The organism is Flavobacterium sp. (genome assembly GCF_965277525.1).
GTDB lineage: Bacteria > Bacteroidota > Bacteroidia > Flavobacteriales > Flavobacteriaceae > Flavobacterium.
Genome location: NZ_CBDIDC010000002.1, coordinates 1,038,087 through 1,078,725 on the forward strand (window position 1 = coordinate 1,038,087; position 40,639 = coordinate 1,078,725).

Consider the following 40,639-nt stretch of genomic DNA (forward strand, 5'->3'; position numbering starts at 1 on the left):
TTTCAGTTTTGTACTATTAAATTTATTATATTTACAACAATAAATAACTATTAAGATGCAAGAAGGTACAGTAAAATTCTTTAATGAAGAAAAAGGTTTTGGATTTATCACACCTAAGAACGGTGGAAGTGAAATTTTCGTTCATGTTTCAGGTTTATCTGAAAATATTCGTGAAAACGATGAAGTACGTTACGACGTAGCAGAAGGTAAAAAAGGCCCGAACGCTGTAAACGTGGTAGTAGCCTAATACATTTAGGAGAGAGAAAAAAAGCATCTGTCATTGGCAGGTGCTTTTTTTTTGCTAAAAATTGCATTTAATTGACTGCTAAAAGTAGTCCGTCTGCAGAGTTAATAATCAATTTTATAAGTGATTATTTAAATAATTTTTAGAATAGAGAGTGCTATATTCTTTCGATTTTACAAATAAAACAGCAGGCTTCTGAATTTCTTGCATGAAGATATTCAATACCGTTTTCTGTTTCAAAGATTTCAGCAATCAGTAAATCGATATCACGATCACCAACCAGTTTTGTAAAAATCATTTTTTGCTCTTTGCTGTATCCAATGAGCGACAAAGGAAAGTTTTCTTTATCGTTTTTTATTTCTGGCGGAAAATTGTAAATATCGGAATAAGGTTCTACTTCCTTTTGATGAATAAAAATAGGCCCGGATTGATCAAAAGCATTGTTGATCAAAAATGGACTATATGCAAAAACCAGTCGAATGTCTTCCGCAACGGTAAAAGGCCTTAGTGAAACCCGACATGGACCTTTTCCTGAGGCTACCTCATCGTACACTTTATTGCCAAAATGGTCGATATTCGTTTCGCGAATTTTTCTTGCGAATTCTTTTGTTAACGGAACGATTTTAAATTTTTTCATCATTTTTGAATTTATACGAATGTAGATTTAGTATGATTTCATAAAAACCCGTTTCTTGCTAAATTGTATTTCATTTTAAGTTTTTAAAACATTGATTTTTAATCTTTTTTCAAAATTATAACTATTAAATTCTTACTTTTATAATGGTAAAGCTTGAAAATTTTGATTTGGAGAATGACTGAAAAATTCCAGATTCTATTTGATTACATTTTAATATAAAGACATTAACTATGATAAAAAATAAGTTTATTCTTTTTATTTCGGTAGTGCTATTTTCGTGTAATGGAAAAAAAACACCACCAAAAGAAAATTCCATACAGAGTTATCAGGTTTTAACTTTGGAACCCAGACAGGTTACCGTTTACAATGATTTTCCAGCTTCTGTACAAGGGCAAAATGTGGTTGAGATCAAACCTATGGTTTCGGGTTATCTCCAGGATATTTATGTGCCGGAAGGAGCATCTGTTAAGAAAGGACAGTTATTATTCCGTATTAAAAATCCTCAATACGAACAGGATATTGTTACTGCTAAAGGAGCAATAAAAATTGCAGAGGCCAATGTAAATACGGCCCGTATGAACGTTGAAAAAGCAAGACCTTTAGTCGAGCAGGAAATCGTGAGTAAATACCAACTGAGTTCCGCCTTATATACACTAGAATCTCAGCAGGCCGCTTTATCACAAGCAAAAGCGACACTTGCGAATGCATTGACCAATCAGGGATATACCTATATACGAAGTCCTCAAAGTGGTACGATTGGTCTTATTCCCTATAAAATTGGAGCTTTAGTGAGCAGTACAGCCGCAGATCCGCTTACGACAATGTCTAATACTACCAATGTATTCGCCTACTTTTCTCTTAGTGAAAAACAACTTATGGATTTTATGAATACCATGAAAGGGAATACAACTTCTGAAAAACTAAATAATATGCCTATGGTGACACTGGTATTGGCAGATGGAACTGTTTATCCGGAAAAGGGTAAATTAGAAACTGCCAGCGGAGGTATAGACTCGAGTACCGGAACTGCTACCTTCAAAGCGATATTCGACAATAAATTAGGGCTCATTCAAAATGGGGCAAGTGCTACGATTAGGATTCCTGTTAATTTAGATCATGCATTGTTAGCTCCACAGACAGCGATTTATCAATTGCAGGATAAGTCATTGGTTTACCAGGTAAGGAATGGAAATAAAGTAATGAGTACAGCAGTATCAACTTCGCCTACAGACGACGGTAATTTTGTAGTGATCAAAGACGGAGTTAAAGCAGGAGATAAACTTGTTCTGAACGGATTGAACATTGCGGATAGTACCGTAATAAAACCAATACCTGCTAACGCAAAGGCTATTTACAGTAGCATGAAAACCAAATCTAACTAAGAGCCCATGCTGAAATTATTTATAAGAAGGCCGGTATTAAGTACAGTAATCTCCGTGATCATTGTTGTACTGGGTATTTTAGGAGTGAGTAGCCTGCCTGTAGCACAATATCCTGATATTGCGCCACCTACTATTCAGGTGTCAGCGTCATATCCGGGAGCTAATACAACTACGCTGATCAATAGTGTGGTTTTTCCGCTCGAGCAGCAAATCAATGGGGTCGAAGGAATGACCTATATGACCTCTACAGCAAGTAACACTGGTTCCGCAACTATTAGTGTCTATTTTTCGGTAGGAGTTGATCCTAATCAGGCTGCGGTAGATGTACAGAATCGTATAAGTACTGTATTGTCTAAACTTCCGCTGGCGGTAACTCAGGCTGGGGTAACGGTGAGAAAACAGCTGAGCAGTAACGTACTTATTGTCGGACTATACAGTGACCGTCCGCAATATGATCAGAAATTTTTACAAAATTATGCAGCAATTAACCTGGTTCCTCAGCTTCAGCGGGCAAAAGGAGTAGGTGGGGCTACAATATTTGGTGGTGTAATGACGTATGCAATGCGTATCTGGTTACAGCCGGATAAAATGGCAGCGTACGGATTAGTGCCTGCTGATGTCACTAACGCTTTGAATGCGCAAAATTTTAATGCTGCTCCGGGTAAAATTGGCGACAATATGGATCAGGCATTTCAGTATGATATCACATATTCCGGCACATTAACTTCTCTAAAGCAATTTCAAAATGTGATTATCAAATCAATAGGAACCGGACAATACCTTTACCTGAAAGATATTGCACGTATTGATTTGGGAACCCAAACTTATACAAGTGCCACGGCCATTAATGGAAAACCGGCTGTAGGGATCGCTATTAGCCAAACACCGGGTTCTAATGCGCAGCAGGTAATTGTAGGAGCACAGAAAGTAATGGCTGATGCCTCAAAAAGTCTTCCTTCAGGGATTAAAATGATGGAATTGGTGAATATCAATAATTTCCTCAGCGAAAGTATTGTTAAGGTACTTCACACTCTGATCGAATGCTTTTTATTGGTATTCCTTGTGATCCTTATATTTTTACAGGATGTACGTTCGACTATTATTCATGGGGTTTCGGTTCCGGTATCTATTATAGGAACATTTTTCTTCTTGTATCTATTTGGATATAGCCTCAATCTTCTTACTTTATTTGCTTTGGTATTGGCCATTGGTATTGTGGTAGATGATGCCGTAGTGGTGGTAGAAGCAGTACACAGTAAACTGGAAAATGGCTATACTTCTTCCCGTAAAGCTGCAATTGATGCTATGGGAGAGATTGCGCCTGCTATTATTTCTATTACACTTGTAATGGCTTCAGTATTTCTTCCGGTAACTTTTTTAGGAGGATCAGCAGGTGTTTTTTACAAACAATTCGGAATCACATTAGCGATTGCTATTATGATCTCGGCAGTGAACGCGCTTACTTTAAGTCCTGCTCTGGCAGCTATGTTTTTAATACCGCCCAAAAAAGAAGAAGAGCAGGGAGAAAAAAGTTTCCTGCAAAAGATAAAGAACGGTTTCAATTCCAATTATGAAAAACTGATTACTAAATATATAGCAGTGGTATCCTTTCTGATAAGAAGGAAATGGCTGACGGTGGTTTGCATAATATTTTTTAGCGGAATCTTTTATTTTGCAATCAAAAGTGTCGCTTCCAGTTTCGTTCCTGCAGAAGATATGGGGACCATTTTCGTCAATGTAACATTGCCTGCAGCAGCTAGTAAAGAAAGAGTACAAGCTGTAAATCATCAGATCGATAGTATGGCACATACCATTCCGCAGGTGCAGGCATCAATGACTACGCTGGGGCAAAATCAATTAGGAGGAAGCGGAAGCTCTTACGGAATGCTTATTTTGAGGCTTATCACATGGAGTGATCGTCCCGGTATTACAGATGTAGATGTAATTCAACAGCTTAGAGAGAAAACAAAAAATATACGGGGTGCTTCTATCAATTTTATGCAACAGCCTACAATAAGTGGTTTTGGTACCAGTGGAGGATTTACATTTCAAATTGAAGACAGAGGAGGGCACACCATTGCTGAATTTTATAAGGTAGCACAAAATTTTTTGGCAGCACTTAATAAAAGAAGCGAAATCCAATATGCGGCCACAGCATTCGATCCCACTTTTCCACAGTATGAAGTCGATGTTAATATCGCCAAATGCGAAGACAACGGGATACAGCCAGCAGACATTCTTAATCTTATGAATGTTTACTATGGAAGTTCATACATCAATAATTTTACTGAATTTGGACAACAATATCAAGTTATTCTCCAGGCTGACAATCCTTACAGAGGAACTGTCGAGCAGATGAACAATATTAAAATCCGGACAAGCAGCGGCACGATGAGTCCTATTTCGGAATATATTACAATGAAAAAAGTATTTGGACCTTCGTCTATATCGAGATTTAATATGTACAATGCCATTTCGGTAAATGGTTCGCCAAATGCAGGATATAGCACAGGCCAGTCTATACAGGCTATCAATGAAGTTGCAGCTCAGCTTCTGCCTCCCGGCTATAGTTTTGAGTATAATGGTATCAGTAAAGAAGAACAGAGTTCAGGTTCTCAGGCTAGTATTGTCTTTATCTTGAGCCTTTGTTTTGTATATCTCTTACTGAGTGCCTTATATGAAAGCTACATTCTTCCTTTTGCAGTAATTTTTTCATTGCCGGTAGGACTGAGCGGTATCTTTGTTTTTGCAAAACTGTTTGGAATAGACAATAATATTTATGTACAGATTTGTATGATCATGCTTATTGGGTTGTTGGCCAAAAATGCTATTTTGATGGTAGAATTTTCTTTAGAAAAAAGACGGGAAGGAATGAATCTTTTTGAAAGTGCGCTCAGTGGAGCAAAAATCAGAATCCGACCTATATTAATGACTTCACTGGCTTTTATTTTTGGTTTAATGCCTTTGATGTTTTCAACCGGAGTTGGAGCGAATGGAAATAAATCTATTGGTATAGGCTCTATTGGCGGAATGCTGTTTGGAACCCTGCTAGGTGTATTTATAATACCCGGATTGTATGTAATCTTCCAGGGATTACAAGAGAAAATAAAGTCGAATAAGTACGATGAAAATGACGAATTGATTGTGGAAAATAAAAAATAATCTTATAGTGATAAGCATGACGCAATGGAGAAAGAAATATAATTTTATGTTACAGATTGCAGCTTTTTCAGCAGTACTTTATAGCTGTAATGTTGCGAAGCCGTACGAGAGTAAGCAATCAGTTCCGGATACTTTATATGGAGAGCCGGCAACTGGAGCCCAAAACAATATGGCTGCATTTTCCTGGAGAGAAATTTTTAAAGACCCTTTATTGCAGCAACTTATTAGTGAGGGAATTGACAATAATTTAGATCTAAAAACGGCAGCTGCCAACCTTAAGGCCGCAGAAGCGAATTTTGTACAGAGCAAGCAGGCATTTTTACCTTCACTTTCAGCAAATGCCTCAGCGGGAGCGTATCATCCTTCTGATGCGCAGGCTTCTAATACACAAATATACCAATTGTATGCACTTTCATCATGGCAAGCAGACATTTGGGGAAAACTGAAAAGTACCAAGAGATCAATGTATGCCAGTTATCTTGCCAGTGAAGCTTATAAGCAAGCTGTACAAACAGAACTTGTTGCCAATATAGCGGTAACCTATTATCAGTTGCTTGCCTATGACGAACAATTGAATATTGTTGAACAATCGTTGGCAGTATATTCTCAGGATACCGAAACAATGAAAACTCTAAAGAATAGTGATGTAGTTACAGGTGCTGCAGTAGTACAAAGTGCTGCTAATTATTATGCGGTCAAATCTACAGTTCCTTACCTAAAAAACAATATTCGTCAGACAGAAAACACGTTGTGTTTATTGTTGGGCAGAACACCGGGGAATATAAAACGGGATTCGCTTTTTAATGAACAGGTCTATAGCGAATTATCAACCGGACTTCCGGTACAGCTTCTTGCCAACAGACCTGATGTGAAAGAAGCAGAATTACAACTTAGAAGCTATTTTGAACAGGTAAATATTGCTGAAGCATCTTTTTACCCTGCCTTTACAATAACAGGCCAGGCGGGCTTATATTCAATACAGCTAAGGTCTTTTTTTAGCGCAGGTACTTTTCTGGCTAATATTGTAGGAGGTTTAACGCAGCCAATTTTTAATAATGGTCTTAATAAGCAAAAGTTAAAAATTGCGCAGGCCAATTATGAAGCTGCCCAATATAATTACAGTAAAGTATTGCTTACAGCGGGTCAGGAAGTATCTAATGCGTTGTATCAGTACCAAATGGCAGACGAAGCAGCACCTTCCCGTCTGGAACAAATAGCGAATCTTGAGAAAGCGGTTCATTTTACAAAAGAATTATTAAAATATACCAGCGATACCAATTATACCGATGTACTTACTTCAGAACAAAGCCTTTTAAGTGCAAAACAAAGTGCAGTTACAGATAAATTACTGCAACTTCAGGCAGTTGTAAATCTTTATGCTGCTTTGGGCGGAGGATGGAAGTAGAGGTAGATTTCAAATGATTTAATTTTAAAAAGCAGGATAAAAAAATCTTGTTTCTGATAGTAATAACGATTCAATATAAATATCCGATCAAATAGTGTATTGCTATTTTGATCGGATATTTTTTTATCAGTGAAAGAGGATTTATTTGACTAGCAACAATCCAATCACTACTGCAGATAAGTTGGGCACTGCTTAAAATAATACTTTCGATTATTTGCTTTAACTACGTTGCATGTTATTTTAAGCTTTTTGCAAAAATTGTCTTAGAACATACTGTAGGATTCCATCATTTCTATAGTATTCAATTTCAATTTGAGAATCCAGTCTGGCAATAACATTAAAACTTATTTTTTCACCATTTTCTTTTACAGCTGTAACCAATAGTTCTTTCAGCGGTTTTATGTCTTTAGCAATTCCGGATATACTAAAATTTTCTTTACCTGTAAGACCAAGGCTTAAAGCATTTTCGCCATTTTTATATTGTAACGGTAATACGCCCATTCCCACTAAATTGCTTCGGTGAATTCGTTCGTAGCTTTCGGCTAACACTGCTTTTACACCCAAAAGAAAAGTGCCTTTGGCAGCCCAGTCTCTGGAGGATCCGCTGCCATACTCTTTTCCGGCAAGAATAATCAAAGGGGTTTTAGCTGCTTTGTATTGTACAGAAGCATCGTATACACTCATTTCTTCTCCGGTTGGCAAGTATTTGGTATAACCACCTTCTCTATCTGTGAGGGTATTTTTGATCCTGACATTAGCAAAAGTTCCTCTTATCATTACCTCATCATGACCGCGACGGGAACCATACGAGTTAAAATCAGCTTTTTCTACACCCCGGCTTATTAAATATTTACCGGCTGCCGAGTTCTCATTAAAGGAACCGGCAGGAGAGATATGGTCTGTGGTAATACTGTCTCCAAGAACTAATAATGTGCGTGCATTTTCAATGTCCTGCAACGGTTTTGGGTGTTCAGGAAGTTCCTTAAAGAATGGAGCTTCTTTGATGTAAGTAGAATGATCATCCCAGGCGTATATTTTTTGTTCCGGTATTTTTAATTTTTGCCAGGTTTCGTTTCCGTCAAAAATAGTTTCATAACTCTTTGCAAACTGTTTAGGAGATAATACTTCACCTAAAACCTGGTTGATTTCATCATTGGTTGGCCAGATATCTTTCAAATAAACAGGTAATTGATTAGGGTCATAGCTCACGGGTTCATTCATTAAATCGATATCAACCCGGCCCGCAAGTGCAAATACAACTACAAGCATGGGAGACATTAAGAAATTCATTTTAATCTGAGGATGAATTCTTGCTTCAAAATTTCTGTTACCGGATAAAACTGATGCCAAAACAAGATCGTGCTCATCAACAGCTTTGGCAATATGGGCAGGAAGCGGGCCTGAATTACCAATACAGGAAGTACATCCATAACCTACGACGTGAAATTTTAAGGCTTCAAGATCTCCCAGTAAATCTGCTTTTGTCAAATAATCAGTCACTACTTTTGAGCCTGGTGCGAGTGAGGTTTTTACCCATGGTTTTACGTCAAGTCCCCTTTCTCTGGCTTTTTTAGCAACAAGTCCGGCACCAATCATTACAAAAGGATTGGAAGTATTGGTACAGGAAGTGATAGCTGCTATTGCAACGGCACCATCTGATAACATAAATTGTTCAGCACCTAAAGTTACGGCAACGGTTTTAATGCCATCTTCTATTTTTTCCTCAATTTTTGCATTGTCAGGAATAATGGCTTCACCTTGTATCGGCTGCGAACCTCCTTCTCCTGACCAGCGTGTCACTTGTTTTGCAGGTGAATTTTTTCTGCCAAAAGTTTTATCCAGCAAATCAACAAGTGAAGGCTGAAGATTTTTCAGAAGAATTTTATCTTGTGGTCTTTTTGGTCCTGCTATAGTAGGTTCTATAGTAGACAAATCAAGTTCAAGGATATCGGTATATGTAATAGATTCATCTCCTGTTCGCCATAAAAGATTGGCTTTGCAATATTCCTCCACCAAATCAATCTGTTCTTCAGAACGGTTGCTCAGGCGCATATATTCTAAGGTTTTTTCATCGATAGGGAAGTAGGTAACAGTACAGCCAAATTCAGGGGACATATTACCAATAGTAGCGCGGTCAGGAACGCTCAGACTGTCAAGTCCGGGACCAAATACTTCTACAAATTTACCAACAACGCCATATTTTCGAAGCAATTCAGCGATGGTAAGTACCATATCCGTAGCTGTTGACCCAAGCGGAATTTTACCGGAAAGTTTAAGTCCGATAACTTCGGGCATAATAAAATAGATGGGCTGACCCAAAATAGCAGCTTCGGCTTCGATACCACCAACGCCCCATGCGATAACTCCAATTCCATTTACCATTGGTGTATGACTGTCAGTTCCCACCAAAGTATCCGGGAAAATTTCTCCATTTCTTTCGATTACACCTTTTGACAAATACTCTAAATTTACCTGATGGCAAATTCCCATTCCGGGAGGTACAACACTAAAATTACTGAAAGACTGTTGTGCCCATTTTAAAAATTCATAACGTTCCGTATTGCGTTTATATTCTTCTTCCATATTACGCAGATAGGAATATTCTGTTCCAAAATAATCAACCTGTACGGAATGATCAATCACTAAGTCTACCGGAATCAGCGGATTTATGGCATCCGGATTTTTTCCTCTGCGCGCAACTTCCGCACGAAGAGAAGCAATATCTACAACAGCGGGAACACCCGTAAAATCCTGCATCAGTACACGAGCCGGCTTAAAAGGAATGTCTTTGTCAGAAGCTTCAGGTTTCCAGTTCAGCAAGGTTTCAATATTTTCTTTGGTAATGGCGAAATCATCATAATTTCGCAATACATTTTCTAACAGAATCCGGATAGAGAAGGGCATTTTTTTTATATTAAATCCCTGATTTTCCATCTCGGCCAGACTGTAATACGAAAAAGTCCTGTTTTTTGTAGTTAACAACCTTTTAATTTGATAGATGTCGTTTTGCATAATTAAAAATATTTAATTTAAATGATGTGATACAATTGTAACTTGATTTGCAGATTTAGGAGTAACATCTCAGAAGCTTTTTTGAAAACAATTAATACTATTTGATCTTTAAAAAAGCTTGTCGCACAATTAAGTTGTTGCTAATTGATTTTATAGGATCTTGATATTATTAACGTGGTATTTTTTCTGCTGAAATTGTAGAAACGAAAGTCATACCGTATCTGTTTTTAAACGTAAATCGTCACTATTGATCATTTGTATGGCGAATACCACACAAGCTGAATTATTTGACTTATAGTAAAGTTACATAAAAATATGATTTTAAAGAAGAGGATTTTAAATGTATTAAGATTTAAAAACTTTACACCCTGCATACGAACAGTAGCCCGAACGGAGAATGGAAGTAAAAAACATTCTTTACAAAAGAAGCTATTGAAAAACAGGTCTGTAAAATTGTAGTGGAAACTTTGGTTGTATTTCTGTTTTAATGGGTCAAAAACAAATCCTCCATCATTTACTGATGGAGGATTTACACAAATACCGCTTGTTTGGTCTTTAGCGATAACTTTAGTCCGAATTACTGTAAGGAGTACTATAATACCTGTCAATTCAAAAAAAGTAAAATTTATTTTTCTGAAAGTGTTTCAGAAATTTTCTCCCCTAAGACTTTTAGTTTTTCAAAGGTTTCATTAGAAATTAATTCTTTATCAATGCTTACTTTTAATTTTTCTTCCTTTAAGACAAAAGAATAAGCATTTTCGCCATTATTGTCTTTTTTCCATATTTTGGTACCGGCATCAGTTGATAATAAATTGTTATCTAAATTGTCTGATAATAATTTCTCCAGCTTTTTGGTTTTCGAGGTATCAAAACTCGCCAGTAAAGAATAATAATTATCTGAATTAGAAATAGAAACAGATACTGAGGATTTCTTCGTTTTTGTAGGTTTGGAAGAAGCCCTGGCAACCGCTGTTGTATTTCCTGAAGTAGCATCTGACGTTTGTGCCTGAGCTAAAGCGCTGTAAATGAGCATGGCTAAAATTAGAATGATTTTCATAAGTAGAAGTTTTAAATTTTTATTCGTCTTTGCTATTAAATTTAAATCCCAGACCCCTTACGCTGGGAATAGAGATATCCGGATCTTCACTGAAATATTTTCGAAGACGACTGATAAAAACGTCCATGCTTCGCCCGGAAAAGAAGTCGTCATTACCCCAGATTTCTTTCAAAATATATTCACGTTTGACCAGCTTGTTCTTATGGGCGTATAAAAACCGAATCAGGTGCGCTTCTTTTTCGGTAATTCTGTGTATGATCTTTTCATGCGAAAGGGTATAATTATCGCCATCAAAAAGATAGGTACCGATAGGAAATACCATAGCTTCCGGAATATGGGCTGCAACAGGCTTTTGGCTTCGCTTCAAGATGTTTTGAATGCGTAAAATTAATTCTTCGACTTCGAAAGGCTTCACGACATAATCATCAGCACCAAGACGCAGTCCTTTGATTTTGTCTTCTTTAAAGCTTTTCGCCGTTAAGAAGATAAAAGGTGTTTCGGCATAAGTATCAATAATATTCTCAGCCAGGGTAAAGCCATCCATGTGTGGCATCATGACATCCAAAATACAGATATCTGGTTTCGTTTCAGAAAATATTTTCAGGGCTTCCTTACCATCCTTTGCCCACGTTACATTGAAGCCTGAAAATTCAAGATATTGCTTGAGTATGGAAGCATAATCAAAATCATCTTCTGCTAATAAAATATGCTGTTTCATATTGGAATTGTAATGGTGAATATAGATCCTTTGTGCTCTTCACTCTTAAGATTGATGGTTCCTCCATAAGTTTGTACCAACTGTTTAATATAGAATAGTCCAAGACCAAGACCCTTGCTATTGTGAATATTACCTTTTTCTACTCTGTAAAATTTATCAAAAACAGAAGCCTGCTCTCGGGCCGGAATACCTTTTCCATTGTCTTTTACGGAAAGAATAAAGTTTTCGTTTGTTATTCTTAAATCTGTTTCAATTTTATTCGCACCATATTTCACGGCATTGTCTAAAAGATTGATCAAAATCGTATTGAGATGAAAACGATCCATTGAAAGGGTAAAAGCTTCTTTTTGACTTTTGAATTCAATAGTTACATCTGGTTTTGAAAGTTTGAAATCGTCGATCATATCCTTAATTTCTTCACCGGTAACCTGAATGATATCCTTACTGGCAATGGGCATAACAGAAGCTTCTGTTACCTGGCGAAACAATTTTTGCAGTCTTTCGTTTTGCCTTGCAATCATGGCCAGTGTGTTTTTATAATGCTCAGGGCTCATTTGCCCGTCTTTCCGCTGCAATGTTTTGATCGCGATATCCATTGTAGCGAGTGGTGTTTGAAATTCATGGGTAATATTGTTGACAAAGTCCGTCTTGATATCGGCAATTCGCTTTTGGGTAATTAGGTTTTTTAGTGACATATAGTATAAGAAAACAACAAACGCCATCAATACTACTGAAAAGAGTAATAAACCGGTCATTTTAGAAATAATGGTTTGCTGAAGTTCATTAAAACTATAGTAGCGGTTACTTTTTACAATCATAGTAACTTCGTCATCATTATCTTTAGTCTCCCAGCGTCCCATAGAAGAGAGAAATTGGTTCTTTTTTACGGTATCATTGGCAAGAACTAATATTTTTCCTTTAAATAAAGTATCTGTTTTACCATGATTTATCAGCGTAATTGAATTGAGATAAATAGAATAATCAATATTATAATCTTCGGGTTCCGCCATTTTTTTCATATAGGTATTCATAGCCCTGGAAAGCGAATCTTTGTTGGCGCTCAGGTATTTGATAAAATTTTGCTTTGTTACGTCTCCTTTTAGATATTGTTTTGCATATCTTTTCGAACGTAGTGACCAGGTATCGTTCAGTTTCTCCCATTCTTCAGTATCTTCCAGACGGGAGATCTGTTTTTTTATAGCAGTATTGATTTCCTTTTCATTTAATTGATAGGTGTTGTAGATAAAATAGCCTTGTATTGTAGTCAAGGCAATAACTGTAAATATACAGGCACCAATCAAGAGCATTATTTTTCTTTTCATCTGTCTTCAATGTTTTGATCCGCAAAGGAAATCAGTTTGTTTTAGTGAGGCAAAGCTATCGTATTTTAAGCTTTTTCAGATTAAAAATACTGGCGTTAACCCTACGTTAACCAAATTTATACACAATATGTAACAAAAAACCTTGTCCCGGCTGCTATCTCTCTGGCAAAAGTTTTTTTGTGCAGACAATCTGCTTTTCAGCTTCGGGTGTTTAACCCTTCATTAACCCTCTGTTAACCATTTTCGGAAAATGATTTGCAGAGCTTTGCCTCAAATAAATCATCAATGAAAAAATTAATTATGTTACTGTTGTGGGGGACTTTTGCGGGATATTCGCAGGAGGTTTCTCTGTCTGGAAAGGTAGTTGACGGCTCTCATCAAGCCGTACCTTTCGCAGATGCCTTGCTTTTGCAGGCAAATGATTCTGTGAGTTACAAGACAGCGCAGACAAATGAGTCCGGAGAGTTTCGGTTTGCAGGCATCGCAAAAGGCGATTACCTGATCAAAGTGAAAACAATTGGTTTTGAAGAGTATTATAAAAAAATAACGCTTCAAAAAGATACAGTTTTGGGAATAATTCCTTTAAAAGAAATTTCAAACAATCTTGAGGGCGTGACGGTTACTTCAAAAAGACCTATTGTAAAGCGGCTGACAGACAGGCTTGAGTTTGGGGTGGAAAATTCATCGCTTTCTTCAAACAATGCATGGGAGATTCTAAGTAAAACTCCTGGAGTCATGACTGGTTCTGCAGGAGCAATAAGTATCCGCGGCAGCCAGAGCATACTGGTGACTATCAATGACAAGAAGATCTATCTTAGTGGGGAAGAATTAAAGCAGTTTTTAGAAAACACTAGCGGTGAAGAGGTGAAATCGATAGAAGTGATCACCAATCCGCCTGCAAAATATGAAGCCCAGGGAAGCGCCGTTTTGAACATAAAACTAAAAAAGAATCTTTCATTAGGTTACAAAGGTTCTGTCAACACTGCGTATGTACAGTCGATATATCCAAAGGGTATTGCGTCTGTTAATCAGTTTTATAAAGGAGAAAAATTGTCTCTGGAAGAAAGATATGGCTTTGGCTCTGGCGTATATGTCAATGAAGGAACAGATGTTGTACATTATTTAAAAGAAGACGGTTCAATCGATTCCCGCTGGGAAAGCATCATGAGACGTAAGTCAAAATCACTGGCACAACATTCTTACCGCCTTCAGGCATCTTATGAGATTGATTCCCTGAATACGATCTCCGCCGGAGGTACCGGATTAGTAACGCTCAGACAACAGGGAGACTTTACAGTACCAACGTTTATTTATGGTGCCGATGGTGCTCTGGATTCGCTTTATGTAACCCGAAACAACCGTAGAACCCCTTTAAGGAATAATGCTTATAATATGTCTTTCGACCATCTGTTTAGTGGAAAAGAAAAAGTGTCGGTGACAGCAGATTATACAAAATATTGGCGTCAGGAACGTCAGGATATCGCTTCTGCATTTTCACTTCCCCAGGAAGATCCCTATCGCACTACACGATTTATCAGTGATAATGTACAGGATATTCAGCTTTTTTCAGCCCAGGCCGATTATTCGAATGAAATTAATGGTACTCTGGAAGCAGGACTAAAATTTGGAAGTGTAAAAGCCGAAAATAATCTCGATTATAAGGACGAAATAGATGGTAACTTCGTGAACAACCCAGATAGAACGAGCCTTTTTCTTTATGACGAGTCGATAGTAGCGGGTTATACGAGTTACAGCAAAGAATTCGGGAAGTGGAGCCTTAAAGCTGGTTTGCGCGGTGAATATACGAGTCTGGAAGGAAACTCAGTGACTACTTTAGAAATTAATGAGCAGCATTATTTTAAGCTTTTTCCAACATTTTATGGGCTTTACAAGCCGGCAGAAGGTCATGAAATCGGAATTTCTTATGGTAAGCGTATTACGCGGCCGCAATACAGCAGGCTGAATCCATTTCGTTCGTATTATAATTCTTATTCCTATTTTACGGGAGATCCAAAATTGCTGCCTACAATTAGCCACAATCTCAATTTACTGTATACGCTGAAAAATAAATACAATTTTGATCTTTTTTACCGCCTTGAGAAAAATCCTTCGATGGAAATTTCGTATCAGGACTATGAAACCAAGATGTTGGTTTATCATTTTACGAATATTAAAAAAGATTTTGCTTTTGGACTGGAGTTTAACACAAACCTTACTTTGTACGATTTCTGGGAAACTGGAATTCAGGCCGGACTAAGCTATGTCGAAGACCGTTTTCAGGGCAGAGACGGTAATTTATATAAAAACGGAAAGCCTACGTATAATACCAGCATTACGAACCGTTTTGTACTTAACAAAAAGAAAGATCTCAACGCAGAATTGAACTTTCAATACAATTCTTCGTCAGTGCAGGGAACTTTTGTTTACAGTCAGACCTCAAACCTTTCTGCGGCAATCCGCAAAAAAATATGGAAAAGCAATGGCGAAATTTACGCCATCATTTCTGATATCTACCGTGGTGAAAAAGAAAAGGTTGTGACTGATTACGCCAACCAGTACAATTATTTCGAGTCTTATGGCGATACTCAGAGCTTTAGATTGGGATTCCGTTATAATTTTGGAAACCAGCGTTTGGTAAACAAAAAGAAAGAAGGCCAGACCGAAGAACAACGAAGGTTATAACCTGTAAAGGTTGATATTAAATCACAATAGCATATAAATTGCTAAAGTTATTTGATGGTGCTGAAAACCACAATTGATTTAGAGAAATCGAAACGAAATAAAAAAGACAGTTTTAAATTACATATTGATGGATTGCGTAGCTTTGTAGTAAACATTATAAAATTTTTTATCATGCCTATAATTGAACAATCAGAATATAATTTTCCTTCGATTATTCATCGCAACAGGCATATCTCTACTATTTATGCTGCTTTGTTTAAAAAATTTGAAGCTCCTGAATACAAAAGAGAAAAACATGAGTTGAGTGACGGAGATTTTATCAATATTGATTTTATTATAAAGGATCCTAAAAAAGCGGTGATTTTATGTCATGGCCTGGAAGGGGATTCCCGCAGGACTTACAATAATAGTTGCGCGGCTTATTTTCATCAAAAAGGGTTTTCGGTTTTTGCATGGAACAACCGGACTTGTGGAGGAGAAATGAACCGTCTTCCGAGACTTTATCATCACGGTGCGGTTGACGATCTGGATGAGGTGGTTCAGTTTGTTTTACAAAAAGGATTCGAAGATGTTTATTTGATTGGATACTCAATGGGTGGCGTTCAGTTATTGAATTATTTTGGCTGGACAAAAATCGATAAGCGTATAAAGGCAGCGGTATCCATCTCAGTACCAACTCATATCGCAACCAGTGCGGCGGTACTCAAACAAGGTTTTAATCGGGTATATCTAAAGAATTTTACAATTGATATCAAAAAAAAGCTAAAATACAAAGCGGCACAGTTTCCTGATTTTATAAACAGTGATCAGATTGATAAAATTTCTTCTTTTGATGAAGTAGATCATTATTTTACAGCACCGTTGCATGGCTTTGCAAGCCGGGATGACTATTATCAACAGGTTTCTCCGGAATTTTCGCTTAAAAATATTACTACTCCGGTTTTAATTATTAATTCTCTTGACGATCCTTTTTTAGGTGAAAGGTGCTACCCCAGGGCCATAGCGCAAGACAGCGAATATGTTTATCTGGAAACGCCAAAATATGGAGGACACTGCGCTTTTCCATTACGTAATTCAACATATTCGTATGCAGAGAAAAGAGCGTATGCGTTTTTTGAATCCTGCAAACACGACGGGATTTTTAAAGCTTAATAATAAATACGGTTTATTATAGAAGGTTTCGAATTTAATAAACAGAACGTTAGATCATCCTTTTTTGTGCTCAAGCTGTACTTTAAATTTCCCCCAATAGGGATTGTCAGCCATTAGCGAATGTCCAATTACTAAAATATAATTTCCTTTTTGCTTCAGGACCATTTCTAAGTCCATCCCAAAAGGACCGTCTGAATTTTTATCGGGAAAAATAATTTGGTTAAAACGAATGTTTCCTTTGCCTGTAGATGGAATTATCGTTGCTTTTAGTACTGCCGGATCTTCATTTTTAAATTTAACATATATTTTCGAATGAATAGAATCTACGACACCTTCTGCTATAAGCAACCCTTTTTCATTCTTAAAATTCATGAAGATTGTGTCACCTATTTGTTTGTTCTCTTCTTTGTTTTTCTTTGAAACAATTTGATTTGATGGATTGACCTTAACATTTTTGTTTTCTTTTTGCTGACATGAAAAAAAGAAAATTGATACAAAAGGGATTAGAAAAATTTTCATAAACAGTATTTTAGTAAAAACATCTCAAATTTATTCCTTTTTTGAGATGTTTTTTTTACATAATATCACTTGATTTTTATATGATATCCAGAATTTTCATCTTTTCACCTTATCGTTTTTCTCCAGAATATTTTTTAATACTACAATAAATTATACTCCATTAAATAATCGTTTTACTTTTAGTGAGAGATTATAAAATTTAGAAAAAATCAAAACTGTTTTGCTTGGGAATTTCTTGCATGAATTACCTCTTCGGTTCTTGGAACCAGTATTTCTAATCCGAAGCTTACAGCATTAGCCTGTACCTCCTCAATAAACGGCCGGAATTTTTCATTATATTCTTTAAAAGCTTCTTCAAAATTTCCGTTATGATTTTCAAAAGCATCTGCTAAAGCGGCCGCTCCGTTTATCGCCAGCGATCCGCCCATTCCGGCCGCCGGTGATGCACAATAAGCAGCATCGCCTACAAGTGCAACACGGCCTTTTGTCCAGGATGGCATTTTTATCTGGCAAAATTTATCGAAGTAAAAAGTTGTGGAATCCTGTATTTCTTTCAATAATTCGGGCGTTCTCCAGCTTTCTCCCGCGAATTTTTCCAGAATAATATTTCGTTGTTCTTCCTCATTTCGATAATCATAAGGGATTTCTTCTTCAGAACGGAAGCAAAGAATTATATCGGTTTTATTGTTGTAAGCATTCAGCATAACCGCCTTGTTGGGAACATTATACAATTGAGCAGTATCTTCTTTTATTAAAAGCTTGTCGATAATAGTGATCGAAAAATATTGCTTTAAAAAATGCATATAGTCAATTTCAGGGCCAAACCAAAGTCGTCTTACAGCCGAATGGATTCCGTCACAACCCAATACAAGGTCAAAGTTTTTCTGAGAGCCATTTTTAAAAGTAACTTCGACTTCTTCATTTACTTCCTTTAACGCAATAATACTATCGTTGAAAACAAATTCAACATCATTTTTTATAGTATTGTATAAAATCTTCAGCAGTATATCACGTTCAATTTCAGACTCATCTTCACCAATTTGCTCATCTTCGTCATGTGCCATGAAACCTTCGGTATTGTCATCAGCGTTTTTAAATTCTATAATTCTCGGATTCAGCCTGTTTGATTTTATCTGCTCAAAAATACCCATGCGCTTAACAATCTCAACGGTATTGCCAAGTATATCTACAGGAGTGCCACCCATTTTTAAGTCGCTGGCAACTTCAACAATAGTTACTTTACATCCCAATTTGTTCATCCAGTAAGCGGTTGAAAGTCCGGCAAAACTTGCTCCTGACAGGAGTACTTTTTTATTTTTTAATGTTTCCATTTTGTATACGATTTATGTTCAATGCAAAGGAACATTCTAAATCAGTGGTACAAAATAGCCAATCAAAGTAAGTATTGGACTAATCGAGGTTTTTGTTTCTAAAAACTAAAGCAGACATTCCTGTAATCTTCGTAAACAGCCGTGAAAAATAAGCATAGTCATCGTATCCTAAAACCGAAGCAATTTCTTTTACCGATTTATCAGAGTGATAAAGCAGTCGTTTTGCTTCTAAAACTACCCGTTCTTGTATGTGATGCGAAACCGAAAATCCAGTAGCATTTTTGATACATTCGTTTAAGTAAGGAGTCGAAATGTTTAGTTTTTTACTGTAATCGGCCGGACGTTTGAGCGTCGTATAATTTTTTTCTAATAATGTTCTGAAAGTTTTCGTTATCACTTCAAATCTTGAGATTTTATCTGTTGACGAAGCGTTTTTTAAATACTGCGAAATCACTAATGCAACCAGAGCATTACAGCTGTCTTTTAATAACGAATGATATAATTTGTCGCTTTTAAGTTCAGAAAATTGTAAGCCGAGTGATACTGCTTCTGATATGACTGAAAATATTTCTTTTTCTAATGCTAAAGGTTTTACCGGCGTAATTTCTTCCAGCAACTTCAAGTATTCAGCATTCAGGTTTTCATTATTAATGGCCCAACAACTCACGGTCACATTTTCTGTCGTTACGGTATGATGCACCTGATTGGGATGAATATAAATAACAGACGAGGGTTTTATTATATACTTTTCAAAATCAATTTCGATAGCAACAGTTCCTTCTTCAAGCAGAAAAAAAGAATGGCGATCGTGTCGATGTGCCTGATTTTCTTCCTCAAATGAAGCCTTTTCTTCCGTGCTCAAATCGTTAAAATTCAGCCTTTCAATGACAATGCCGGTATGAGCATCTTCTGTCATACGATTTATCGGAATAGATTTGTTTTTTTTAGACATTCGCTGTTAGTTGAGATTGCTAAGTTATTTATTCATTGCTACATACTCACTAGGTGTCATCGAAAAATGTTTTTGAAAGTTGCGGCCAAAACTCGTTTGTGATTTATAACCCACCTTTTCGGCGATTTCGTACATTTTAAAATTCTCATTCAAAAGTAGTTCTGCTGCTCTTTTTAAACGAACAATATTGATGAGTTCATTCGGGCTTAAATTTGAAATATCCTTGATTTTTCGGTACAGGGTCGAACGGCTCATATTCATGATTTCTGCCAGGGATTCTACACTTAGATCGGGATCAGTAATATTTTTTAAAATTTCGTCGTCCAGTTTTTTAAGGAATTTTTCATCTGTTTTATTGTGTGCAATACTTTTAATATGCGAAAGAGGCGAACTCGCATAATAATTCATAATCTGCTTTCTGTTTTCGATTAAGTTATTCGCCTGAACTTTTAAATAATCCATCGAAAAAGGTTTTGCAATATAAGCATCAGCACCGGCGCCAAGGCCATCAATTTGCGATTTCAGCGAGTTTTTAGCGGTCAGCAGGATAACCGGAATATGACTCGTTTCGAGATTGGCCTTGATTTCTTTACACAATGTAATTCCATCCATAACAGGCATCGAAACATCACTTATTACCAACTGAATATTTTCGTTGTGAATGATTTTTAAAGCATTTTCGCCATTATCTGCTTTTAAAACCGTGTAAAGCGAAGACAATTCGGTTGTAATGAAATTCAATAAATCTTCATTGTCTTCTACAATCAAAAGCTGAGGTTTCTCGTGTTTACTTTCGATTTCGATAGGGTCAGATTCGTTATCGATTGCCTCTTTTTCAGGTTCATGGTACAACATAAATTCTTCTTCCTGACGAAGGGGAACAGCAAGTTCAAAAATATTGACTTCTGAATCCGGAATGACCTGTAGGTTTCCGTGATGCAATTGCGTTAGCGAGTGCGCCAGCGAAAGCCCAATTCCGGTTCCTGAAGTTGCATCCATATTATCCACCCTGAAAAACGGTTCGAAAATTTTATCTTTTAAATGAAACGGAATTAAATTGCCGTCATTTTTTACAATCAAAGTCAGTTTCTTTTCGTCCCTGAAAAGTATAATCGAAGCTTTGTCTTTAGCATATTTAATGGCATTGCTCATCAAATTGCTCAGGATTTTTTTGAAAGCTTCCTTATCTACAAAAGCAAAAATATCTTTATCGCCCAGTTCCAGTTCAAATTCAATCCCTCTTTCTTCAATCAATTGACTGAATCTTAAATGAAAATTCCTGACCATTGATGAAATATTGGCCTCAACAAAAGTAAGTTTTAATCCGCCAATTTCTGATTTTCTAAAATCCAGTAATTCGTTTACTAATTTCAATAATCGCGACGTATTCTTTTTCATTATAGAAAGGTTCTGAGGTACTTCGGGAAATTGGTGTTCCATCACCAAAAGTTTTTCTAAAGGCCCTTTTATCAACGTCAATGGCGTTCTGATTTCGTGTGCGACATTGGTAAAAAAGTCAATTTTGGCCTGATAGATTTCTTTCTCTTTTTCGTCGTTGAGGTGTTTTATTTTTCGATTGTTTTTAATCTGCGTTAAGTTTTGTGAGTACCGTATGATATAATAAAACGAGCCGCAAACCAGAAGGAAATAAAAAAAGTAAGCATAAGAACTTGCCCAAAACGGAGGCAGAATCCTGATTTTTAGTTCTACTTCTTTGCTCCAGACACCAAAACTATTCAATGATTTTACTTTAAAAACATAATCGCCCGGTGCCAGTTCTGTAAAGAAAACTTTGTGGTTGCGTTCCAGATAAACCCAGTCATTATTAACGTTTTCAAGTTTGTACCAATATTCGGTAAGTTCCGGTGCGGTATAATTTAAAGAAGCAAATTCGATATTAAATGACGATTGGCGGCTGTTGAGTTCCAGTTCATCAAGATGGGAAATAGATTGTTTTATGGGCGAATCATCTCCATTGGCATCAATATCTTTATTATTAATCTGCAGATTGGTAATAAAAATCGAAGGCGTGTATTTGTTTTTGGTAAAATTCTTTGGGTTGAAACTAATCATTCCGTTAAGGTTTCCAAAATACATATCGCCATTCGTATCTTTAAAAGCCGATGCATAATTAAACTGATCGCTCAATAAACCATTTGCCGTTGTATAAATTTTGATGCTTTTATGGTCCGGTCCAAATTTCACCAAACCCTTAGAAGTGGTCAGCCATAAATTTTTGGCATCATCTTCTAAGATCGAATAAACAACATTGCTGGGGAATCCGTTTTGGGTTGTGAATTTTTTAAAAGTCCTTGTTTTTTTATCCAATAAATCGAGTCCGTTTTCGGTAGCAAACCATAAATTTTTCGAACTGTCTTCAAAAATATAATTGATCGAGTTATTGCTAATGCCATTTGGATTTTTGTAATCATAAATAAAAACCTCTTTCTTTTTGGTTTTAGGATTGTAATAAAACAAACCATCGCGATAACTTCCGGCCCACAAATTTCCGTCGCTGTCTTCTTTATAATTGGTGTAATGTGTGGTTTCGGGAAAGGTTTTTAAGGTTTCGAAATTGTCATGTTGCTCATTATACTTATAAAGCCCCATTGTGGTAATGACAATTAGTTCTTCTCTTTTGGTTTGATAAAAAGAAAAAATAAAATTACTTCGCAAGCCTGACGACGGATTATTGGCACTGTAATGTTTGATAACCGCACCCGTATTTCGATCTAAAACATCCAGTCCGTGCTCAAAAGTGCCCACCCAGATTTTATCTTTTCCCGGCATCAGGGCATGAATGTTATAATACGAAACACTGCTTTTGTTTCCGTTGGGTAAATACGATGTAAACTGCTGCGTTTTGGGATTAAATCGGTTCAATCCGGCATCTTCAGTACCAATCCAGAGATCGCCTTTATCATCTTTATGGATTTCCCTGACAGCACTTCCGCTAATGGAATTTTGTCCTTTTTGCGGAAAGTATTTCTTGAATTGCGTGTATTGTTTTTGATGGTAATTGATACCGCCAAAATAAGTACCTACCCAAATTCCGTTTTCCTTATCAATGGTGATAGAATAAGCCGCATTGTCTGAAATCGCATACGGATCATTGTAATTTTTTTTGAGGTTTACATTTACTTTTGTTTTTAGATTATAGACATAAACGCCGGATTCGCTGGCAATCCAGAGTTCATTATTGTCTTTCTTTTTAAACTGACGTACATAAACCGGGTTTTTGGTCGAAAATTGCAAGCCTGAAGTGCTTTTCCCCGGAATGTTGTAAACCAAAACACCATCGTCCTGCGTCCCAATCGCAATATTATTTTTGTCTAAAGCATAAATAACGGTAATCCTAAAATTGGCGGAACCTGCAGGAGGTGTTATCGGAATGTTTTCAAACGAAAGGCTTTCTTCAGAATAGTGGTAAATCTTATTTAAAGAAGATGCCCAAATTTGTCCCTTTGCATCTCGGGAAATAGAAGTCGCAATAAAATATTTATTCGGATTAAAAGTCTTGGTCTCTTTTTTTACTGTAGCATATTTGTAGAGAATATTCCCGGAGATAAACCAGATATTTCCGTTTTTGTCATGGTTGATGTCATTGATCCTGTCATTAATCGCTTCGTTCAAAACCGTAAACTGATCTGTCTTTTTATTGTATTGGTACAAACCTTTATCCGTACCCACCCAAATTGTGCCATTATATTCATGAAGAGACTGAATATAATTGCTTCCTAAACTATGAAGCGGGTCGCCATTGCTTCGATAGGTTTTAAATCTGTAACCGTCAAACCGGTTCAATCCATCTTTGGTCCCAAACCACATAAAACCATCTTCGTCCTGCAAAGAAGTCAGAACGGTGTTGTTTGAAAGTCCTTCTTCGACCTGAAAATGTTTGAAATAATATTCTTGCGCCTGAATAAAATGTATCGAAAAAATCGAAAAAAATACAATAAGAAAGAATTTACGCATAGTTGTGTTTTTTAGGATAAAACCAGAAGTTATTCAAATCGTGTCAATATTCAACAAAATGTTTCAAACCGCTGTTTATATGTATATTATTATACAATCTGACTCATTTGAGAGAGATATTGACACAAATGAATCATTTTATTTTGGATTAAAATCATCTACTTTGACTTTTTGAATAAATGATATTGATAATTTTTAGGCTGAAAAAATAGGACATCAATAGAATTAACTTTAAAAAATAACGTCATTAATACTTTTGAATTAAAATGAACACATTATTAACAGAGACCAATTTAAAATGGTACGCCGTTCGAATAAAAGACGGTTAAAACTTTACAAATTAAGTACAAAACCAACCAAAAAAGAAAACTATCTAAAATGAAAAATCAATGAAAACAAAGTTCACTCCAATTTTAAAGCAGAGATATTGCCTCTTGTTTTTCTTTAGTTTATTAGTGCAACAAACGTATGCGCAACAGCAAATAACCATAAGCGGAAAAGTAGCCTCAGTAACAGGTGAGCCAATTCCGTTTGCAAATGTTGCCATCAAGAATACCAAAAACGGAGCAGTTACTGATTTCGACGGAACGTATAAAATTGAAGCAGCTTCCAATCAAACGCTGATTTTTAGTTCGCAGGGATATAAAACAACCGAAATCGCAATTAACAATAGAACAACTATAGACGCTTCTTTAGCTGAAGATGCTATGAAACTGGATGAGATTGTGGTTGTAGGTTATGGTTCTCAACAGAAAAAAGACCTTACAGGAGCCGTTTCCCTCGTAAAAGCCGATGAAATCCAAAAACGTCAGGTGACAACTGTTGCAGACGGACTTCAGGGTTTGGTAACTGGTGTAAAAGTGCGTGGAGGCGGCCGCCCGGGACAAGAAGCCAATATCGAAATTCGTGGTTTAAAAAATCTTCAAAGCACCAATCCATTATATGTAATTGATGGTTTGGTGACATCGGCAAACAGGGATTTTAACCCGAATGACATTGAAACGATTCAGGTTTTAAAAGATGCATCTGCCGCAGCAATTTACGGTTCCAGAGCTGCAAATGGTGTTATTATTATTACAACTAAAAAAGGTAAAAAAGGCCCGCTTAAAGTAGAAGCCTCTGCAAAAACAAGTTTTACTTCAATGCCAAGATATAGTTTGATGGGAACAGAAGAGTTCGCAAAATTCAATAATCAGGCGTATGATAATGCAGGAGCGCCAAGACAAAACTTAAATATGGCGGTCGATACAGACTGGCAGGATGTGGTTTTTCAAAACGGAATGATCAATGACTATAATGTGAGTGTTTCCGGAGGAAGTGATAACTCATCGTTTTTTATGTCAGGAAATTATTTTGGAAATAAGGGAACTGTGGTAGGAACTGATTTTGACAGAATCTCATTCAGGGTAAATTCAAGCGGTTCAAAAGGTATTTTCAGTATTGGAGAAAACATTGCCATCAGCAATTCAAAAACCGATGAAATGTCCGGAAACCCAATTATCGATGTATACAGGTTAACCCCAACAATTCCGGTTTACGATGCTTCTAATCCAGGAGGTTACGGTTACGGAAAACAAGGCGTAGCAGATACTTTTGGTACAAACCCTCTTGCGCTTGCTGATTTTGCCAATACGATCAATGAGAATTTTAGAATAAGAGGAAATATCTGGTCAGAACTTAAATTTACTCCGTGGTTAAAGTACCGTTTCAATTTTGGATATGAAACCAGCTTTGACAGTTATAATTTCATGAGAAAATTAGGCAACTGGACCTTAAACCAACCACCTGAAAAATCATTCATCAACCAAAATAAAGGACGATCAGAAACATTGCTTTATGAAAATACGCTGACTTTCAAAAAAGCATTTGGCAAGCATGATTTCACTGTTTTGGTAGGACAAACCTTCCAGAAAGACAATTACAACCAGATTTACGGAACAAAAAGAAACCTTTTAATAAACTCAGGTACAGGATCATATTATGATGTTCTGGATTTAGGAGATTCACCGGAAGTAGGAGGTTTTAGAAACGAAGCTGCTTTGACCTCTTATTTAGGAAGATTAGAGTACAACTATGATAACCGTTATTTACTAAATGCCGTGATCAGACGTGACGGATCTTCAAGATTTAGTGATGACAACAAATGGGGGAACTTTCCATCTGTTTCTGCCGGATGGAGAATCAATAACGAATCTTTCTTTAAATCAGAATTTATTAAAGATTTAAAACTAAGAGCAAGTTACGGAGAACTGGGTTCAGGAAATATAGGCAACTACGAATACAAAAGTTTCATCAATACGTTTGGAACTGTAGTTTTGGGTAACGGACAAGGTTTGTATCCTGCTGCCACTCAGGTAAGATTATCAAATGCACAATTGCGTTGGGAAAAATTAAAACAATCTAATTTTGGATTAGATCTTGGTGTTTTGAACAACGATCTGCGCTTTACAGCAGATTATTTTGTGGCACGTACAGAAGATGTGTTGTTTGGTTTCCCTATTTTATTGACTACCGGTAACGACGGAGGAAACCCGATTTCGAATGCTGCAACGGTAGAAAATAAAGGTCTTGAACTGGAATTGGCATACAGCAAAAAAATCAATGAGTTCTCTTTTAATGCTTCTGTAAACTTTACAAAAGTAAATAATAAGCTGGTTTCACTAGGTAACGGACAAAATCAGAATATTCAGGATAACACCATCACCCGTGCCGGAAATGCGGTAGGAATGTGGTACGTTTTACAAACTGACGGATTATTTCAAAATCAAGCTGAAATTGCCAACTATAAAAATAAAGACGGAAAAGTAATCATGCCCAATGCACAGCCCGGAGATATTCGTTTTAAGGATGTTAACGGCGACGGACAAATTACAAACGAAGACAAAGACATTGTGGGAAGTCCATGGCCGGAATTTGAGATGGGCTTAAATGCAGGAGCAGAATACAAAGGTTTTGATTTTTCGATGAACTGGATTGCATCCCATGGTGCAACAGTTTATGACGGATTTAGAAGCGTAGTGGATCGTTTTGATGATAATAGTAACTACAGAACAGGAATTCAGCCCTGGACTCCGGAAAATCCAAATACCGATTTTCCAAGAATTGTAAAAGGAACGACTTTGAACTCAAGAGGAGATACAGACCGATTCTTAGAAAGCGGTGATTTTATCCGACTAAAATACATCGGATTTGGTTATAACCTACCGGAAAGTGTTTTGAGAAATTCAGGGATTACAAGAGCAAGATTAACGTTATCTGCACAAAATGTGATTACAATTACAAAATACAAAGGTTTAGATCCTGAGTTCAGTAATTCGAATATTTTTCAGAGAGGTGTTGATAATGGGGCTTTCCCAAATTTACAGACGTATTCATTTGGTGTTGAATTTAGCTTCTAATTTTAAAAAAATCGCGTAATGAAAAAAATAATAGTAGTAATAGCAATTTTTTCAGGTCTCTTCTTTACATCATCATGTGAGAATGAATTGAACCTGGACAATCCAAATGCGCTGACTGTAGATCAGTACTGGAAGACCGAAAGTGATGCACAGGCAGGAGTAAACTCCATTTATGCCATGTTTTATAAAGATGGGTTATGGGCAAGATGGATTTATTTTCGCTTAGACCTGACTTCTGATGAAGGATTTAGTAATAGCCCGTGGACAGAATTGGCAGACTGGACCAGATTTAATTACATCAACTACAATTTCTGGGAAGGGCAGGTGGTAACCTGGAGAGATACTTACAAAGCCGTTTTTAGATGCAATCAGGTATTGGCAAATGTGCCAAATATTACTTTTCAAAATGAAGACGACAAAAAGAAGATTATTGCACAGGCCAAATTCTTCAGGGCACTGCATTATTATTATGCCGCTATTCTTTGGGAGAATATTCCAATTGTTTTAACGCCCTCGACACCAGCAGATTTACCGGAACAAAAAAATGTAACCGAAGTTTTTGTGCAGGTAGAAAAAGATCTAAATGAGGCTTTTGAAGATCTGCCTGCTTCATGGTCAGCAGATCAAACCGGAAGACCTGATAAAGGTGCTGCAAAAGCATTTTTGGCAAAAGTGTATATGCAGCAGCACAAATGGACCGAAGCAAAATCTGCTTTAGACTATTTGATAAACGGTGCGGGTGCCAGGTATAATTTGGTGGCAAACTACAGAGACAATTTTACAGATGTAAACGAAAATAACAGCGAATCGGTATTTGAAATTCAGTTTGGAGATCAAAAAAGCGGAGGAACAGATGAAGGCCAAAGCGCAGCAGTTTCCAGCAACCGTGCTCAGTTTTTTGCCCCAAGAGGTATTGGATGGTCAGACGGACAAGCTCGTTTTTGGTTAGTAAATGCCTTTAAACAAGAAAAAAATAAAGCAGGAACCCTTGATACCAGATTAAGATATACATTATACTATCCTCAATTACAAGCCGATTTTGGAGACAAAGTATACGGTAAAAACTGGGAGTGGGGCAATGACGAAGCCTGGTTTAGAAAAGGAAGTCGCGATTATTACAGAAACAACGAAGATTATTACAGTCAGGTCAATTACAGGTTGGTTCGTTATGCTGATATCTTATTGCGTTACGCCGAAGTTTTGAACGAATTGGGAAATACGCAAGACGCTTATCAATATGTTGATTTAGTAAGAGCGCGTGTTAACATGAACACTTTAGCCGTGGCTCATCCTGAAATAGGAAACGATCATGATAAATTTTTAGAAAGATTAAAAACAGAACGCGTTTTAGAATTGGCCGGAGAAAGTGTTCGCTGGGAAGACTTAAAACGTTGGGGAGACTTAAATACACAGGCCTCTGTTGATAAAATTGCACTTCGAGATCCTGATTTCAAAAACTTTGTAGTAGGAAAAAATCAAAGATTGCCAATTCCGCAAGTTGAGGTTGAAAATAATCCGAACTTAAAACAACACGCTGAATATTAAAATAGTTTAAAGGGAATCAGAACATAAAAATCTGATTCCCTTATAAAAAGAACGATCGTTCATAATAACAAAATTTATAATGAAAAAAGTAAAATTGTGCCTGACAGTAATGTTGGCAGGACTGGTATTGCTTAGCTGCAACAACAAAAAGAATACTACCGACGAAAATAAAAATGAAACAACTGCAATCGAAAAAAGAGAAATCTGGACAAAAGATCAGGCCTATACATGGTATGCAGAACAGCCTTGGTTAGTAGGGGCAAATTATTATCCCAGCACAGCTATAAATCAGTTAGAGATGTGGCAGGAAGATACATTTGATCCCAAAAGAATCGATCAGGAATTAGGCTGGGCAGAAGATTTAGGCATGAATGTAATGCGTGTGTACCTGCACGATTTATTACACCAGCAAGATGCAGAAGGGCTTTACAAACGCATGGATCAATTTCTGGAAATTGCAGATAAACATCATATCAAAACACTATTTGTTTTATTTGATTCTTGTTGGGATCCTTTTCCTGCCTTAGGAAAACAACGTGCCCCAAAACCATTTACACATAATTCAGGATGGGTACAAAGTCCGGGACAGAAAGCGTTGCAGGATAAAACGCAATATCCACATTTAGAAAAATATGTAAAAGAAACTGTTGCTAAGTTCAAAGATGACAAACGCATTCTGGGCTGGGATGTATGGAACGAACCGGATAATATGACCGGACCATCGTATGAAAAAATCGAAATCAAAAACAAAATCGATTTGATTTTGCCGCTATTAAAAGATGTTTTTGTGTGGGCAAGAGAAAGCAATCCTTCACAACCTTTAACTTCTGGAGTTTGGGTAGGAGACTGGAGCGATGAAGCGAAGATGAAACCAATGCACAAAATGCAAATCGAACAATCTGATGTAGTTTCTTTTCATAACTATAATACACCTGCTGATTTCGAAAAAGTGATCCAACAATTGCAGCGCTACGGAAAACCGCTATTGTGTACAGAATATATGGCACGACCAAACGGAAGCACTTTTGAAGGGTTTTTACCAATTGCAAAAAAATACAATGTTGGCATGATCAACTGGGGTTTTGTTGACGGAAAAACACAAACCAAATATGCCTGGGACAGCTGGACGAAAAAATACGATTCAGAGGCAAAACTTTGGTTTCACGAAGTACTTAAAAACGACGGAACACCTTACATAAAAGCTGAAACAGATTTGATTAAAAAGATGACGTCTGAGGCGAATAAAAAGAATTAGATAATTTGTCAATTTGATAATTAGATAATTTTTTGCCAAAGATTGCGCAGATTAAATAGAAAAAAATAGCCACGAGCGAGCGATAACGAACAGGCGAAGCAATTCAAATATGATTGTGCAGAATGGATTGAAAATTCGTGAATTCGTGGCGAAAAAAAAGCATTTTCAATTATCAAATTTATCAAATTGACTAATTGCCACATTAAACTACAAACCGATGAATATGAAAAAATACCTCTTATTTCTATCAGTAATTCTAGTGGGATTTTCTGCAAATGCACAACAGCCGGATCCTCCGGGACAAGTAAAAGGAAATGAAAAAGCAAAAAATGAAGCCTATCTTTTTGCGCACATGACGCACAACGATTACGGAAGATTGTATTATTCCGTGAGTCTTGATGGTTTGCATTGGGAAAATTTAAACAGCGGAAAAAGAGTTTTTGAAGATTATAAAGGACATCCCGATATCTGCAAAGGTCCGGACGGGAAATACTACATCGCAGGAAATACAGGCGACGATGCCAAAACAATCAACATTTGGGTCTCGGATGATTTAATCAGCTGGAAAAAACATTCTGATTACACGCCGGATTTAAAAAGCACACCCGATTATTCGAATGCTTTACAGCGAATTGGAGCCCCAAAACTGTATTACGATAAAGATTCAGAAAAGTTTATCATGACCTGGCATACGCCGCATCTTGATGGCACAAAAGAAGATCCTGAACGTTATTGGGCAAGTCAGCGAACTTTGTATGTTTTGTCTAAAGACCTAAAAACTTTTGAAGGAACACCAAAACGTTTATTCGATTGGGATATGGGAACCATAGATGTTTTCATCCGTAAGGTTGGCGATTCCTACTACGCCGTAATAAAAGACGAAACCTATCCAACTTTATATTGGACAACCGGAAAAACCATCCGAATTGCGAAATCAAAATCACTTTTAGGACCTTATTCTTTGCCCCAGCAATCGATCAGTCCGAACTTTAGAGAAGCCCCAATGTTGATTCCTTCTCCAGATGATAAAATATGGTACATGTATTACGAACAATATCCGGGAGTTTCCTACGGGTTATCTATTGCAGATAATCTCAACGGACCTTGGTTCCAAGCCTCAGGTTACACCTTTTTTGCCGATTGGGACAAATACAGTTTCCCTGAAAAAGTGCGTCATGGATGTATGATCACCATTTCAAAAAAAGAATATGACGGTTTGGTGAAGAAATTTGGTTTAGTGAAAGATGTTAGAAGTAAAATGTAAAAAGTAAAAAGTAAAAAGTAAAAAGTAAAAAGTAAAGATGTAAAAAGTGATATGTAAAAAGTGATATGTAAAATGTAAAAAGGGAAAATTTTATCGTTACCAGAGATCTTACATTTCACATTTCACATTTCACATCTCACATTTCTCATTTCTCATTTCTCATTTCTCATTCCACATTTCACATTCCACATTTCACATTTCACATTTCACATTTCACAAAATAAAAAAATGGTTAGTTAAGTTAGTGTTTGAAATTACCAGGCTATGTGGATATAGTCTGGTAATTTATTTAGAAAAGAAGAAAATGAAATAGCAATAATTTTAAGAAAAATTGCATAAAACAAGATATAATGAATAAAAAAACAACTGTTTTACTGACGCTTTTTTTAAGCTGTCTGGTTCATGCACAATGGAAACCTCAGGGAGACAAAATCAAAACAAAATGGGCAAGTCAGGTCGATCCTGCCAAAACATTACCAGAATATCCCCGTCCGATTATGGAGCGCAGCCAATGGAAAAATCTGAATGGTTTATGGAATTACGCCATTCAGGAATTTGGAAAAACAGCACCTTCAAAATATGACGGGCAAATTCTGGTTCCGTTTGCGGTTGAATCTAGTTTATCCGGTGTGATGAAAGAAGTTAGGGCAAAAAATGAACTTTGGTATGAAACTAATTTTTCGATTGAATCCAACTGGAATAATAAAAATATTCTGCTGCATTTTGGCGCTGTAGACTGGAAAACAGAAGTTTTTATAAACGATATAAAAGTGGGTTCGCATACTGGTGGTTATACACCATTTTCATTTGATATTACGCCTTTTATCCAAAAAGGAAAAAATCAAAAGCTGGTCGTAAAAGTTTGGGATCCGTCCAATGACGGACCACAGCCAAGAGGGAAACAAGTTAAAAATCCGGAAGGGATCTGGTACACGCCTGTTACCGGAATCTGGCAGACGGTTTGGATAGAGCCGGTAAATGCTAAAAGCATTACAGCATTAAAAACGACCCCTAATTTTGATCAGAATACCATAAGTATTAAAACCGATGTTGCGGGCGCAGCAACCGGAGATGTAGTCGAAATATCAGTTTTTGACGGAGGAAAAGAAGTTGCCAAAGAAAAAACGGTTGTTGGTGAAAGCAATGATATTGTATTAAATAACCCAAAATTATGGTCGCCTGAAAATCCGTTTTTATATCAGACAAAAATTCGCTTAATCAGCAAGAATAAAGTGGTTGACGAAGTGAAAAGTTATTTTGCCATGCGAAAAATTGCATCAAAAAGAGACGAAAACGGCATCGTGAGAATGCAGTTAAATGACAAAGATTACTTTCAGTTTGGTCCTCTGGATCAAGGCTGGTGGCCAGACGGATTATATACGGCGCCAACAGATGAAGCTTTGAAATATGATATTATTAAAACAAAAGAATTAGGTTTTAATATGATTCGCAAACACGTAAAAGTAGAGCCGGAACGCTGGTACACACATTGCGATCAGTTGGGGATTTTAGTTTGGCAGGACATGCCAAGTGGAGATGAACAGCCGCTTTGGCAAAACAGAAAATATTTTGAAGGAACTGAATTACAACGTTCTGCAAAATCAGAAGAAATTTACCGAAAAGAATGGAGAGAAATAATGGATCATTTGTATTCGTATCCAAGTATTGTCGTTTGGGTTCCGTTTAACGAAGCCTGGGGACAATTTAAAACGGTAGAAATAACCGAATGGACAAAGCAACACGACCCAAGCCGATTGACGAATTCATCCAGCGGTGGAAATCATTTTCAAACCGGAGATATTCTCGATTTACACAATTATCCGGGACCGGAAATGTATTTGTACGATGCCAGAAGAGTTACTGTTCTGGGAGAATATGGAGGAATTGGTTTACCGTTAGAAGGCCATTTATGGAGAGCAAATGACAATTGGGGTTATGTTAAATTCAAAAATGAAAGTGAAGTAACAGCCGAGTATATCAAATATGCCCAAATCCTGAAAAATTATGTCAAAACCGGATTTTCGGCAGCAGTTTATACACAAACAACAGATGTTGAAGGCGAAGTAAACGGTTTCATGACCTACGACAGAAAAGTAGATAAAATGGATTTTAAAGCTGTAAATAAAATGAATACAGAAGTGATTGATGCTTTGAATAATAAATAAGAGTTTTCTAGCCTGAAGCAACTTTGACAAAGTTTACTTGAGAAGAGTAAATAACTGTTTGAACACATAGAAACATAGGTTTTAGAATCGAAAAGAGAAGGTAAAAGAAAACAAGTTTCTAAACATAGCCCGAAGTTTCAACTTTGGGTGGTAAAGATTCATGATTTCGACGTAGAGAACTTTGTCAAAGTTTATTGACATCCCGGGGAGAGAGGTATCTCGCAAGAAACTAACGCAAAGTTTATTTAGATTGTCGAGCTACTTACGGAGATCCCTCGTTCCTCGGGATGACAATGATTGTGGTTACTTTGCTAGAAATTTTCTACGCAGACAGCTTTGTCAAAGTTTTAAAGTTTGACAAAGCTTGGCCGACATAAAACTATGTAAATTAAAACAAGTGAAACGCCTTTTGTAAAGACAAAGAAAAACTATGCTTCTATGTGTTTAAAAAAACAACACCCAACAATAAAAAAAATGAAAAAATACCTATTACTATTTTTACTAACGATTGTTTCAGCGGGATATTCGCAGCAAAAAACATTCACAAACCCCATTCTGCCATCGGGCGCAGATCCTTACAGCACGTATTACAACGGATACTACTATTACACGAATACCTTACAAAACCGATTGGTGCTTTGGAAAACAAAAGATTTATCGGATCTGAAAAATGCACAAAGCAAAGTCATTTGGCAGGCACCAAAAGGCACCGATTATTCAGCAGAGATCTGGGCGCCTGAATTTCATATTATAAACGGAAAGTGGTATTGTTATTTTGCAGCAGATAATGGGGATAATAATACACATAGAATGTATGTGTTAGAAAATAAATCATCAGATCCGTTTCAAGGAAATTTTGAGTTTAAAGGAAAAATTGCCGCTCAAACAGACAAATGGGCGATTGACGGAAATGTTTTTGAACACAAAAAACAATTGTATATGATCTGGGCCGGATGGGAAGGCGACACTAACGGACAACAGAATATTTACATCGCCAAAATGAAAAATCCACTTCAAATAGAAGGAGATCGCGTGATGATTTCGGCACCAACAAACGATTGGGAAATGCACGGAGCCTTGCATGATGATATCAACCCGGCGCAGGTCAATGTGAATGAAGGCCCACAGTTTTTGTCCAGAAATGGTAAAGTTTTTATCGTGTTTTCCGCCAGTGGCTGCTGGACAGATTATTACGCTTTGGGTTTATTAACGTTTAATGGCGGTGATAATTTATTAGACGCATCGGCATGGAAAAAATCTGCTGAACCCATTTTCAAACAATCAGATAAAAACAAAGTGTATGCACCGGGACACAATTCGTTCTTTAAATCTCCTGACGGAAAAGAAGACTGGATTTTATATCACGCCAATTCAAATCCGGGAGAAGGATGCGGCAACAAAAGATCACCAAGAATGCAGAAAATCAATTGGGATGTGAATGGATTCCCGGTTTTGGGAGAACCTGTAAGCGAAGAAACCAAATTAGCACTGCCATCAAAATAGAAATTAGAAAACATCTTAAAAATATAAAAATGAAAAACATTCAGATCGCTACGGTTATCATGCTGGCACTTTTTCAATTTAATTGTAAAGACATTAAAAAAGAAAATGTACCAGCAAAAGAAACGGCTGAAATAAGAGCAGATGCTACAAAAACAGTTTTAGAAGCGAAGAATTTCGATACGATAATAGACGGTAAAAAGGTCAATTTGTATTGGATGGAAAACAAAGGAATCAAAGCTGCTTTTACGAATTACGGAGGAAGATTAATTGGACTTTGGGTGGCGGATAAAAACGGAAAACCAACAGATGTTGTAGTAGGAATGAACAGCGCAACAGGTTTCAAAAATGCAACTGAACCTTATTTTGGGGCTACAATAGGAAGAGTGGGAAACCGAATTGCACAAGGAAAATTCACTTTAGAAGGAAAACAATATCAGGTTCCGCTTAATAATGGAAAAAATGCTTTGCACGGCGGTATAAAAGGTTTTCAGGATGTGGTTTGGGATGTTGCTAAAGCAAACGAAAACACTTTGGTTTTGAGTTATGTTTCGCCAGACGGAGAGCAAGGTTTTCCAGGGAATTTAAAAGTAAAAGTGACTTACACCATTACAGACGATCATTCGATAAAAATAGAATATGAAGCTACAACTGATAAAACGACCATTGTCAATTTAACCAATCATGCTTTTTTTAATTTGAATGGGGAAGGAAGCGGTACTATTTTAAATCATGAATTACAGATTTATGCCAATGAATTTACTCCGGTTGATGAAGGTTTGATCCCAGGTGGAGAATTAAAATCAGTAAAAAATACGCCATTTGATTTTACATCAAAACATACCATCGGAGAGCGAATTGATACAAAAGACGAACAGTTGAAATTTGGAAAAGGATACGATCACAATTATGTTTTAAACGGAGCAAAGAAAAACGGACTGAATCATGCTGCAACCATTTCGGGAGATAAATCCGGAATTACAATGGATATTTATACGCAGGAACCGGGATTACAGTTTTACAGCGGTAATTTTATGCAATCAAAAAACACATTTAAATCTGGCTCAAAAGATGATTTCAGAACGGCTTTTGCGCTGGAAACACAACATTTTCCCGACGCACCCAATCAGCCAAAATTTGCCCCAATTGTTTTGAAAGCAGGACAGAAATACCATACGGTTTCTTATTATCAGTTTGCGGTGAAATGAAAAAAGTTTAACCGCAAAGTGCGCAAAGAATTACGCAAAGATATTCCCCCGCTTTGATTTTGCTGTAACCAAGAAATAAAAAACTTAGCACACTTAGCGTAATTCTTAGCGGTTAAAAAAAGTTGCTATAAAACCTAAAAAACAAAAAAATGAAAAAAATCTTAACCCTAATAACATCGCTTTGCGTTTTCGCAGCCTGTTCGCAGGAAAAAAATACAGATCCTCCCAAAGAAATAAAAGCCAGCACCATTTTACTGGCTGATCCTACGATTTTCTATAACAGCGGAACGTATTATTTGTACGGAACAACATCTGGAAATATTCCAAATGGCGAAGGATTTCAGGTGTATACATCATCAGATTTAAAAGGCTGGAAAGGGCCGGTTGGAGCGCAAAACGGTCTGGCCCTGAAGAAAGCAGATGCTTTTGGAGATAAAGGTTTTTGGGCACCGCAGGTTCTTTCGTATAAAAACAAGTTTTATATGATTTATACCGCTAATGAAAACATTGCAACAGCAGTAAGTGATAGTCCGTTAGGCCCTTTTAAAAGTGAAACAAAAGAGCCGATTATTAAAACCGGAAACCAGATTGATCCGTTTGTTTTTATGGATGATGACGGGAAAAAATACCTATATCACGTTAGATTAACCAACGGAAACCGAATTTTTGTTGCCGAAATAAATGATGATCTTCAAAGTATCAAACCGGAAACACTAACGGAATGTATTTCCGGAACATTGCCTTGGGAGAATACTGAAAAGACCAATTGGCCGGTTACAGAAGGACCAACAGTTTTAAAACACAACGGTTTATATTACCTGATTTATTCGGCGAATGATTTTAGAAATATTGATTATGCGGTGGGTTATGCCACGAGCAAAAGTCCTTTTGGTCCTTGGGAAAAATCAAAAGACAGTCCGATTATCAGTAGAAAAAATACCCATCAAAACGGAATTGGGCATGGAGATGTTTTTTGGGATCAAAATCAAAAAATGCATTATATTTTGCATACGCATTTTAATGAGAGTGCTGTTTCTCCGCGAAAAGCAGCAATTATAGATATAGAATTTGTTGGTAATGAATTGAAAGCAGTCGATAATAGTTTTTACTTTTTACAAAATTAAGAGATAACTTTTGAGAGCACAAAGTAGTAAAGTAATTTTTGCCTGATAAGTAACGCATTTTAGAGGATGCTAATCTTTGAAATAATATCACAAAAATCACAAAAAGAGCAAGCTTGTCATATTGATTTTGTATTTTTAGAGGTAAGCGATCACAAATATTAAATTGGGAAGTAACAACAGAACGGACAATTAAAAAACAGTATATATGGATTGGAATAATAAAGAAATACTGGAAAAGGCAAATAAAGCACTTACAGCAGGAGATAATGAAGGATTTCTGTCTTTTTGTACTGATGATACGCAATGGACATTTGTAGGTGATAAGACTTTGAAAGGAAAGGAATCAGTTCGCCAGTATATGGCAAAAGAGTATTTAGAACCTCCACAATTTGTGGTTGAAAATCTAGTAGCTGAAAACGATTTTGTTACGGCAATCGGCGAAATAAGTTTTAAGGACAAGAGTGATAGGGAAATTAGAAATAAACTACTAAATCAGGTATTGTTTCTCATAACTTTCTTTATATATCATTAATTTTATTAGAAAAAGATGCAAACAATATTAGGTGCAAACGGAATAATAGGAGAAGAACTGGCGAAGGCATTACGCAACAACTATACTACTGAAATAAAGTTGGTGGGCAGAAACCCAAATAAGGTTCACGATGAGGATATTGTATTCAGGTGTGATTTACTCGATCCTGAAAGTGTAAAAAAAGCTTTGGAAGATACTGATATTGCTTACCTGACAGTTGGCTTGCCGTATGATTCTCAATTATGGCTCAGACAATGGCCTTTGATAATGAAAAATGTTATTTCGGGCTGTAAAGCGCAAGGTTGTAAACTTGTTTATTTTGATAATACTTATGCTTATCCGCAGGACAGTACAATTCAAATTGAAGACACTCCTTTGGAGCCAAGTGGAGAAAAAGGGAGGGCAAAAAAAATAGCAGTTGAATTATTATTGGACGCTATAGGGAAAAAGGAAATTAAAGCTGTGATTTGCCGGGCACCTGAATTTTATGGGCCGGGTAAAACGAAGGGAATTACAAATGGTCTTGTATTTGGAAATTTAAAGCAGCATAAGAAACCAAAATGTTTATTGAAAGACAATGTAAAAAGAACTTTAATTTTTACCCCGGATGCCAGTAAAGCAATGGCTCTAATTGGTAACACAGACGATGCCTACGATCAGACGTGGCATTTGCCGTGTGATGATAACCGATTAACATTCAAAGAATTCATGAATGAAATATCCAAACAATTAGGAAGGGAAGTCAGATATGGAAAATTAACCTCATTCATTTTAAGGATAGCAGCAGTTTTCAATCATTCTTTAAAAGAAACACTGGAGTTATTACCGCGATATGCCATTGATAATATTTTTGATTCATCAAAATTTAAAAAACGATTTCCCGATTTCAGAGTAACGACTTATCAGGAAGGGATAAAAATTATTTTAAAGGATTATAACATACAATAAACCTGTTCACGAAATCTTTTCTTAGAATCGGGCTTTATTATTTGTGGTGAATGATCAACACTTTCTATACAATTATTGCAGACTCACTGGATAATGATGCGTATATTTGGTATTGTAAATCATAATAATGCTATATATGAAGAAAATAGGATTTTTATCGTTTGGGCATTGGGCAAATCACCCTTCCTATCAAGCCCGCACGGCAAGCGATACACTGCTTCAGTCTATCGATTTGGCCGTTGCTGCAGAGGAGATTGGTTTGGATGGTGCTTATTTCCGTGTACATCATTTTGCAAAACAGCTGGCATCGCCTTTTCCTTTACTTTCGGCTATTGGTGCTAAAACGAACAAAATAGAAATTGGGACAGGGGTGATCGATATGCGATATGAAAACCCGCTGTATATGGTTGAAGATGCTAGTGCTGCGGACTTAATTTCAGAGGGACGTTTACAATTGGGCATCAGCAGGGGATCACCGGAACAGGTCATTGACGGTTGGCGTTCTTTTGGTTATGAACCATTGGAGGGTGAAACAGATGCTGATATGGGACGCAGAAAAGCTTTAGAATTTTTGGATAAACTTAATGGTGTGGGATTTGCCCAGCCCAATCCGTTTCCTATGTTCCCAAATCCTCCGGGCTTATTGCGACTTGAGCCTTATTCCGAAGGATTACGAAAACGAATCTGGTGGGGTGCTGCTTCTAACGCAACTGCTATTTGGGCAGCCGAAAACGGAATGCACCTGCAAAGTTCTACCCTGAAATATGACGAAAATGGGAAACCTTTTCATATTCAGCAGGCTGAACAGATCAGGATATATAAAGAAGCCTGGAAAAAAGCAGGACATCAGCATGAACCAAGGGTTTCAGTAAGCCGTTCTATTTTTGCACTGGTTACCGATCAGGACAAATATTACTTTGGAGATCAGGGTAAAGGTGCCGATAGTTTTGGCAATATAGAAAGGGATAAACGCGCAATCTTCGGAAAGAGTTATGCTGCTGAACCTGATAAACTCATCGCAGAGTTGGCTCAGGATGAAGCTATACAGGAAGCAGATACGGTGTTACTGACCATACCCAATACTCTGGGCGTTGACTACAATATACACGTATTGTCGACTATTCTAAAAGATATTGCCCCAGCACTGGGTTGGCGTTAAAATTTTTCAAAATAAATGCAACAAAGCCCCTTATGTTAAATAAGGGGCTTTTTCTATATGCGTCCAATTTTTTGTCTTGTCCTAAAAATTAGTATAGTGCTTAAAAAACAGCAATTTTCCCTGTTTGCATTTCGCCTGAGTTTGTCATTATTTTATAGATGTAAATTCCTGAAGCGGTGTTTTTTAGATTTATGTTGTTGGTTTTAGAAAGCAAGGGGAAAGCAAGGGTATTTTGTCCACTACTATTGTACAAATAGAAAATACCGTTTTCCTCTTTTTTGGTTTCAATATTCAATGCTTCATTTTTGCTCAATAACGTTGGATAGACAAAAAACAAATCATCGCCTAAATAATTAGCATCAAGTATTAGAGAACTTACCATCGTATTGTTTTCTAAAATCAGATTTATTTTATATTTATTGCTGCCTTTTATTGGGGTAGTATCTACAAAGGAGAATGTTTTTGAATTGATATCATTTATAGAGTTAATAATACTTTCGGTATTATTAATTATTTTTAGTAATTCAATTCTTTTGATATTGTACAAGCTGAAAAGACTGGCATTGATTTTTACTTTGTCTTCCTCATAAATTTCTGCTAAAGTCAGTTCGAAATAACAATTGGAGTCTTGAGCATATTGCAATGTTGATTCACTTTTTATTCCTTCGCTATTGTCAAATACAGGTACAACAGTATAAATTTTTCCATCGGTATAAGTGTAAGTAGTGTTCGTTGTTTGTTCTTTAAATTCTAAATGATCTCCTGTCAGCTGATAGATATTAAATGAAGCCACATCGGAAGGTTTGTCCCAATTAATTTCTGTTGTTCCACCACAAACTAAGCTGGTATTTATATTTAAATCATAAGAAATCGTAAAGCTGTCAGAGATATAATCGGTACTATCAATAGTCATTTTTAATTTGCTTTTGAAAATTTTTGCGCTGTAGGAGCATAAGTAAATTGTTCACTATCCAGATTTACATCCTTTGCA

Annotated in this window: 27 protein-coding genes; 17 read left to right on the plus strand and 10 right to left on the minus strand. The window is 36.7% G+C overall.

Translation table 11 applies throughout. The features are described 5' to 3' along the window. Positions 1-55: 55 nt before the first annotated feature. Entirely contained in the window at positions 56-247 is a 192-nt protein-coding gene (locus tag ACQY44_RS06480) for a cold-shock protein (protein WP_056194237.1), read from the plus strand. 154 nt (positions 248-401) lie between these two features. On the opposite strand, the gene ACQY44_RS06485 is transcribed toward ACQY44_RS06480, so the two are convergent. Next, entirely contained in the window at positions 402-881 is a 480-nt protein-coding gene (locus tag ACQY44_RS06485) for a DUF1203 domain-containing protein (RefSeq protein ID WP_428229583.1), read from the minus strand. A 230-nt stretch (positions 882-1,111) separates the two neighbouring features. Between ACQY44_RS06485 and ACQY44_RS06490 the strand changes: the two genes are divergently transcribed. From ACQY44_RS06490 to ACQY44_RS06500, 3 genes are read left to right on the plus strand one after another with little or no spacing between them, the layout of a single operon-like run. Next, the gene (locus ACQY44_RS06490) at positions 1,112-2,263 is read left to right on the plus strand and encodes an efflux RND transporter periplasmic adaptor subunit (RefSeq protein ID WP_428229584.1); all 1,152 of its coding nucleotides are present in this window, start codon (positions 1,112-1,114) and stop codon (positions 2,261-2,263) included. A 6-nt stretch (positions 2,264-2,269) separates the two neighbouring features. Further along, positions 2,270-5,425, plus strand: coding sequence for an efflux RND transporter permease subunit (locus ACQY44_RS06495; RefSeq protein ID WP_428229585.1), 3,156 nt, complete (start codon positions 2,270-2,272; stop codon positions 5,423-5,425). A 46-nt stretch (positions 5,426-5,471) separates the two neighbouring features. After that, positions 5,472-6,830 carry an efflux transporter outer membrane subunit gene (locus tag ACQY44_RS06500; protein ID WP_428229586.1) on the plus strand — a complete coding sequence of 453 codons (1,359 nt, stop codon included), beginning with the start codon at positions 5,472-5,474 and terminating at the stop codon, positions 6,828-6,830. A gap of 240 nt (positions 6,831-7,070) precedes the next feature. Here ACQY44_RS06500 and acnA read toward each other — a convergent pair whose 3' ends face one another. The 4 genes from acnA to ACQY44_RS06520 all read right to left on the minus strand — a co-directional run bounded on the left by acnA (position 7,071) and on the right by ACQY44_RS06520 (position 12,939). Further along, positions 7,071-9,842 (minus strand): aconitate hydratase AcnA, encoded by a 2,772-nt coding sequence (gene acnA, locus ACQY44_RS06505; RefSeq protein ID WP_428229587.1) that lies wholly within the window; start codon positions 9,840-9,842, stop codon positions 7,071-7,073. A gap of 625 nt (positions 9,843-10,467) precedes the next feature. Then, positions 10,468-10,899, minus strand: a complete 432-nt coding sequence (locus ACQY44_RS06510) for a hypothetical protein (protein WP_428229588.1) — start codon at positions 10,897-10,899, stop codon at positions 10,468-10,470. Between the two features lie 19 nt (positions 10,900-10,918). Next, complete coding sequence (locus ACQY44_RS06515) at positions 10,919-11,617, minus strand: response regulator transcription factor (RefSeq protein WP_428229589.1); 699 nt, start codon at positions 11,615-11,617, stop codon at positions 10,919-10,921. Next, on the minus strand, positions 11,614-12,939 hold the full coding sequence (locus ACQY44_RS06520; RefSeq protein WP_428229590.1) for a sensor histidine kinase: 1,326 nt from the start codon (positions 12,937-12,939) through the stop codon (positions 11,614-11,616). Before ACQY44_RS06520 ends, ACQY44_RS06515 begins: the two co-directional genes overlap by 4 nt. Positions 12,940-13,224: 285 nt before the next feature. On the opposite strand from ACQY44_RS06520, the gene ACQY44_RS06525 reads away from it, so the two are divergent. Then, positions 13,225-15,621 carry an outer membrane beta-barrel family protein gene (locus tag ACQY44_RS06525; protein ID WP_428229591.1) on the plus strand — a complete coding sequence of 799 codons (2,397 nt, stop codon included), beginning with the start codon at positions 13,225-13,227 and terminating at the stop codon, positions 15,619-15,621. Between the two features lie 171 nt (positions 15,622-15,792). Next, complete coding sequence (locus tag ACQY44_RS06530; protein ID WP_428229592.1) at positions 15,793-16,773, plus strand: YheT family hydrolase; 981 nt, start codon at positions 15,793-15,795, stop codon at positions 16,771-16,773. Between the two features lie 54 nt (positions 16,774-16,827). On the opposite strand, the gene ACQY44_RS06535 is transcribed toward ACQY44_RS06530, so the two are convergent. The 4 genes from ACQY44_RS06535 to ACQY44_RS06550 form a co-directional block, all read right to left on the minus strand. Beyond that, a complete protein-coding gene (locus tag ACQY44_RS06535) occupies positions 16,828-17,292 on the minus strand; it encodes a hypothetical protein (protein ID WP_428229593.1) in 465 nt (154 codons plus the stop codon). A gap of 209 nt (positions 17,293-17,501) precedes the next feature. Beyond that, positions 17,502-18,623, minus strand: coding sequence for an FAD-dependent monooxygenase (locus ACQY44_RS06540; RefSeq protein ID WP_428229594.1), 1,122 nt, complete (start codon positions 18,621-18,623; stop codon positions 17,502-17,504). 79 nt (positions 18,624-18,702) lie between these two features. Further along, entirely contained in the window at positions 18,703-19,575 is an 873-nt protein-coding gene (locus ACQY44_RS06545; protein ID WP_428229595.1) for a helix-turn-helix domain-containing protein, read from the minus strand. Positions 19,576-19,599: 24 nt separating this feature from the next. Next, positions 19,600-23,550 carry a hybrid sensor histidine kinase/response regulator transcription factor gene (locus ACQY44_RS06550; RefSeq protein ID WP_428229596.1) on the minus strand — a complete coding sequence of 1,317 codons (3,951 nt, stop codon included), beginning with the start codon at positions 23,548-23,550 and terminating at the stop codon, positions 19,600-19,602. Between the two features lie 389 nt (positions 23,551-23,939). On the opposite strand from ACQY44_RS06550, the gene ACQY44_RS06555 reads away from it, so the two are divergent. From ACQY44_RS06555 to ACQY44_RS06605, 11 genes are all read left to right on the plus strand, one after another. After that, a complete protein-coding gene (locus ACQY44_RS06555) occupies positions 23,940-26,948 on the plus strand; it encodes a SusC/RagA family TonB-linked outer membrane protein (RefSeq protein ID WP_428229597.1) in 3,009 nt (1,002 codons plus the stop codon). An 18-nt stretch (positions 26,949-26,966) separates the two neighbouring features. Then, the gene (locus ACQY44_RS06560) at positions 26,967-28,493 is read left to right on the plus strand and encodes a RagB/SusD family nutrient uptake outer membrane protein (RefSeq protein ID WP_428229598.1); all 1,527 of its coding nucleotides are present in this window, start codon (positions 26,967-26,969) and stop codon (positions 28,491-28,493) included. Positions 28,494-28,572: 79 nt separating this feature from the next. Continuing rightward, positions 28,573-29,748, plus strand: a complete 1,176-nt coding sequence (locus tag ACQY44_RS06565) for a 1,4-beta-xylanase (RefSeq protein ID WP_428229599.1) — start codon at positions 28,573-28,575, stop codon at positions 29,746-29,748. Between the two features lie 223 nt (positions 29,749-29,971). Beyond that, the gene (locus tag ACQY44_RS06570) at positions 29,972-31,012 is read left to right on the plus strand and encodes a glycoside hydrolase family 43 protein (RefSeq protein ID WP_428229600.1); all 1,041 of its coding nucleotides are present in this window, start codon (positions 29,972-29,974) and stop codon (positions 31,010-31,012) included. A 350-nt stretch (positions 31,013-31,362) separates the two neighbouring features. Next, positions 31,363-33,177: a glycoside hydrolase family 2 protein gene (locus ACQY44_RS06575; protein ID WP_428229601.1), complete on the plus strand. Its 1,815-nt coding sequence runs from the start codon at positions 31,363-31,365 to the stop codon at positions 33,175-33,177. A 474-nt stretch (positions 33,178-33,651) separates the two neighbouring features. Further along, on the plus strand, positions 33,652-34,680 hold the full coding sequence (locus tag ACQY44_RS06580; RefSeq protein WP_428229602.1) for a glycoside hydrolase family 43 protein: 1,029 nt from the start codon (positions 33,652-33,654) through the stop codon (positions 34,678-34,680). Positions 34,681-34,709: 29 nt separating this feature from the next. Further along, the gene (locus ACQY44_RS06585) at positions 34,710-35,885 is read left to right on the plus strand and encodes an aldose epimerase family protein (protein ID WP_428229603.1); all 1,176 of its coding nucleotides are present in this window, start codon (positions 34,710-34,712) and stop codon (positions 35,883-35,885) included. 149 nt (positions 35,886-36,034) lie between these two features. Beyond that, positions 36,035-37,009, plus strand: a complete 975-nt coding sequence (locus ACQY44_RS06590; RefSeq protein ID WP_428229604.1) for a glycoside hydrolase family 43 protein — start codon at positions 36,035-36,037, stop codon at positions 37,007-37,009. A 205-nt stretch (positions 37,010-37,214) separates the two neighbouring features. Continuing rightward, positions 37,215-37,541, plus strand: coding sequence for a nuclear transport factor 2 family protein (locus tag ACQY44_RS06595; protein WP_428229605.1), 327 nt, complete (start codon positions 37,215-37,217; stop codon positions 37,539-37,541). 15 nt (positions 37,542-37,556) lie between these two features. After that, on the plus strand, positions 37,557-38,489 hold the full coding sequence (locus tag ACQY44_RS06600; protein WP_428229606.1) for an NAD-dependent epimerase/dehydratase family protein: 933 nt from the start codon (positions 37,557-37,559) through the stop codon (positions 38,487-38,489). A gap of 136 nt (positions 38,490-38,625) precedes the next feature. Beyond that, positions 38,626-39,648, plus strand: a complete 1,023-nt coding sequence (locus tag ACQY44_RS06605) for an LLM class flavin-dependent oxidoreductase (protein ID WP_428229607.1) — start codon at positions 38,626-38,628, stop codon at positions 39,646-39,648. 100 nt (positions 39,649-39,748) lie between these two features. On the opposite strand, the gene ACQY44_RS06610 is transcribed toward ACQY44_RS06605, so the two are convergent. Next, the gene (locus ACQY44_RS06610; RefSeq protein WP_428229608.1) at positions 39,749-40,561 is read right to left on the minus strand and encodes a T9SS type A sorting domain-containing protein; all 813 of its coding nucleotides are present in this window, start codon (positions 40,559-40,561) and stop codon (positions 39,749-39,751) included. Positions 40,562-40,639: the final 78 nt, after the last annotated feature.

Coding starts and splice junctions, on each gene's coding strand:
- ACQY44_RS06605 (WP_428229607.1), top strand. CDS start 38,626: ATGAAGAAAATAGGATTTTTATCGTTTGGGCATTGGGCAAATCACCCT.
- ACQY44_RS06585 (WP_428229603.1), top strand. CDS start 34,710: ATGAAAAACATTCAGATCGCTACGGTTATCATGCTGGCACTTTTTCAA.
- ACQY44_RS06545 (WP_428229595.1), bottom strand. CDS start 19,575: ATGTCTAAAAAAAACAAATCTATTCCGATAAATCGTATGACAGAAGAT.
- ACQY44_RS06525 (WP_428229591.1), top strand. CDS start 13,225: ATGAAAAAATTAATTATGTTACTGTTGTGGGGGACTTTTGCGGGATAT.
- ACQY44_RS06580 (WP_428229602.1), top strand. CDS start 33,652: ATGAAAAAATACCTATTACTATTTTTACTAACGATTGTTTCAGCGGGA.
- ACQY44_RS06570 (WP_428229600.1), top strand. CDS start 29,972: ATGAAAAAATACCTCTTATTTCTATCAGTAATTCTAGTGGGATTTTCT.
- ACQY44_RS06565 (WP_428229599.1), top strand. CDS start 28,573: ATGAAAAAAGTAAAATTGTGCCTGACAGTAATGTTGGCAGGACTGGTA.
- ACQY44_RS06495 (WP_428229585.1), top strand. CDS start 2,270: ATGCTGAAATTATTTATAAGAAGGCCGGTATTAAGTACAGTAATCTCC.
- ACQY44_RS06610 (WP_428229608.1), bottom strand. CDS start 40,561: ATGACTATTGATAGTACCGATTATATCTCTGACAGCTTTACGATTTCT.
- ACQY44_RS06590 (WP_428229604.1), top strand. CDS start 36,035: ATGAAAAAAATCTTAACCCTAATAACATCGCTTTGCGTTTTCGCAGCC.
- ACQY44_RS06600 (WP_428229606.1), top strand. CDS start 37,557: ATGCAAACAATATTAGGTGCAAACGGAATAATAGGAGAAGAACTGGCG.
- ACQY44_RS06530 (WP_428229592.1), top strand. CDS start 15,793: ATGCCTATAATTGAACAATCAGAATATAATTTTCCTTCGATTATTCAT.
- ACQY44_RS06515 (WP_428229589.1), bottom strand. CDS start 11,617: ATGAAACAGCATATTTTATTAGCAGAAGATGATTTTGATTATGCTTCC.
- ACQY44_RS06520 (WP_428229590.1), bottom strand. CDS start 12,939: ATGAAAAGAAAAATAATGCTCTTGATTGGTGCCTGTATATTTACAGTT.
- ACQY44_RS06535 (WP_428229593.1), bottom strand. CDS start 17,292: ATGAAAATTTTTCTAATCCCTTTTGTATCAATTTTCTTTTTTTCATGT.
- ACQY44_RS06550 (WP_428229596.1), bottom strand. CDS start 23,550: ATGCGTAAATTCTTTCTTATTGTATTTTTTTCGATTTTTTCGATACAT.
- ACQY44_RS06540 (WP_428229594.1), bottom strand. CDS start 18,623: ATGGAAACATTAAAAAATAAAAAAGTACTCCTGTCAGGAGCAAGTTTT.
- ACQY44_RS06510 (WP_428229588.1), bottom strand. CDS start 10,899: ATGAAAATCATTCTAATTTTAGCCATGCTCATTTACAGCGCTTTAGCT.
- ACQY44_RS06490 (WP_428229584.1), top strand. CDS start 1,112: ATGATAAAAAATAAGTTTATTCTTTTTATTTCGGTAGTGCTATTTTCG.
- ACQY44_RS06560 (WP_428229598.1), top strand. CDS start 26,967: ATGAAAAAAATAATAGTAGTAATAGCAATTTTTTCAGGTCTCTTCTTT.
- ACQY44_RS06500 (WP_428229586.1), top strand. CDS start 5,472: ATGTTACAGATTGCAGCTTTTTCAGCAGTACTTTATAGCTGTAATGTT.
- ACQY44_RS06575 (WP_428229601.1), top strand. CDS start 31,363: ATGAATAAAAAAACAACTGTTTTACTGACGCTTTTTTTAAGCTGTCTG.
- ACQY44_RS06595 (WP_428229605.1), top strand. CDS start 37,215: ATGGATTGGAATAATAAAGAAATACTGGAAAAGGCAAATAAAGCACTT.
- ACQY44_RS06555 (WP_428229597.1), top strand. CDS start 23,940: ATGAAAACAAAGTTCACTCCAATTTTAAAGCAGAGATATTGCCTCTTG.
- acnA (WP_428229587.1), bottom strand. CDS start 9,842: ATGCAAAACGACATCTATCAAATTAAAAGGTTGTTAACTACAAAAAAC.
- ACQY44_RS06485 (WP_428229583.1), bottom strand. CDS start 881: ATGAAAAAATTTAAAATCGTTCCGTTAACAAAAGAATTCGCAAGAAAA.
- ACQY44_RS06480 (WP_056194237.1), top strand. CDS start 56: ATGCAAGAAGGTACAGTAAAATTCTTTAATGAAGAAAAAGGTTTTGGA.